Genomic DNA, 47,793 nt, shown 5'->3' with positions numbered 1-47,793 from the left:
CTTCACCAAAAAGTTAATTAGGCATTAAACCGGAGAGCCATAGCAAAACCCCAACACGCTCTTAACCTTGATATTGCCTCCCGGTTTCGGTAATGCATCCAAGCGTGTATTTGGCAACTCTCTGATCAATTGATAATCTTTATTGTCATAAGCATTGGTGTACTCAAATACTAATTGTTCGCCTCGCTTGTCTAAAACCTTCGCAATAGAAGTTTTATAGTCAATTGCAAATAATAGATTTGGATAGCTGTTATAAATAACAAATATCAATCCGAAGATAACCGCTATTATACCAGGCCATGATGGTTTGCTAAAATCCATTTCTTTATTTCTCATGCTTAACTTTAAAAGTGCGTTGGGGATTTAAGGTTTTGGTCATGCGGAGCTTGTCGAACCGAAGGAAGGCGTAGGCACGCTCAGCATGGAGTTCTATGGGCATTTTACGAAAGCCCAACGCGCGCTTAGTGCAGCGGCCGCTTCTTGATGAGCCCGCCGCGGGTGTCCTTGATGCTGTGCATCAGGATGAAAGCCTGGTGGTCGATGGACTCGACCTCGGTGCGCAGGCGGGTAAGCTCTAGGCGGGTGACGGCGGTGAAAACGATGTCGAGGCCCTCCTGCTGGTGGCCGTGGCCGCCGTAGCCGGTGCGGCCCGCGTAGATGGTCACGCCGTGGCCGAGCTTCTCGGTAATCATCAGGCGGATGGCCTCGCTGCGCTTGGAAATGATGGTCACGCCGGTGTATTCCTCCAGGCCGTCGATCATGAAATCCACCGTTTTGGAAGCGGAGAGGTAGGCCAGAATGGAGTACAGGGCCGTTTCCACCGTCAGCACCCAGGCCGCCACTAGGAAGATGATGATGTTGATGACCAGAATCACGTCGCCGACGCTCATCGGGCTTTTGCGGCTGGCGAAAACGGAGAGGATTTCGGTGCCGTCGAGCACGCCGCCGCCGCGGATGGTCAGGCCGATACCCGCCCCGAGGAAAAAGCCGCCGAACACGGAAATCAGCAGCTTGTCGTGGGTCAGCACCGGGAACTCAACCAACGCCAGCACCACGGCCAGAGCCAGAATGGCCAGCATGGCCCGCACGGCCACCACGCGGTCGAGCTGAAAATAGGCCAACACGATAAACGGGGCGTTGATGACGATGATGAGCACCGGCAGGGGCCAGCCCGTCACGTGGGCCGTGAGCAGCGACATGCCCGTCACGCCGCCGTCGATGAACTCGTTGGGCAGCAGGAAGCCCTTCAGGCCCAGTGCCGCCGAAAAAACCCCGGCAATGATCAGCGCCGCGCTGACCAGCTGCCGCCGCAACATCCGCAGCGCAAATTTCCAGATGGCGCCGCCTGAATGACCGGGTGGAACGCCGTTCGGGTATTTGTGACGCAGAAGGTTACGGATGATAAGTTGCTGAATCAGCATGCGGATGAAGGGTTGATGTAAGCGGAAGTACGTACAAATACGGCGCCTGAGCGAGTCGCCGCACAGAATAAACCGGCGCCCGGGTACCCGCTAAAAGCAACCACGGACCGCGACAGGCGTCGCGGCCCGTGGCCGTATGCGTTTGCGGGAGGCGGGCTTAGTTGCCCGCGGCGGCCCCAGCGCCGGTGCTGGCCTTTGCGGGCGCGGCTTGTTGCGCCAGCTGCACGGCGCGGTACAGGTTTATCACCCCGCCGGTGGAAGAGAGGGTGGTGAAGTCCACGGTCTTTTTCGCGTCGCCGGGCTTGAGTACCTTGGTGCGCACCGGCTCGGCCGACTGCATGATGATGCGCTTCAGGTCGGGGGCCGTCAGCTGGGGGAAGTACGACTTGAGCACGGCGGCCACGCCGGCCACGGTGGGAGCGGCCATGCTGGTGCCGCTCTCGTTGCCGTACTTGCTGCCCGGCAGGGTGTTGTAGATGTTCACGCCGGGGGCGAAAACGTCCACGCGCTTGCCGTAGTTGGAAAAGTCGGCGGCCAGCTTTTCGTCGTTTTTGCTGCTGGAGGCGCCCACCGTCAGCACGTTGGCGTAGGTGGTTTTGGCGCCCTCGGCCACGGCCGCCGGGAAGTGGTCGATGACGTCGATGTTGTTCGACTCGTTGCCGGCCGCGTGCACCAGCAGCACGCCCTTCGAGCCGGCGTAGCGAATGGCGTCCTCCACGGCCTTGCGCTGGGGCGAGTAGTACTTGCCGAAGCTCATGTTAATCACCGTCGCGCCGTTGTCCACGGCGTAGCGGATGGCGTTGGCCACGTCCTTGTCGTGCTCGTCGCCGTTGGGCACCGCCCGGATGGCCATGATGCGCACCGGCGCGTCGGCCACGCCGAGCACACCGAGGTTGTTGCGGCGGTCGGCGGCGATGATGCCCGAAACGTGCGTGCCGTGCATCGGGTCGGGGCCGTGCACGTCCGGATTGCCGTAGCCGCGCTGCTCCACCTTGTTCTCGTCGTCCTGCACGATGTCGGCGCGCGGGTTAAAGTCGAGGTTGAGCGAGTAGTCCACGCGCTTCTTGGCGTCCTTGGCCGCGTCCTGCATCTGCTTTACCACCGTTTCCATATCGGGCGAGCCGGAAGCTACCAGGGCCTGGTACCACTGGCTGGTCATCTTGACTACCGTTGGCTCGGTGACGGGCGGGCGGCGCAGCACGGCGGTATCGAGGCGCGCCACGCCGAGAACCTGCTTGAGCACGGCAACGCTCTGGTCCAGGTTTTCGCTCAGCGGCCCCAGTTCGTTGTACTGCGCGGTGTCTTCCTTGAGCTTCCGCTCGTAGTCCTTTTTCACGCGCTGGTACAGGTCGTACTCGGCCTGCTTGGCCTTGGGCAGCGCCGCGCGGCTTTTGCCCTCGTACAGCGGCTTGAGGCGCGCCACCAGGCGGGTTTCTTCGTAGGTATCGGTGTCCACGTTGCGGCCGTCCTTGCCGCCGATGAAGTTCCAGCCGAACACGTCGTCGACGTAGCCGTTCTGGTCGTCGTCCTGGCCGTTGCCGGGAATTTCCTTGGGGTTGTGCCAGAGCACGCGCTTCAGGTCGGCGTGCGTGGTGTCGACGCCCGAGTCAATCACGGCCACCACCACCGGTGCGGCCGTGCGGCCTTTCAGCAGCTCCGTGTAGGTGCGCTCGGTGCTGATGCCCATGACGTTGTTGGTCTTGGGGTCGAGGTGCGTCCACTGGGGCGGGGCAGGGGCCGCGGCGGAAGCCGCCGGGCTTTGAGCAAAAGCGGCGGCGGGCAGCAATGCCACGCCGAGAACGGCCAGCCAGGGACGAAAAGGAGTGCGCATGGGCAAAGGAAAAGTCGGGGAAAAGAAGCCGGGCCTCGGCAAATTGCGGGCCGGAAGATAAACCACTGACGCCGGCCGGGCGCCGGGCGTTGCGGCCGGCCCTGGTTTTTGTGTCTACCGGCTTCAACCGATATTGCCGCATTTCTCGTTCCCGCCGCATGGATTACCAGCCGCTTACCGCCGCAGCTCTGGGTTGGTCTGCTAGGCATTGCCTGGTGCCTCTTGTTGCCTTCCGTAGTTCTTAGTGCGTGACAAGAGCACTGAAAGGCAAATCGAAAACCCCGGGAGCAAATCAGGGCAACAGAAGCAGTGGGCGCGGTGTCAATAGCTGGCTGTAGGAGACTGACCGAACCAAAACATCTTAGCCCTTCCGCAGTCTACCTTTACGCCCCGCACGTCCAGCCCAATCCGAATGCTCCGTCGCTTCCTCCGCGCCGCCCTGCCGGCATTGCTCATTGCCCATTGCTCATTGTTCATTGACGCAAAGGCCCAGGCCCCCAAGACCTACTCGTCTTCGGAAATCCTGCTGGGCCTCAAGAAGCTCAACGTGCTGGGCTCGGTGCTCTACATCGCCGCCCACCCCGACGACGAAAACACCCGCCTGATAGCGTACATGGCCAACGGCCGCCTGGTGGAAACCGGCTACTTCAGCTGCACCCGCGGCGACGGCGGCCAGAACCTCATCGGCCCCGAGCTGCGCGAGCAGCTGGGCGTCATCCGCACCCAGGAGCTGCTGGCGGCCCGCCGCATCGACGGCGGCCGGCAGTTCTTCAGCCGCGCCAACGACTTTGGCTTCAGCAAAACCCCTGAAGAGACCTTCAAGATCTGGGACAAGGAGCAGGTGCTGGCCGACATGGTCTGGGTGATTCGCCAGCGCCGCCCCGACGTGCTCATCACCCGCTTCCCGCCCGACGCCCGTGCCGGCCACGGCCACCACACCGCCTCGGCCATCCTCGCCGCCGAAGCCTTCGACGCCGCCGGCGACCCGAAACGCTTCCCCGAGCAGCTGAAATACGTGCAGCCCTGGAGCCCCAAGCGCCTGTTCTGGAACACCGGTTCCTTCTTCGTGAAGCAAGGGGAGAGCATGGACGGCTACCTCAAGCTCGACGCCGGCGGCTACAACGCGCTGCTCGGGCAGAGCTACGGCGAAATTGCCGCCCGCAGCCGCTCCCAGCACCGCTCGCAGGGCTTCGGCGCGGCTGCCCAGCGCGGCGAGGCGCTGGAGTACCTGCAGCTCACGAAGGGGGAGAAGGCCACGAAAGACCCGCTCGAAGGCATCGACCTGAGCTGGAACCGCGTGAAGGGCGGTCAGGCTGGCAAGCTGATCGACGAAGTCATCAGGAAATACGACGCGAGCAACCCGGCGGCTTCGGTGCCGGCGCTGCTGAAAGTGCGGGACCTGCTGCGGCGTATGGCCCAGCCCAGTGCGCCCGTCAATGAAAGCGTCGCCGCCTACACCGACGAAGATTTCTGGGCGCACGAGAAAGCCGAGGAGGTGGAACAGCTGGTGGCGGCCTGCCTGGGGCTGTCCATGGAGTTTACGGCCGCCGACCCGACCATCAACAGCAAAAGCATCCCGACGATAACCGCGCAGATTCTGCAGCGCTCCGGCACGCCACTGGCGCTGAAGCAGTTTGGCTTCCTGGACGACATGCCGGACGAGAAAGCGCCCAAAACGCTGCTGCAGCCCAATGTAGCGGTGACCAAGACGTTCAAGGCCTCGGAAGTGGGCGGCTATGCGCTGGCTCTTGACGAAAGCATGTTCCTGCCCGATACCGCCACGTCGCAGCCGTACTGGCTGCGCGTGCCGGGCAGCGTGGGCATGTATGCGTTGCCGAAACCGCAACCGGCGCCGGTGGCGGCCGCGGGAAGCGCCGATGACCAGTGGGGCGGCGGGGCCACGACTACCGCCAGCAACATGGGCCCCTTCACCATCGGGCGCAACGAGACGCGGCTCAAAGGCACCAACTGGGGCTTGCTCAACAACCCGGAAAACGAGCCGGTGCTGACGGGCGTGGTGGTGCTCCAATACGGCCCGCACGAGCTGCGCTACAGCGTGCCGGTGCAGTACAAGCGCACCGACCCGGTGTACGGCGAGGTATACCGCCCGCTGGCCGTGGTGCCGCCCGTGGCCGTGAACGTGCAGGGCCGGGCCTACGTCTTCGCCGACAACCAGCCCAAGACCGTGCCCGTGACGCTGAAGGCCGGCCGCGCCGATGCCAAGGGCACCGTGACCCTGCAGGTGCCCGCCGGCTGGAAAGTGGAGCCCGCCAGCATTCCGTTTGACATCAAAAACAAGGACGAGGAGCGCACCGTGAGCTTCCAGGTGCAGCCCCAGGGGCAACAGGAAAGCAGCGGTCAGCTGCGCGCCGTGGCCACGCTCGATGGCCAAACCTACTCCCGTGGCATCCAGCAGATCAGCTACCCGCACATCCCCACGCAGACGCTCTTTCCTGAGGCGGTGGCCCCGCTGGTGAAGCTGGATCTGAAGCGCCGCAAGGAGCAGATCGGCTACCTGATGGGCGCCGGCGACGAAGTGCCCGACGCCCTGCGCCAGATCGGCTACAACGTAACCCTGCTCAAGCCCGAGGACCTGAACGCCGACAAGCTCAAGCGCTACGACGCGGTGGTGCTCGGCGTGCGCGCCTACAACACCGTCGACCGGTTGAAGTACCTGCAGAAAGAGCTGCTCGAATACGTGGAGAAGGGCGGCAACCTGGTGGTGCAGTACACCGTGAACCGCGGCACCGTGCTGCCCGACATCGGCCCGTACCCGCTGCAACTCTCCAATGACCGCGTGACGGTGGAAGACGCACCCGTGACCATCACCAACCCCCAGCACCGGCTGATGACGGTGCCCAACAAGATTTCGAGCAAGGATTTCGAGGGCTGGCAGCAGGAGCAGGGCCTCTATTACCCCAGCTCCTGGGACGCGAAGTACCAGACCGTTATCCGCAGCCAGGACCCCGGCGAAAAGCCCAAGGAATCGGCTATCCTCGTGACCGAGTACGGCAAGGGAAACTACATCTACACTGGCCTCTCGTTCTTCCGTGAGCTGCCCGCCGGCGTGCCCGGCGCCTACCGCCTCATCACCAACATGATCGAGCTGGGCAAGGACAAGGCCAACTAGCGGGCGGGCGCCGCGCAGGCGGATATGGCCGCCGCGTGCAGCGCCGCGCCGCATTTTCCGTTCTTACGGCTCTATTCCTCTCTCATGCCGCACCCCGACGTCCTTGCTGAGCACTCTGATTCCAAGCCGCCGCTGCTGGCCTCCTGGCGGGCGTGGTACGCGCTGGTTCTGGCCGCGCTAGCCGTGGAAGTGGCCCTGATGGCAGCCCTCACGCACTACTTCGCCGCATGAGCGCCCTCGACTGGGCGGTGCTCACGGGCACGCTGGCCTTTATCATCGGCTACGGCACCTGGCGCACCCGCAAGGCCGGCAGTTCCCTCGACGGCTACCTGCTCGGCGGGCGGCAGACGCGTTGGTGGGGCGTGGGCCTGAGCATCATTGCCACCCAGGCCTCGGCCATCACTTTCCTGAGCACGCCCGGCCAGGCCTACGCCGACGGAATGCGCTTTATCCAATTTTACTTCGGCCTGCCCGTAGCCATGGTGCTGATTGCGGTGGTGGTGGTGCCCATTTACCACCGGCTGCGCGTGTACACGGCCTACGAGTACCTGCAGAGCCGCTTTGACCGGCGCACCCGCACGCTGGCGGCCGGGCTGTTTCTGCTGCAGCGCGGGCTCAGCAATGGCCTCTCGCTCTACGCGCCGGCGTTGGTGCTGTCGGCCATCCTGGGCTGGAACACCACCGTGACCGTGTGCCTGCTCGGGGCGGCCATCATCGGCTACACCGTAAGTGGGGGCACCCGGGCCGTCACCGTCACCCAGCAGGGGCAGGTGGCCGTCATCTTCTCAGGCATGGCCATTGCCGGTTACCTGCTGGTGCATTACCTGCCCGCGGAAGTCGGCTTTACCGACGCCCTGCACGTGGCCGGCAACCTGGGCCGCCTGAACCTGGTGGATTTCCATTTCAGCTGGACCGACCGCTACAACTTCTGGACCGGCATGACCGGCGGCCTGTTCCTGGCCCTTTCGTACTTCGGCACCGACCAAAGTCAGGTGCAGCGCTACCTCTCCGGCCAGAGCGTGACCCAGAGCCGCCTCGGACTGCTCATGAATGGCCTGGTGAAAGTGCCCATGCAGCTGGGCATTTTGCTGATCGGCGTGCTGCTGTTCGTGTTCTACCTCTTCCAGCCCGCCCCGCTCACCTTCAACCGCCCGGTCTACGACCAGGTGATGCGCAGTGCCGCCGTGGGCGACGAAGCCCGGCAGCTGGAGCAGCAGCAGGCAGGCATTCAGCTGGCCCAGCAGCAGGCCGCCACCGACCTCGTGCGGGCCCGCCAGACCGGCGACGCGGCCCGGCAGGCCGCGGCCCGGCAGCGCCTGCAAACCACCCAGGCTGCCACGGCCGGCATCCGCACCGAGTGGCTGAAGCTGGTGCAGCAGGCCGCCCCCGCCGCCGACGCCAAGGATACCGACTACGTGTTCATCTCCTTCGTGCTGCGCTACCTGCCGCGCGGGCTGGTGGGCCTGCTCATCGCCGTGGTGCTGAGCGCGGCCATGAGCTCGGCGGCCGGCGGCCTGAACTCGCTCGGCTCCACCACCCTCATCGACCTTTACCGGCCCTTTACGCGCCGCGTGGCCTGCACCGAGGAGCACTTAGTGCGCGTGTCGCGCTGGGCCACGGTAGCCTGGGGCACGCTGGGCATCGGCTTCGCGCTGTTTGCGGCCCGCATGGAAAACCTGATTCAGGCCGTCAACATCCTGGGCTCCCTGTTTTACGGCACCATTCTCGGCATTTTCGCCGTGGCCTTCTTCCAGAAGCACGTGCGGGGGCGGGCCGTGTTCTGGGCCGCCGCCGCCACGCAGTTGGCTACCGTACTGGCCTTCTGGCTCACCGACATTGCCTACCTCTGGTACAACATTCTCGGCTGCTTCGCGGTGATGCTGCTGGCCGAACTGCTGCAGCGCCTCTGGCCCGCGCCGGTGGCCGCAGCCCCCGCCCACAACGAGCAGCCCGTAGCAGGGTAGCGGCTCAGGCGGCCGGCCTTTGACCATACGAAAACGGCCCGCCACCGCGAGGTGACGGGCCGTTTCGTTGGCTCAGGCCGGAAAGCGGAGTCGGAGGCTTACTTCGACTCGGCCTTCTCTTCCTTCTTCTTGTCTTCCTTCGGCTTGTACTCCGCTTTGGGGTTCAGGCCGGCCTTCGACTTCGACTCGGCTTTGGTTTCCGCCTTCTTGGATTCGTCTTTCACCTTGGCCGGCTTGTCCGTTTTGGCCGGCTTGCCGCCTTCCGCGGTTTTGGCGTCGATGATCAGCTGCTCGTTCATCTTCACGTAGTCCAGGTTCTTGGCTTCCAGGGCCAGCGCACGCGACTGTTCGGCGGTGGCGGTGGCGCCCTTGTAGTCCTTCAGCTTCATCTTGATCTTGGCCTCCGTGTGCACGTTCCAGAACTTGGGCTCCGTGGCGTTGGCCTTCTGAATCCACGTCAGGGCCTGGTTCAGGTCCTTGCCGTTGTCGTAGTAGTAGAGGGCAGCGGCGGCCAGGTCGTTGGCGTTGGGGGCGGCGTTTTTCACCACCTTCTCGTCGATCTGCGCCATCACCTTGGGCTCCACGTCGGAGGTGATTTTAAACTTGGCGCCCGTCAGCTCCCACTGCATGTCCACATTGGCGGTGGCCGGGGTCAGGTCCGAGAAGTTGATGGTGAAGGTTTCCACCTTCGAGGGCAGCTTGTAGGGCTTGATGGTGAAGCGGGCCACGTCCTGATCGTCCATGAACTTCTCCACGTCGGCGCCACGCTTGATGTCTTTGTTGAGCACCACCAGCCACTCCGTTTTGTTCGGGATGGTGTAGATGCCGTATTCGCCGGCCGGCACTTTCTTGCCTTCCACCGTCACCTCGTCCGAAAACTTGATGGTGGTCGTCTGGTTGGCGCCCGTGCGCCAGCGCTTGCCGAAGGCTACCACCCCGCCGTACACGGCGCGGCCCTTGGCGCTGGGGCGCGAGTAGGTGATGGTGACGTCGGTGAGGCCCACGCGCTGCGTGATGGTGCTTTTGGGGCTGGCGGCCGGGGTGCTGAGCTGGGCCTGGGCGGCCGGGGCCGAGAAAAGGAGGGCGCCTGCCAGGGCAGTGCCGGCAAGCAGCGAAGTCCGGATCTGAAGCAACATGAGGGAAGGGTAAAGGGTAAGGGTTACGCGGTGGTAAAAGTACAGCTTTCGGCCAATGGGCGGCCGGTTTATGCTAATGGATTTGTCACAAGCCGCAGCAACGGGCTAGCAGCCAAGGTACAGGCGCCCATCAACCAGGAGGCGCGCAAACGAGTCGTGGTGGTGCAGCAGCCCGGCAAAGCGCCGCACCGACAGCGCGCTGTAGCGCCCGTACAGGGTAAACGTGACCGTGCCCGGCGCCGGGCTGTAGCCGCGGCTGTACTGGGCGCCCACGTCCATGGCCGCGTAGAACAACTGCTGCACCGTGGGCACGTCAAGGTAGTTGGCGTTGAAGGTGACGCGCAGGCGGGTTTGCATCACGGGTAAGCAGTTGCGTCCGAAAAACCCTGCGTCATGCCACCACCAGACCGTTGCGCGCCAGCAGGTGCCGCACATCGGCTACGGTAGCTGGCGGCGCGGTGCGGTCAAGGTCCACAAAAGCGAAGCCGCTTTCGGAAAAGTAAAGCAGCAGCCACCGGTCCTGGAACACGGCTTTGGTAATGGCCGCGTACCGGACGCTGCCCCGCGCCAGCTCGCTAAGCGTTTCTATTTCGCCTTCACGGAAGTGGTAGGTGCTCGGCAGCTGGTTCGAAGGCTACGAGCGGTAAGCCTTGCGGAAATACTGTTTCAGCCGGTACCGCCGCCACCAGAACATGTACAGGCAGATGAAAGCCAGCCAGAATAGCTCGAAGGCTGGCCAGGGCGCGGATGGGTCGCCGGCACGCTCCGACAGGCGCAGGCCAAGCAACGCCAGGAATACCAACGCGGCGAAGCTGTAAATCCACAGCGGCCAGCGGTTTTTGCGGCGGCTAAGCCATTGCCGGGTAGCTATTACGGCAAATTCCTCTTCGGTAACGACAACGTCAGGAACGGTAATGACCATGGAGCACGTAGGATGAAATCGGCAACACGTAGCAAGTTAGCCCAACACAGCCGTTGAACACAACGAAGTGGGGCGGCGTGGTCGGTGCAGTACCAGCCACGCCGCCCCGTCTTTATTGCCTTGTATCAGCGCTACGTCAGCTCAAACTGCAGCTTGAGCAGGTTGGCGTACAGGCCGTTTTCGTTGTCGTGCAGCTCCTCGTGGCTGCCCTGCTCCACGATGCGGCCGCCGTCGATGACCAGGATCTTGTCCACCTTGCGGATGGTGCTCAGGCGGTGCGCAATGATGATGCTGGTGCGGTCTTGCATGAGCTCGTCCATGGCCTGCTGCACCAGCTTCTCGCTTTCCGAGTCGAGGGCCGAAGTGGCTTCGTCGAGCAGCAGAATGGCCGGGTTTTTCAGGATGGCGCGGGCAATGGCAATGCGCTGGCGCTGCCCGCCCGAGAGCTTGATGCCCCGCTCGCCCACCACCGTGTCCAGCCCTTCCGGAAACGACTGGATAAACTGCCAGGCGTTGGCCCGCCGGGCCGCGTCGACGATGTCGGCCTCGGGGGCGCCGGGGCGGCCGTAGAGGATGTTTTCGCGGATGGTGCCGCCAAACAGCAGCGTTTCCTGCGGCACAATGCCGATGTGCTGGCGCAGCTCGGTCAAATCCAGGGAGTTGAGGTCGTGCCCGTCGATGCGGATGCGGCCGCCGCTGAGCTCGTAAATATGCATGAGCAGCTGCACGATGGTCGATTTGCCGGCGCCCGAGGGGCCTACCAGCGCCACCTTTTCGCCCGCTTCGATGCTGAACGTGATGTCCTTGAGTACCGTCAGGTCGGGGCGGGTGGGGTAGCGGAACTCCACGTGCTCGTACTCGATGTTGCCGCGCAGCTTGAGCGGGGCAGCGCCAGCCCGGCGGGGCTGGTGTACCGGTTCGGATTCTTCGTCCAGGATTTCCAGAATGCGCTCCGAGGCGCCCAGGCTGCTTTGAATCTTGCCGTACATCTCGCCTAGGCCCGCTACCGAGGCCCCGATGAACATGGTGTACAGAATGAAGGCCACCAGGTCGCCCATGGGCAGGTGGCGCGGGTCGGAGGCAGGCAGCTCCACGTAGGAGGCACCGCGCCAGAGCACCAGGAAGATGCCGCCGAAAATGGCCACGATGATAAACGATACGAACCCGCCGCGGAACACGCTGGCTTTCAGGGCGGCCTGCACGGTGCGGTTCAGGCCGGCACCGTAACGGTTTACCTCGTGCTGCTCGCTGGTAAAGGCTTTCACCGAGCTGATGCCCTGCATGGTTTCCTCCACGATGACGTTGGTCTTGGCCAGCTCGTCCTGCGTCTGCTTCGAGAGCTTGCGGATGCTGCGCCCGAAGAGGAAAGCCAGCAGCACCAAGGGCGGAAACGTGGCCAGCATAAACAGCGACAACCGCCACGACTCCCACATGATGAAGGCCACGCCGGCCAGCAGCGTCAGGATCTGCCGCAGAAACTCGGCCAGCGTCAGCGTGAACGTGTCCTGCACGTTGGCCACGTCCGACGTGAGGCGGGAGGTGAGTTCACCCACCCGGCGCTGCTCGAAAAAGGGAATCGGCAGCGTAACGAGCTTCTGGTAGAGCGTGCGGCGAATGTCGCGCACCGAAAACTCGCTGACGCGCGAGAAAAAGAAGATGCGGAAAAAGGAAAACAGGCCCTGCAGCAGCACCACGCCGAACAGCAGCAGCGCAATGCCGGTAATAGTCTTGGGCAGGTAAGCCGGCAGCGTGGCCGTCTGGTGGTTGGCAATGTTGACGAGGTAGCCCAGCATCTTGGGCATTACCATCGTGGAGACGCTGCTAAGCAACAGCAGCAGCAGGCCCGCAACAAAGGGGGCCTTGTAGGGCAGCACGAAGCGAAAAATTCGCAGGCCGCGCTGGAAGCTTTCTTTGTTTAATTTGACTTTCGGCACGTCCGCATCGACGGTGCCGCTGGTATTTAATCCGCTTCTCGCTGCCATTCCTCTGGATTAGAGCTTAGATAGAAGAACGGAGAACTTAGACCGCCCAGCCGTGCGCTACGGCTTCTAAGCTCTTGGTTCTCGCTTCTAGGTTCTAAAGACTCGTTTACTCGAATTTTACTTTACCCTTCTCCACAATCAGCTCGCCCAAGTGGCCGAAGGGCACGGGCAGGGTGACGTCCACGGCCACGGGCTTGCCCTTGCGGGTGGCGGGTTTCCAGGCGGGCATCAGGCCCAGCAGGCGCAGGGCTTCGGCGTCGCACTCGGGCGTGAAGCCTTTGTCCACCTTGGTGTTGCTCAGGCGGCCGTCTTCGCCCACGGTGAAGCTGGTGAAGACGATGCCCGTCTTGCCTTGCTCGCGCACGGCGGCGGGCGTCTGCACGTTGTCCTGGATAAACTGGCTCAGCGCGGGCTGCCCGCCGGGGTAGGCCGGGGCCACATCGGGGCGGTTTTCGCCGGGCTTCATCTGGGGGCGCATCTGGTCGGCGCGCATCACCACGGGGCCGCGCACGTTCGGGGGGCGGCGCTGGGCCACGGCCGCCGAGCCGGTGCCGAGCAGCAGAAGGGCGAAGAGTAGGAGGTATTTCACGGGCGAAAGGGCAGAATGGGCGCACGCCGTAGCGCCGACGGGGCAGTCGGCGCTACGGCGTGGCAGTGGCGCAAAGGTACGCCCTAGCTAACCATTTCGCGCGCAGTGGAGTTCAGCTCGACGGGCACCGACGCGCGGCGCGAAATCAGCCACAGCCCGATGAAGGTGAGCAGGCCGTTGTAGATCAGCTTTTCGAAGCCGATTTCGTAGCCGCCAAACCACGCGGCCGAGTTTTTCACCAGGGCCCACGTGAGCAGCGGCGAGAGCACGCAGATGATGGGCACCCACCGGTCGACGGGGCGACGATGCGTGTACAGCCCGAAGGCGTAAAGGCCCAGCAGCGGCCCGTAGGTGTAGCCGGCCGCGTCGAACACGGCCGATACCACGTTCTGGTCGTTGAGGGCGCGGAAGATCAGGATGATGACGATGAGCACGACCGTGAAGCCCAGGTGCGCGGCCTGGCGCATGGTTTTCTGCCGGGCTTCGGGGTAGCGCGAAATGCTGAGGAAGTCGACGCAAAACGACGTCGTAAGGGCCGTCAGGGCCGAGTCGGCAGAGGCGTAGGTGACGGCAATGATGCCGAGCACGAACACCACGCCCGCGAACAGGGAGAAGTGCGTGGTGGCTAGGTAGGGGAATACCTTGTCGGTGTCGAGCTTGCCCTTGAGGTTGAGCAGCTGCGGCAGCTGGTCGAGGGCAATGCCTTTCACCTCGGCGTACTTAAACAGCAGCACGCCCAGCGAGAGGAACAGGATGTTGACGAACACCAGCGTGAGCGTAAACCAGAACATGTTCTTCTGCGCGTCGCGGATGTTGCGGCAGCTCAGGTTCTTCTGCATCAGGTCCTGGTCCAGTCCGGTCATCGTGATAGTGATGAACATGCCGGCCGCGAACAGCTTCCAGAAGTACTTTTTGTCGTTGGCGTCGGCGAAGAAGAAGGTTTCCGACAGCGGCGACTCGCGCACCGTCTGCACCAGCCCGGCCCAGCCCAGGTTCAGCTCTTGCCCGATCAGGCCTATGCTCACCACCACGCACAGCAGCATGGCCATGGTCTGGAAAGTGTCGGTCCAGAGGATGGTTTTCAGGCCGCCCTTGAACGTGTAGAGGTAAATCAGCAGGATGCTGACGGTGACCGTCACGGCGAAGGGCACGCCCAACTGATCGAACACGATGACCTGCAGCACGCCCGCCACCAGAAACAGGCGGAACGAGGCGCCGATGGCCCGGCTCAGCAGAAAGAAGAACGCCCCGGTCTTGTAGCTCCAGAACCCGAAGCGTTGCTCCAGGTAGGTATAGATGCTGACCAGGTTGAGGCGGTAGTACAGCGGCAGCAGCACCGTGGCAATGACCGCGTAGCCGGCCACGTAGCCCAGCACCATGCCCATGTAGCTCCACTGCCCGGTAAGCACCTGCCCCGGCACCGACACGAACGTGACGCCCGAAAGCGAGGTGCCAATCATGGCAAACGCGACCATGTACCAGGGCGCGTTGCGGTTGGCGACGAAGAAGGATTCGCTCGTGGCCTTGCGCGAGGTGAGCAGCGCAATGATGATGAGCACGACGAAATAGCCGGCAATCAGGCTAAGGACCAGGGTGGGAGACATAGGCGGGAAAATAGGGCCGTAAAGATAGGGGTCTGCGGCGGCTGGCCCGCGCGGCCGGGCGGGCACGTCGGCTCGGCTAAAACCGCCTGCCCGGTGGCGCGTACAGTTCTGCGTCACCAACGCCCCCACTTTTATGCCGCTGCACCCGGAGCTGGACAAAAAGCTCAGCAAGAAATACGAGCCCAAAACCCGTATCGACGACGTGTTCAAGGGCTACGACATCACCTTCGTTACCAACGAGCACGGCGAGCCGGTGCTGCTCTTTTTCGGCCGGCGCCGCCCCGACGGCGCCATTGCCGGCGAGCGGTACACGCGCACCATCAAGCGGGAGCCGGGTAGCTTGGAAATCAGGCACAGCCACTGGGATTTGCAGGGCAAGATCCGCTAGGGGCAGCGCCCGGCCAGCAGGTATCAAAACAGCCGCGGCGGCTCCTTTCGGGGCCGCCGCGGCTGTTTGCTTCTGGTCAGGCTTAAGCCTCTTCGGCCTTTTTGTTCAGGTAGTTCTTAGCCAGCTCGTTGAGCTTGGTGTCGGTCAGCTGCTCTTCCTCCAGCGTCTTGCGCAGCAGGTCGGCGGCATCGGAGTAGCCCAGGCGGTCGGCGTAGTGGGCGGCCGTGCCGTAGCAGGCAATTTCGTAGTGCTCAATCTTCTGCGAGGCCCCGATCAGGGCCGCGTCCATCACTTCCTCCGTGGCGTTTTCCGACATCAGTTTCTGGCCCTCCTTGATCAGGCCCTGCATGGCCACGCAGGTTTCGCCGCCCAGGTCCAGGTTCAGCGCCTTACCGATGCGCTCCAGTCGCTTCACCTGCTCCTCGGTTTCGCGCAGGTGGCGTTCGAAGCCGCGGCGCAGGCGCCCGTCCTTGGCGGCTCCGGCCATTTGCGGCAGGGCTTGCACCAGCTGGGTTTCGGCGCTGTAGAGGTCTTTCAGGCACATCAGAAGCAGGTCGTCGAGGGTTTCGAGTTTCTTGTCGAACAGCATTGGAAACGGGGTTAGGGTGAGCAGCACGGCGGGGTACCCACCGCGGTGCTACTGCCTACGTGCCGCCCCGACGGGGTGTTAAAGCCGAGTTTGCGCCAAATTCTGGCCGGGCTCGGGCTGGTCCTGGCCAAGCCGCTGCGCTAGAGCTACTCCAGCTCGTTCAGGTACAAGGGCTGGCCCACGGCCGGCAGGTGCAGCTGGGCGTTCAGCCAGCCCTCGGTCGCAATCTGCTCCAGCATGTGCAGCGGCTCGGAGGCCGGCTCGTCCGAGAGGTCGAAGGTGCCGTAATGCATCGGGATGAAGTGGCCGGCGCGCAGCTGGTTGCTGACTTTGGCCGCCTCGTGGGGGTTCATGTGGCTGCGCTGCATCATGAACGCCGGCTTGTAGGCCCCGATGGGCAGCAGTACCACGTCGAGGGGGCCGAACTGCGCCTCCATCTCGTAGAAGTGCGGCCCCTCGGCCGAGTCGCCGGCAAAGTAGAGCGTGCGGCCGGTGGCTTTTTCGCACAGCAGAAAGGAGCCCCACAGCACCGTATTCAGGTCGCCGAGGCCGCGGCGGTGCCAGTGAGCGGCGGGCAGGTAAAAGACGTCCAGCGGCGCCTCGGGGCCCAGCTCAAACTGCTGCCACCAGCCGGCCTCCTGGGTGGGCGGCAGCGTGCCGGCGGTGCGCTTGAGCAGGCCACTCACGCGCAACGGCCCGAGCACCTGCAACTGCGGGTTTTGGCGGGCCAGCAGCCGGATGGAGTCGTCGTCGAGGTGGTCGCGGTGCCCGTGCGAGAGCAGCAGGTAATCGATGCCGGTCAGGTCCTGGGGCGCGCAGGGCAGCGGGTGGCGGCGCTTGATCAGCGGCAGATCAAACAGCACCGGGTCGAAAAGGAACGTGCGCTGGCCCCAGCGCAGCCAGAAGGAGGCGTGGCCCAGCCAGATCAGCGTGCCCTCGGGGCGCTGGCGCAGCACCTCGGCGCAGGGCTGCACCGCCGGGGCCCAGGCGTCCTGCTTTTTGACTTCGGCCTGGGGGTTCTTGGTCAGCACCTTCCAGCGCAGCACGTTCGAGAAGCTGGGCTCGTAGAGCTGCTCGCCGACGTTGGCAAACTGCCGGCCCACCACTAGGTTGCCGGGGTAATGGGGGCGAATGGTGCGAAGCTGCTCGTTGCGAACGTGGCGGGAGGCGGGCATAAAATGGGGAATAGCGGGCGAATATCGGCTTAAGCGCGTACGGCGCGGGCTTGTTTGCGGCAAGAAACAAATTCGGCCCGGCCGGAGCCGCGCCCAGCGCCCGACAACCTGGCGCCGCCGGCCTGCGAGGCGCAGTTGTGCAGCGCAAACGAAGTCGTTATTTTACGGCCCTTTATTTCACCTTCACTCCTTTATCCCACCGTTCATTTCATGGAAAACTTTACTCCCGAAGAGGCCCTGGAGCCCCGCCAAAACCCGATTCGGCTGACGGCTGAGGAGGCTTCCGCCATCCAAACGCGCTTCATGACGCAGGTATACGGCTGGATGACCGGCGCCCTGGCTGCCACCGGCGGCGTGGCCATGGTCGTGGGGGCCTCGCCCATGCTGCAGGAGCTGGTCATCGGCAACCGACTGGTGTTCTTTGGGTTGCTGCTGCTGGAGCTGTTCATCGTGGGCTTCCTCGGCGCCCGCCTGATGAAGATGACGGCCAACCAGGCCATCGGCGCCTTCGTGGCGTACTCGCTCCTGAACGGCCTCACGCTCGGCGTCATCTTCATGGTGTACACGGCCGACAGCATTGCCTCCACGTTTTTCGTGACGGCGGGCACCTTCGGCGTGATGAGCCTCTACGGCTACCTCACCCGCACCGACCTGAGCAGCTGGGGCAACCTGCTGTTCATGGCCCTGATCGGCCTCATCATTGCCTCCGTGGTGAACCTGTTCTGGCAGAACAGCATGCTCTACTGGATTACCTCCTGCGTGGGCGTGCTCATCTTCGTGGGCCTGACCGCCTACGACACCCAGAAGCTGAAGGAGTTGGCCTTCGTGGGCCTCGACGACGAGCAGACGGACCGCAAAGCCGCCGTGTGGGGCGCCCTCACGCTCTACCTCGATTTCGTGAACCTGTTCCTCTACCTGCTACGCCTGTTCGGCCGGCGCAAGTAATAGGCATCAATAGTTCGATAAAAGGCGTTAGGGTAGCTCCTGACGCCTTTTTTATGGTTATGAAACAGTGTCTCGTTGGCCTTTTATTCGTAGCGCTGAGCGCCTGTCGGCCTGAACCGGGCCCACCACGGGGCGGTTCAATGCTGATGCTCACGCCAGATACCAGCCACTACGCCATCATTCCGCTCGACAGCGCTGGTATTGCTTACTACAAAGCAGAAGGCCGAATCAGCGGCACCTACGAGGTCACGTTGGCCGACATTGCGCGGGCGGAGGCTGTCCTGCGACGAGTGGTGGCGCGCTACAACGAGCAGGCCGACAGGAACCAGTTTGCGTCTTACGATTTTGGGTTTGGCAAGGCAATAGGCCGAAGGAACCGGCGCCGCATCGAGTTGGGCGGATACTACAGGCAATACCAAGGTGCCTATAGCCCTGACGGGCACCGCCTGCTTACGATTCATGGCATGTGCTATCCAGAGTATGGGTGGCGTAAGGAGGTGATAGAAGTGCAGGACGGCGGCAACTGCTATTTTTCTCTGGAAGCCGACCTCACCGACCCCGCCCGCACGGACTTGCTGGGAGTAAACGGCGAAGCCTAAAGCCGTGGGCCGCTCAGCGGCGCAGCCGCCAAGCCAGCGCCGCCACGCCCGCCAGGCACACGGCAAACCACGCCCACGGCAGCCGCAGATCCGCCACCGACAGCGCCCCGTACACCACGGTGGAGGTGATGCTGGCTAGCCCCTGCACCGCCTGGTTCATGCCGAACACCTCGCCGCGGTCGGTTTCGGAGGTGAGGCGGGCAATGAGGCCTTCCAGCAGTCCGGGAATCAGCGAGAGGGTCAGGCAGTCGAAGGCGACGATGGTGAACAGCGCGGTGCGGGAGCTGCCCACGAAGCCGTAGGCCGCCAGCACCGGCACGCCCAGCAGGGCCAGCCACAGGATGGCGCGGCGCTGGTTGATGCGGTCGGCCAGGAAGGTGAAGAAGAGGTAGTTGATGCCGATGCTGAGCGTGCCGAAGAAAATGAAGAAGAACGACAGCGCCCGCGCGTCCATCTGCAGCTCGCCCAGGCTGGCAAAGGGTACGAAGTAAGAGTAGTAACCGATGCTGAGCGTAAACAGCGCCTGCGTGAGCACCAGCGGCGGCAGGCCGGGGTACAGGCGGCCCTTGGCCCGCACGCGGCGCCAGAGCAGCGCGATGTTCAGGGCTTCGCTCAGCGTCTGGCGCAGCTCCCGGCGACTAAGGCCGGTGCGCTCGGCGTGGGTTTCGCGCATGAGCAGGCTCAGGCCCACGTTCAGGGCCGCCAGCGCCACGGCCAGGCCCGCCACGTAGCGCGCCTGCTGGCCCGCGGGCACCGCGTACAGCGTCAGCAGCATCCCGCCCGCCATCGGCCCGATGACAAAGCCCAGCGAGATGATGGCGCCCTCGATGCCGAGGTTGCGAAACAGGCGCTCGGGCGGCGACAGGTCCGTCACGGCCGAGCGCACCGTGGCGTACATGCCGTTGGTGAGTCCGTCGCTGGCGCGGTTCACGAAGTACAGCCCGGCGCGCACCGGCAGCAGCAGCGCGTTGGCCAGCAGCGTGCCGATGGCCGACACAATCAGGATGGGCCGGCGGCCGTAGCCGTCGGAAAGCCGGCCCAACAGCGGGGCGGCAAACAGCTGCACGCCCAAAAACAGCCCGGTGCCCAGCGCCAGCCACAGCTGCGGCCGCGGCAGTCCCCGTACAAATTCCGGCACGATGGGCCCAATGGCCGAGCCCACGATGACGTCGAGCAGGATGATGGCGTACAGCAGCCACAGGCGGCGGTCGGGGAGCATAGGGCGGCGCAGAAACCAGCAAGTACGAAAAAGCCGGACGGTTGAGGTCCGGCTTTTCGCTTCAATCAGCACTGAAGGCTACTTCGCCTTCGGCCCCAGCCAGGCGGCGCGAAAGGCCAGTTGCTCGGGCGTGGGCTGTTGGCCGGCTTGCTCGGCCGGTAGCACTTCCAGCACCGGGGAGGCCGTCAGCGGCACCTGCACCGTGCGCAGCTGCCCGCGCGAGCGAACTTCCACCGTGGCCACGTCGCCGACTTTGCGCTTCTGCAGCAGCTTGGCTAAGTCCTTATCCTTTTTCAGCTCCTTGCCGTCAAGCTTCAGGATTTCGTCGTCGCGGTCGAGGCCGGCTTGGTACAGCGGCGTGCCCACCGGCGTGTTGTAGCTGATGACGAAGCGGCCGCCCGTGAAAGCCACCTGTCCGGGTGCACCCAGGGTGGGCACGTTGGGCCGGGCAGGGCGCACCAGCAGGCCGGCCGGCGCGAGCAGGGCGGCGTAGTCGTGGGGCACCTGCGCATGGTAAATGTGCTGGCGGAAAAACTGCCCGGCGAAGGCCGTGTCGCCGCTCACCTGGCCCAGCAGGCGCTGGAGGTCGGGCACGGTGTAGGGCCGCTCGGGGGCGTAGTCGCGCTGCGCCTTGCCGTGCTGCTGCCACACCAGGCGCATGTACTGGTCGAGGTCGGTCTTGTAGCGCTGACGCAGCAGCAGGTCCAGGGCCAGGGCGTTGGCGCCGCCCAGCGGGTAATACGACTGGTAGGTGTTGGCGCGGTTGGTGGGGTCGATGCTCTTGGCCGCGTCCACGAACGGTGCCTGCTGGCTCATGTAAATGGCCCCGTAGCGCCGGGCGCCGGGCGCTTCCATCGCGTTGACGAGCCCCGTCAGGGCCTCTTCGCAGTATTGCTGGTCCGAGGCATAGGCCCCGGAGCGGCGCATCACCAGGTCGCCGTAGTACTGGGTGAAGCCCTCCGCAAACCAGAGCATGTCGCTCATATTGGCCCGCTCAAAGTCAAAGGGCTCCAGGTCGCGCGGACGGATGCGCTCCACGTTCCAGGCGTGGATAAACTCGTGCGAGACGGTGCCGAGGTTGTCCAGGGCGCCCGGGCCGCTCAGGGGCCGCGGGCTGGTCAACGACGTGGAGTTGCGGTGCTCCATCCCGTCGCCGCTGGCCTGCGGCAGGTAGTCGGCCACGAAAGTGTAGCGCCCGAAGTCGAAGCGCGGCAGCTCGCCGAACACGGCCCCGGCTTCCTTCACCACCTGCTTCGTCTGCTCGGCGAAGCGGTCCAGATCGGCCTCCGAGCCGGCGTGCAGCACCTGCAGCTCGATCTGCTGCCCGCCTTCCTGCCAGCTGCGCACCTGCTGCGCCCCGAGCGAGGTGGGCGAGTCCATGAAATACTGCAGGTTGGGCGCCGCGTAGCGGCCGGGCACCACGGTACCGTTCTGTGTGACGGGCACCAGCTGCGTGGCCACTTTCCAGTCGGCCGGCAGCTGCTCAAAGCTGACCTGGATCGGGCGGCGCTCCAGCCCGCGGGCAAACGCGAAGGTGGCCGGGATGTTCAGGTGCGCGTGCTGCTGATCGATGCCGGCGTAGGTGCCATCGGTCCGGTCGCCGTAGAGCGTGTAGCTGAACACCACCATGCCGTCGCTGGGCGTTTTCACGTCCCAGCCGTAGGGGTCGGGATGGGTGATGGGCAGGGGCTTGCCCTGCGCGTCGGTGGCGCGCACGTCGTACACGTTCTTGGCGAATTCGTGCAGGGCGTAGCGGCCGGGCGAGGAGCGGGCCATGCGCACCTGCAGCGTCTGGCCGGCCGGGGCCGGCCAGAAGGTGACGACCACCTGCGCCTCGTGGTGCACGGCGTTGGGGAAGCTGATGCGGTAATGGACCGGCGGCGCTGGCTCGGCTAGCTGCTGGCCCGAGGCGAGCAGCGGCGCGGTAAGCAGGCTCAGGCCCAGCAGCAGCCGGGCAGCGGAGAAGTAAGGCATAAGACGGAGTAGGGGAGGCCCGAAAGTAAGCCAGCCGCAGCGGAAACGCCACGCCGCGCCGCACTACTTCTCCCACACGGCGGCTTCCACCAGCCCATCGGCCCAGCGCTGCTGCCAGCCGGGGCGCAGGCCCAGCCGCTTCAGCCCGCCGGCTAGGTCGGGCAGGCGACGGCCCCGCACCCCGGCCAGCAGCCCGAAGAAGCGGTACATCAGCCACTGCAGAGCGCGCTGCCAGGAGCGGCGGGGCGGAGCAAAATCGGCCACCAGCCAGCGCGTGCCGGCGTGCGTGTGCGCCTGCAGCCGTTGCAGCAGCAGCGCCAGCTCAGGGTCGGGAAACAGGTCGAACAGGAAGAACGCGACGATGATGTCGAACTGCTCGGTGGGCTGCAGCGCAGCCTCGGTGCCGACGCGAAACTCCACGCGGGCCCGCGGCAGCTGCCGCCGCGCCAGCTCCCGGGCCTGGGCCAGCATGTTGGCGGAGGCCTCGAGGTAGAGGACCTCGGCTGGCGGGCAGGCGGCAAACAGCGCGGGCAGCACCCGGCCCGTGCCACCCCCAATGAACAGCACGCGGGGCGCGCCCGTGGGCAGGCCCGCCCGCAGGGTTGTTTGCTGGGCGCGCAGCAAGGTGCGCCCGAACACCAGCCGGGCGAGCGGGTCGTAAAAGGCCGCCACGCGGTCAAAGTCGGGAGTCGGCACGGCTGCGGGGCGGAAAGTCCATGCGAACATACGGGGTGATAGGCGGCCGGGGTATCCTTCCGGGGCGGCTTTGCGTTTGCCGGAGCATCACCGCCTCTCCACACCGCGCATGACTTCTGCTTTCCGCCGCCTGTTCGCCGGAGCTGTTCTGTTCCTCACCGAGTTTGCCCTGATTCTGGCCATAGGCACGGCCGGTGTGGTGCTATTCCTGCTGCTGGGCCGGCAGGTGCTGGGCGACGGACAGCTGGACTTCGACGAGGACGCCTTCACCTGGTCGCACCAGTTTCTGGGCGTGGCCAACCGCCGCTGGGTCGATTTCATCACCTTTCTGGCCTCGCGCAACTTCATCATTGTGGCCGCGCTCAGCGTCATCGGCTACTTTCTGGTGCTGCGCCAGCACCGCTGGTACTCGCTGAAGGTGCCGGTGGTAGCCTTGGGCAGCATCACGCTGAATCTGCTGCTCAAGAATTTCTACAACCGCCCACGCCCGCTGCTGCCGCTTACCTCGGCTTCGGGCCTGAGCTTCCCGAGCGGGCACGCCATGATTTCCGCCTCCTTTTACGGCCTGCTCATCTACCTCACCTGGCAGCACGTGAGCAACCGTTCTCTGCGCTGGCTGCTCACCGTGCTCATCACCGCGCTGATCCTGCTCATCGGCCTGACGCGGGTGTACCTGCGCGTGCACTACGCCTCCGATGTGCTGGCCGGCTTTGCAGCCGGCGTGCTGTGGCTGCTGATTGCCCTGCCGCTGCTCAACCGGCTGGAACGGACCATCAAGCGGCGGGTGCGTTCGGCCGCGGCCGACGGCATGCTGCCCGTGGAGTGAAAATTTTGCGGCTGATTGTCAGGAGTAAAAGCGGTTGTTGGGAAATTTCTTCGCAGCGGGGCTTGACATATACCCCCGGTGCCTCTACTTTTGTATCACAATTCGCCACTGACCTACCAGCGGCGGCGAATATTGAAAGCTGCGCTTGTGGCGAAATTGGTAGACGCGCTGTCTTCAGGCGGCAGTTCCGAAAGGTGTGAGAGTTCGAGTCTCTCCGAGCGCACAGTCGAAAGCCGGTTCCGAAAGGGCCGGCTTTTGCATTTATGGTCGTTGACGGCGGCTGAGCTTGCCGCAGCCGGTCGGAGACCCGCACAGCCCCACGCCTGCCGGTTGCCCACGGGCATCCTTCCACTTCCGGCTTCCGCAACTACTGCCTATGACCCGGCTCAGTCAATTTTTGCTGCGGCTTTTCGGCCAGCTTACCGCAGAGCTGGCTGCGATGAGCATTGCTTTTTTGGGCTCCTTCCTTCTGTTCCTCTACCTGACGAAGCTGGTCTTCCTCGACGGGCCGGAGCGGTTCGATCAGGCGGCATTTGCGGCTATGGATGAGCTGCGGGCAGCCGTACCGGGCCTCACGGCCTGGGTGTTGCGCCTCACGTTCTTCGGGTCGGCGTATTGGTTTGTGGCATCCGGCCTGCTGGTGCCGGCGCTGCTGTGGTGGTGTCGCCTGCGCCGCGAAGCCGTGGAGGTATTTGCGGCCGTGGTCGGCTCCGCGCTGCTGAACCAAATGCTTAAATTGGCCTTTGGGCGCGTGCGGCCGCTCACGGCACTGATTTACCAGCCGGGCCTGAGCTTTCCCAGCGGCCACGCCATGATCGGGCTGGCGCTGTACGGCATGCTGGCCTGGCAACTCTGGCGCCACGGCCGGCACCCCGGTTGGGCCGTGCTGGTGCTGCTCTGGGCCCTGGGCGTGGGCCTGACGCGCATCTACCTGCACGTGCACTACGCCACCGACGTCGTGGCCGGCTTTGCGGCCGCCGTGGCGTGGGTGGTGCTGGTGCAGGCCGCTGTGCGCCAGCGGCTGCGGCGCATGGGGCAGCGGGTACAATAAAAGCAGGGCATTTTACTTTCAAGCACATGCTCGTAGGATCCTTCTTTCGCATCGATTACCCTCAATGGAGTTATGGCGAAGGCCAAACCCCCGCGTTTATACCCGAAAACGCACCGCTAGGCCTGTTCTTGAGCCCAGCTGATCTAGCGCTGAGCGGTTTACGCGTGCTGATTGCCAATGATGCCGAGCAAATCGAGGTGCATGTAGACAACCAATCCAATCTATTACTGCCTGAGCCAGACTATTTTGGTGAACCTACGCATCCAGCACCTGATTCGCCGCTGCGCCAGTTGCTGGGACAGCCTCTGCGTCAGATTTTTCTCGGTGAATGCCCCCGAGCGGTGAACGGACTGCTGATTACAGCCATTCGCCTGGTCTTCGAGCGTGATACGCTAACCTTCTTCAATGCAGCCGACGAGGGGCATTATTTCTTGGGCGAAGAAGCCGAGCTATGGCAACATTATACCGCCGTGTATCCTGTAGACTGGCGCGACTATTCGCAGTGGTTGCGGCTGCTGGGAATTGAGTTAGCTGCACTGCCTCGTCAGTTGGTGTAGCCGCTAGTTCAGCTTCACCCTCACGCGCAGCGCCTGTAGGCCTTTCACCCCCTGCAGCTCTTCCAGCTCCAGCTCCTCCACGCCGGGCTCCAGCAGGCCGCGGTCCTGCAGGTAGTCCACGTACTCGCGGTACTCGGTGGCTTCGCGGGCCTGCGCGTACACCAGGGCGATGCAGCCGGGTTGCGTCAGCCGCTCGCCGGTGCCCGCTACGGTGGCCTTGTCGATGCGCTTCTTGATGATTTCGTAGCGGATGTTGTAGGCGCCGTCGACGTCGAACTGCCGCTCGTCCATGCGGAAGCGGATGCTCAGGGGCTGCGAGTGAATGAGCACCAGCTGCGTGGTTTCCAGCGGCACCGGCAGTGTAGCTTTCACGCGGTGGGTCAGGCGGGTGATTTCGCAGCTCACCAGCAGCTGCCACAGGCGCAGGTTCTTCAGGAAAATCAGGTCGAAGGGCTTGTCGTGCACCAGCGAGGCGCCCACGTAGATGTTGAACTCCACGCCGTCGGTCTTGAAGCGCTGGAAGTAGTGCGGAAACATCAGCTGGGCGCGGCGGTCCTCCTCGTCGAGGTAGTCGCTCACGGCGTCGTTGAGCTGGGTGAGGCTCTGCTCAAAAGCCTTGCGGCGCTTGTAGAGGATGCCCAGCTCGGGGTCGATGTTCGACCAGTACTCGCTGATGATGGGCCGCAGCTCCGCCGTGTGCTGGGCCAGGTACTCAAACAGCGGCTCCACCTCCGACTTAATCGACTCCAGAATGCTCACCTCATCGCCCGACAAAATGCCCTGGCGCAGCTTGCGCAGGTTTTTGGTGACGTAGAACTTCAGCTCGTCCAGGATGGGCAGGGCCTGAAACTCGGTGGCTTTCTTGAGCACGCGGTTGGCCAGCGTGAGGTGTTCGATCAGGTCGCCCTGAATGGCCTCATTACGGGCCGTGCTCGAGCCGCGCACGTCCGAGGAGCCGTAGAGCGGGTACACATCCTGGAACACGATAGGCTCCATTTCGGCGTTTTTGTTGCCGTCTTCGATTTTCTCCAGCAGGTTCAGGGCCGCGTCGGTGAAGCGCCATTCCATGCTCGGGTGGATGGCCGTGAACTTCTCCTTGATGATGGCCTGCACGCGGGTCTGGATTTCCTCGGCGTTGCGCTTCACGGCCACCGCAAATAGCGGCAGGAAGGCGTTGACCTTATCGAGGGCAAACTCGCCGAGGTCGTCGGCGTTGGGCGAGCCCAGCTCCAGCAAACCCACCGCGTCGTCGCCGTAGGGCAGCAGCGCCAGAATGGCCGAGCGAATGCCGATGCTGGTGAGCTGCTCGCGCAGATCTTCCGGAATGTCGGCGGTGGCCACGTCTTCCAGCACCAGGGGGCGCCGGTCCTGCGTCACGCGCTCGTACACGCGCCGGAAGCCGGAGTTGGCGTCCTGGCGCTGCAGCTGCTTCATCAGAAACGAGTGGTTGATCTTGCGCCCGAAATCCACGAAGGCCTTTTTCTTTTCGTCATAGGCCGCAATGCCGAGCTGCAGGAAGGGCCGGCCGAAGAGCACGCGCAGCTTTTCCTGGATCTGCTCCAGCCGGTCGGAGGCCTGCAGCACGTCGCGCTCCAGCAGGTCGTACTTCAGCTCCGAAAGAATTTCCTGCTCCGTCACGTCGCTCAGGTGCAGGATGTTGAAGCCCTGCAGGGCAAAGTTTTCGGGCGGCAGCAGCGCCGTCCACAGGGCCAGGTCGTTGGGGCTGCGGCGCAGCTGCTCCAATTGCTCCTCGCTCAGCTCCGGCCGCTCGCCCACCACCTGAATATCCAGGAACGTCGAGTTGAACACCACGCTGTAGTGGCGGTACAGGCCGATGCGGTAGTCCGGCACCGTGAAGATGATGCTGCCGTAGTGGTCGGGCATGTCCTGCCCGTACAGCTTTTCCAGGATCTGGGCGTACACCATGTGCACCATGTGGCGCTCCATGGTGGCTGCGTCGATGTTGAGCGGCTGCTTCACCCGCTTGTCGGGGGCCAGCAGCACCTCGGCGAAGCGCGGCGTGTGGTAAAAGCTATAGCGCTGAAACGGGGGAATGGCGCCGCTGATGTCGGTGTCGAAGGCGGCCGGCGGAAACACGGCCACCATCAGGGCCTGCACCAGCGGCTGGTGCGCGTCGAGCACGGCCGGGTTGGTGAGCGGGCCGCGCAGCTCGGGCACCTGCTCCACCTCGCGCAGGATACCGCGGGCCAGCAACGACACGCCGGGGTTGGCATCGTCGGTGCGGGCCTGCCACCACGCGATGAGCGGTTCCAGGCTGAGCGTGGTTTGAAAGAAAAAAGCGGGCGTGGGCGCCGTCGTAACGTCGGAGGGGCGGGGCATAGAGGAAGGAGGGGCCGCGGGCGCGGTAACTGCGCGCCGCCTTCTCTATACGCAGCAGCCGGCCCGGCGGACGTAGCTCCTTGGCTTAGCGCCGCAGCACAAATACCGCGGGCGCGCTGCCGCTCGGAGTAGTGGCGTCCACGAGCGTATCGCGGCGGCCGCTGGCGGAGAACCGGCTGAGGCGGAACTGCTTGCGCGTGTTGCGGTAGCAGGTGCAGCAGCCGTCGCCGTCGAGCTGGCCGTCCAGGGCTACCCGCGAAATGTAGTAGCTCGTTTGGGGCAGGCGCACGCGGCCGGGGCCGCGCTGCGGCAGCAGAATGCGGTAGCGGTACGAGGAGTCGGGGTTGGGGTAGCCGAGCTTGCGGCCGTTGAGGCTGGCGAAGGGCTCGGTATTGTCGATGACCACGGGCGTACTAACGGGCGTGGTGGCCGCCGGCCGGATGATGCGGGCCGTATCGGCGCGAGCCGTGGCCGCGGAGTCGCGCGGGTACACCGAGCGCACGATAAGCACCGTGTCGACTTCGGCGGCCGTGAAGCCCCGCCGGTTGGCGCCGCCCGAGGTGTCGGCGCTGAACTGAAACACCAGCGCGTCGGCGCGGTAGTTCTGGCAGTTGCAGGCCACCGAGCCGCAGCAGCCGGCAAAGAGCACGACGCCCACCAGGGCCAGCAGTACGGAGCGGATCAGCGCGGAGGGCAGTAGGTTCATTGGGTAAGACGCTTTTCGGCGGAGCAGAGGGCGCCGCCACGTGGCCCGGCCCTCCCAACTGCTAACGGCAGCGCCGTAAAAATAGTGGAGCCACGGCTCTAAAGCCGTGGCTCCACCGGACGAGCGTCGTTCTGAGCCAGCCAAAACCGACGTGGTAGTAGTCTAACCCCGTGACTATTACTCCTTCACGAAGCGGCGGGTTTCGGTCGCGCCCTTGCCCGTGATTTTGTAGTAGTAGGTGCCGGCCTGGAGGTCGGCCAGGTTTACGTCGAGGCTCTGGGGGCCCTTGGCCTGCTTGCCTTCGAAGACGGTGCGCAACGTCTTGCCGCGCTCATCGAGCAGCTCAATCTTCACGTTGCCCTCCTTCTTCACCTCGTACGCCAGGCGCTGGCTGGTGCTGGCCGGGTTCGGATACAGCGCCGCACGGCCGCCGCGGTCGGCGGGTTCGGTTTTCACCGGCGCGTTCGGATCGAGCAGCAGGAAGCGCGTCGGGCCGAAGTAGTTTTGCTTCAGGCCGCCGAAATGCCCTTTGCCGTGGTGGCCGCGGCCTTTTTCCGCCCACTGCTGCCGCTTTTGCTGCTGCTCGGGCGTGACGTTCTTCTGCACCAGGGCCTTGATATCAGCCTCCCACTTGTCGCGCTGCGGCTGCACTTCGGCCTTAAGCTGGCTGATCTGCGGCTCGTACTTCTGGGCCAGCTGGGCTACGTTCTGCATTACGGCGCGCTGCTCGGTGCGTAGCTGCTGCAGCTGCTGCTTTTGGGCATCGGTGAGGGCCGGGCGCTGGCCCCGGGCCTGGGCGTCGGCCGGGTGCCACGACTTGCGCAGGGCGCGGCCTTGCTCGCGCAGCGTGCGGAGCTGGGTGCGGTAGGCGGTGAGCTGGGTTTTGTCGGCGGCGCTGAGCTGGCCTTCCAGTTTCTGGCGCTGCTGCCGCACCACGGGCAGCACGTTTTGCTGCACGTAGGCCTTTACTTCGCCGTTGCCCTTGCGGTGGGCGCCGAGGCGCTCAACGGAACCCGTGGTGGGTGCGGTGGGCCCTTGCTGGAGCACGACCGCGAAGCTGGAGGTGGCGGGAAGCAGGGCGCCGGAAAGAACGAAGGCCTTGAGCCAGGAGGAGGTTTTCATGTCTATGTGAGTAGCGTAAAGGATTACCGTTTTCTGCTCTCATAGAGGGCCCGGGCAGCAGCGGGTTTAACGGCAGAATGAAAAAACCGCTTCGGAATGGTCCAAAGCGGTTTTTTTAGCTGGGTCGGGGCTCTCGTCCCTGCCAGTGCCCGAGAGCCGGGCGGCGTTACTTGAACGTGTCCTTGGTGTCCACGATTTTCACCTCCGTCACGTTCAGCTTGAAGTTGGCTACCTGCTCGTCTTCGGCCAAGATTTCCTTGGGCAGGCCTTCGCGCACCACCTTGGCGTAGCTCATCGGCGAGGGCGTGTTGTTTTTCAGCACGTCGGCCAGGGGCTGGGCTTCGCTGTCGTCGGTGACGATGGTCACGAACATGTTCTGCACCTGCCAGTGCTTCCTGATGGCACGGTTCACGTCGTCCAGGGTGAGCTTGGCCAGCTGCCCGTCGAGCTCGGCCAGCCAGTCCTTGCGGCCGTAGAACTTCGAGTCGAGCAGGAAGCCCAGCTGCTTGGCGGGCGTCAGGCCGTAGAGCTTGGTGTAGGAGCGCAGGAAGGTGCGCGTCAACTCAAAGTCCTGCTTCGACAGGCCGTTTTTCACCAGCCCGTCCATCTCGCGCAGAGCCAGCCGCAGCGCAAACGGCGCCTGGCCCACTTTCAGGTCGCCCAGCTCGGTGGGATACTGCTTGCGCAGGCCCTCGGCAATCTGCACCGGGCGCAGCCAGATGCTGGCGTAGTTGGCGCGGCGCGGCACCCCGGGCAGGGGCAGCATGTTGTTGCCGCCGGCCTCGTACCACTCGATGTAGCTGTAGTCGCCGTAGTTCATCGAGCGGGCCGTGCGGATCTTGTCGTAAAGCTTGCCGTAGCTTTTGCGGTGCTCCCCGAGGTAGGAGTTGGCCACCATCAGCGCCGCGAAGTTGTCCTTGGCACGGGTCGTTTCGATGGGAAAGCCCGCGTACACGGCCGAGCCCAACGCGTCAGGCTTGCTCACGATTTCCACGCGCACGCCCTTAGGCGCCGCTGCTTTGGGCGCTTCGGGCTTCAGCGTAGCCGTCGGTAGCGCATCCAGGTCCTTTTTCAGGCGCTGCACAAACGCGTCCGGGTAGTTGCCGGTGATGCCGATGGTCAGGTTGTTTTTGCCGTAGGCCCGGGCGTAGAACTGCTTCACGTCGTCGAGCGTGAGGCTGCGCACGCCGGCGGCGGTGCCGCGCGTCATGTGCTGGTAGCGGGTGCCGCGGAACAGCTGGTCTTCCAGGGCAAACTTGCTGTAGTCCTCGTCGGAAGAGGCGCGAATCACCTGTTCCACGTAGTTGAGCTGGTTAGACTTCAGGCGGGCAAAATCCTCCGCGGTGAAGCTCGGCGTGAGCATCAGGCCCTTCAGCACCGGGTAAAAGCGCTCAAGGAAGTCGCGGTGAAATTCAAAGGTGTAGGTCGTCACCTCCTTGTCGGTGCGGGCGGCGTAGCGCGCGGCCATGGGGTACAGCAGGTCTTTGAGCTGGGCCGCCGTCAGCTCCTTGGTGCCGCCTTCGGTCACGAGCTGGGAGGTGAGGTAGGCCAGGCCTTCCTTGCCCTTGGGGTCGGAGGCCGAGCCGTTCTGGAAGCGCAGCATCACCACCACCTTGGCGGCGGCGGGCTGCTTGAGTTCTACCACCTCGGCCGCCAGGGCCGGGGCAGTGCTTAGGGTAGCCGCGCCCAGCACGAGGAAGGAGGCGCGGAGAAGGAGTTGTTTCATGGGAGGTAGCGCAGGCTTCAGCCCGCGTTATGTAGAACGACGACGGCGAAACCGATTCGTTCGGGAAATGAAAATGACTAGCTGGCGGTAGCGGGCTTTGGGCCGCGCTGCCCCTGCGGGGACCACGCCTTACTGCACCCCGCCCGAGTCCTTCGGGCCAATGGTGCCCACCGTCAGGCGCTCCGGCACGAAGTATTTCTGCGCGGCGGCCTGAATATCCTGGGCCGTTACCTGGTCGTAGAGGGCCGTGTAGCGGTTCACCGACTGCACGTCGCCCGTGAGCCAGATGAACTGGGCCAGGGTGTTGGCAATGTTGTCGGGCGCGTCCAGGTCCATCAGGTTGCCGTACTTCAGCGCCGATTTGGTGTCGGCGAGGCGCTTGGCGTCCACGGGCTTGGTCTTAAGGTCTTCCAAGGCCTGCACGATGCGCTGCTTCACGTACGGAATGTCATCGGCCTTCACCACCGAGGCGCGGATGGAGGTCAGGTACGGGTCGCGGGTGTAGTTGGGGGCGCCGCCCACGAAGCGCACCTTCTGCTCCTTCACCACCAATTGCTGGTACAGCTCGGAGTTTTCGGCGAAGAGCATGGTCATCAGCACGTCCAGGGCCGGCAGGTCCTTGCTCTGGTCGGAGAAGGCCGGGCCCTTGTAGCTCAGGCTCAGGAAGGGCGGGAAGTTGGCGTTCTGGATGTGCACGTAGCGCGGGGCCGTCTGCGGGGCCTCCTGCTTCAGGTCGGGCACGTAGGATCCGCGCTTCCAGCCGGCAAAATACTTCTGGGCCAGCTGGTTTACTTCGGCCGCCTTCACGTCGCCCACTACCAGCAGGGTGGTGTACTCGGGGCGGTAAAACCGGTCGAAAAAGATCTTGGAGTAGGCGTATTGGTTGGGCATGTCCACCACGTCCTTGAAGAAGCCCATGGTGGTGTGCTCGTAGGTGTGCTGGTCGAAGGCCGCGTCGGCCACCTTCTCGTTCAGCTGGGTGTAGAGCGAGGCGGAGTTTTTCGTGTATTCGCCCTTCACGGCGCCGGCTTCGGTCTTGAAGTCGTGCTCCGAGTATTTCAGGTTCTGAAAGCGGTCGGCTTCCACCTCAAACATCTTCTCCAGCATCCGCGCGTTGCCCGTCATGTGGTACACGGTGCGGTCCAGGGAGGTGTTGGCGTTGGCCGAGGCCCCAAGGGTTTTGAGCACCTCATCGTACTGCTCCTTGCTGTACTTATCGGTACCGCGGAACATCACGTGCTCAAAAAAGTGCGCAAAGCCGGTTTTGCCGGCTTCCACCTCGTCGCGCGAGCCGGCGCGCACCACCAGAAACACCGAGGCCAGACCCGGCGAGGCGTAGGGGACGGTTACGATTTTCAGGCCGTTGGGCAGCTGGCTCTGCTCGATGGCGTACGGAAAGGCCGCGGGCGTAGAGGCGCCCGCCTGTTGGGCCACGGCGGTCGGAGCGCCGGTGGCCAGCAGAAGCGCGGCCAGGCTGAGCGCCCGAAACGTATGTTTCATATCAACAAGGAAGAGGGTAAAACGACGAACGCGCCGCCACGTTGCCGGGGCGGCGCGCCCAAAGAAACGCACCAGGGCGGAAAGTTGCAGTGCGGCTTGGGTTGTTGGTTCGGAAGGAGCCAGCGCGTGCGGTAGGGGCACATGGTGCGTACTGCCCGGCCGCCGGCCCGCTCAGGTAAGGTCGCAGCACCGTGGCGGGCCAGGACGGCCGGGGCGGCGAACCGGGCGAGTGGGAGGCTGAAAACGTGCTTTGCATAGCCGACGCGGCCAATGGCTGCCATCAGCCCCGTAGACAGGGCTCAGCGCTCCGCGGGGGCCGGCGCGGCCGTGCCGGCCGGCCACGCACTGCCCGTCACCTGGCCCACGTGCCGCCCGATGGGCCCGGCGGTGAGCAGGCCCCGGCGCAACCGGGCGGCGTCCATCTCCATTTGGGGCTTGATCTGACCCAGCGCCAAGCGCAGCGCCTCCAGATCGGCTAAGCGGTGAGCCTGCGTCTGGGCGTAGCCGTGGTACATGGCCACCCGCACCCGCGACTTGCCCTGGCCGCGGTAAGTCGCCAGCGTGTCGCCCTGGGCATTAAGAATCTGCACGGTGGCCCGCAGGTCCGTTTCGTACCACTCCACTGGTACGCCCAGCAGGGTAGGAGTCATGAGCGTGAGCATTTGCAGGCCCTGCCAGAACCGGCCCCGTCGCTCCGCTGTGGCCTCCACAATTTGCAGGTGAGCAAAGCCGAAGCGCGCCGTGTCTTCGGGTTCGGTCAGGTTCATGCGCACTTCCCGTTCGAACAGCTGCTGCGCATCCTCCGGCAAAGCGCCCTGTGAGTTGTTGAAAGGCCCGTTGTCCACGGCTATTTCCAGGGACGGCAGCCGCTCCGACAGCGCCACGGGCGAAGGCTGAAACAGCACCCCGTCCACGGATTTGCAGCCGGTATACAGCATAGAGGTAGCAAGCAAAGACAAAACGAGGCGTAACCGATGTTTCATGGCAGCGCGTGGGGTGTGGTGATGGATGATGTGACGAAAAGCAGTAGGCTTTTCCCGAGTATAAATGTAATTTAAATATGATATAATAGTATGTTTTAAATATAATATTAAATATATTATTGATTTTAAGGCGGTTACGCGTGAAGCCGGCAAGCAAAAAGCCTCTCCGACTTCACGAAGTCGGAGGGGCTTTATTGGCTGATTCTAAGTCAGCTGTGAAAAGTGCTAATGCAGATGGCCAGCCGGCTGGGCGTCCGGCTCGAACAGGTCGTCGATGGGCTCGCCGTGGTAGTCGTCGATGAACTCGCCCTCCCAACGGGCAATGACGGCCGAGGCCAGGCAGTTGCCGATAACGTTTACGGCCGTGCGGGCCATGTCCATCAGGGCGTCGATGCCCAGAATGATGAACACGGGCCAGGAGGGCAGGTTAAAGGAGGCAACCGTAGCCAGCAGAATCACCAACGAGGCGCGCGGCACGCCGGCCACGCCCTTGGACGTGAGCATGAGCGTGAACACCATCACCAGCTGCTGGCCCAGGGTCAGCTCGATGCCGGCGGCCTGGGCCACGAACACGGCGGCCAGCGAGAGGTAAAGCGTGGTGCCGTCGAGGTTGAACGAGTAGCCCGTGGGCATCACGAAAGCCACCACCCGGCGCGGTACGCCGATGCTTTCCATGGCTTCCATGGCGCGGGGCAGCGCGGCTTCCGACGAGGTCGTGGCGAAGGCGATGCTGACCGGCTCCGCAATGGCCTGGATGAAGCGCTTGATGGGGATACGGGCAATCAGCGCCACCGGCAGCAGGATGACGATGATAAACGCAATCAGGGCCGCGTACAGCGTCAGCAGCAGCTGTACGGCATTCACCAGCGGGCCAAAGCCCATCTTGCCCACAGTGTAGGCAATGGCGCCGCCCACGCCCAGCGGGGCGAAGAACATCACCACGTTGGTGAACTTGAACATCACCTCCGAAAGGCTTTCGGACCACTCCACCATGGGGCGGCGGTGCTTTTCCGAGACCATGGCGAGGCCGATGGCGAAGATGATGGCGAAGACCACCACCTGCAGCACCTGCCCTTCGGCCACCGATTTGGCAATGTTCTCGGGGAAGATGTGGGCGATGATGTCGGCCGCCGACTGCTTGGGCGCCGCCGCGATGGTGTCGTTGACGTTGTTGTTGGCCTGGGCCGCGGCCAGCACGGCCGGATCGAGGCGGCCGGCGCGGGTCAGGTTGATGGCCGCCAGCCCGATGAACAGAGCGAACGTGGTGACGATTTCAAAGTAAATCAGTGCCTTCACGCCCATGCGCCCGACTTTCTTCAGGTCGGCGTGGCCGGCAATGCCCACCACCAGGGTGGCAAACACCAGCGGGGCAATGATGGTCTTGACCAGGCGCAGGAACACGTCGGACAGCACCTTCAGGTTCTGGGCGGCCTCCGGGAAGTCGGCGCCGGCCTCGGCCCCCACGAACATGCTCACCACAATCCAGAAGGTGAGCGAGCGGCGCTCGGCCGCCCAGGTAATCAGGGCCAGCAGCGCCAGCCAGCGCGCGGCCATGGGCACCAGCGGCGACAGCGCCAGCACGCCGTAGTGAGATAAGGCAGTAAGCAGCGCGGCCAGCAGCAGTAGGGCCAGCGCCGGCACGGCAAAGCGTGAAAGCTTCATAAGCAGGGAGAATGACGGGTTTTCGCCCGGTGGGAGAGAGGCGAAGCTCAGCAAAGATAGCCGTTTGGGCCACAGCCGATGAGCTGCGGAGCCGCTTGCTAATTCTTAATCCGCCATTTTTATTTCCTTATTCCCTCCGATGCTGCACTGGTCCGTTCGTTCGCTGGAGCTGCCGCTCCGCTTTACCTGGAAGATTTCCCGCAACGCTTCCGATGCCAAAACCAACCTGCTCGTGCGCGTGGCCGACGACGCCGGCCGCCACGTGGGCTGGGGTGAGGCCGCGCCCAACGTGCGCTACGGTGAGTCGCCGGCGCTGCTGCTCCAGCAGTTCGAGCAGCTGCAGCAGGCGGGGCTAGGGCTGGTCCAGGACCTCTCCGATCTGACTGCCCTGCTCGCGCAGGTACCACCCGCGCACGCGCTGCGCTTTGCCCTGGAATCGGCCTACGTGCACTACCTGGCCCGGCAGCGCGGGCAGGCGGTGCCCGCCCTGCTGGGCGTGCCCACCCCGCTGCCGGCCGTGGGCACGGCCTTTACGCTGCCGATTATGGAACCCGGCGAAGTAGCCGGATTTATGGCGCGGCACGGCCTGAGCCGCTTTCCGTTGCTAAAGGTGAAAGTCAACCAGGAACAGGGGCTGGCGCTGCTGGGCGAGGTGGCGCGCCTGCTGCCCGGCCGCCCGGTGCTAGTAGACGGCAACGAGGCCTGGACCGACGCCGACGCGCTGCTGAGTTTTATCGAGCAGGTGCAGGCGCTGCCGGCGCTGAACGTGCAGCTGCTGGAGCAGCCGCTGCCCGCCGCCCACGCCGACGACTACCGCTACTTGCGCCCGCGCAGCCCCTGGCCGCTCATCGCCGACGAGTCGGTGACCGACGCGGCTGACTTCGCGGACATTGCCCGGCAGTTTCACGTGCTGAACATGAAGCTGATGAAGGCCGGCGGCTACCTCAACGGACTGCGCCTGCTCAACGAAGCCCGCGCCCACGGCCTGCGCACCATGATCGGCTGCATGGTTGAAACCTCGCTGGGCATCTGGTCGGCGCTGCAGCTCAGCGGCTTGGCCGAAATCTGCGACTTGGACGGCCTGCTCATCGTGCGCGACGAGCCGTTCGGGGTGGTGCAGGAAGCCGACGGCCGACTCATGGCGCAGGCGGAAGTGCCGGCACTTTAGGGTAAGAGGGTAGGGGGTAGGAGGGCAGGAGTTAGGGTTGTGACAACTCCTGCCCTCCTATCCCCATACCCTCTTACCCTTATTTCACTCCCCGCAGCTGCTCGTCTAGGGCCTGGATCTGGCCGTCCAGCTGGCTGGTGTCGGGGGCTTTGACGTTGCCCTGGCTGAGCAGCGAAATTTTCTGATTGAGCAGCTGGATTTTCTGCGCCATCAGCTCCACGCGGCGGTTCAGGTCGCCGAGGCGCGTTTCCACGTCGGCGGTGGAAGGCGTGGCGCCCCGATCCAAAACCGGATCGAACCGGGCATCGGCCGCCGCGGTTTCGCCGCGGGAGGAGGCTGCGCTTTGCGGGGTAGCAAAGACGATGCTGCCGTCGGCCTTCACGTAGTCACCTTCGCGCAGGGTGGTGATTTTGCCGGTGGGCAGCTGCACGATGCCGCTCTTCACGTTCACTTTGGTGCCATTGGGCAGCTGCACGTTCTGGCTCAGTCCGGTGGTCTGCCCGTCGCGGCGGCGCACCACGGCGCCGTTCAGCATCACAAACTGGTCGCCGCTCTGCAGCTCCGTGCGCGTTTGGGCGGGTGCGGCCTTGGTTTTGACCGACTGGGCATGGGCGGCCGGTGCGCTAAGCAGGGCGGCGAGCAAAACCAAAGCAGGGGCAAGTGGTTTCATGGCGGAGGACGGGAGGAATGGTGCGGTTTGTGCTAAAGCGTGTCCCTGCATACGCAGAAGGCGGCAGGAAGGTGAAATGCGGGCGTTGTGAAAAAAAGCAGGGAACTAATGTTGTGACATATAATGTATGTACATATATTTGCAACGTAATTCGGTTCTATCATGAAGCTCGAAGACGAAATCCAGCAGCGCGCCTTCAAAAACGCCTACCAGAAAGCCCACCTGAACGTGGTGTTCACGGCGGGCTGGCTGCAGCAGCGCCTGGCTTCGGCCTTCAAGCCCTACGGCCTGACCCTGCCCCAATACAACGTGCTGCGCATTCTGCGCGGACAGCACCCCAAGCCGGCTACCGTCAACCTGCTCATCGAGCGGATGCTGGACAAGACCAGCAACGCCTCGCGCATCGTGGACAAGCTGGAAGCCAAGGGCCTGGTGACGCGGCAAATCTGCCCCAGCAACCGCCGCGCCGTGGACATCCGCATCACCGACGCCGGCCTGGACCTGCTGCACCGCACCGAAGACCTGGCCGACTCGCAGAGCCAGGGCCTGCACAACCTCACCGCCGAAGAAGCCGCTCAGCTAAGCGACCTGCTCGATAAAATCCGTGACTGAAGGCCTGCATCAGTCAATCAACCCTAAGTTCTCTCACCGTTTTCGCATCATGAAAAAAATCATTCTGCCCCTGCTCGTTGCCGGTACCCTGTTCGTAGCTCCGGCTTACGCCCAGCAAAAAGCCACGGCTGGCGTCAGTGCCAAAGCTGCTACCCCCGAGAAGGCAGCCAAAGCAGCCAAAAACAGCAACGCCTACGCCGTGCAGCCGCAGCTGAGCACGCTGGGCTGGGTAGGTAAAAAAGTAGGCGGCCAGCACAACGGCACCATTGCCGTGAAAGACGGCGCCGTGCAGGTGAAGGGCAACCAGATCGTGGGCGGCACCTTCAACTTCGACATGAACGCCATCAAGGTGGAGGACATCACCGATGCCGAGTACAACGGCAAGCTGGTGGGCCACCTGAAGAACGACGACTTCTTCGCCGCTGACAAGTACCCGACGGCCACCTTCGTGGTGACCAGCATCAAGCCCCTCAAGGACGCCAGCGGCAACAACGCCCAGGTAGCCGGCAACCTGACCATCAAAGGCAAGACGCACCCCATCAGCTTCCCGGCCAAAGTGGGCGTGAAAGATGGCGTGGCTTCCGCCTCGGGCGTGGCCACCGTGAACCGCACCAAGTACGACGTGAAGTACGGCTCGACCCTGTTCGGCGCTGCCGCCGACAAGGCCATCGACGATAACTTCACGCTGAGCTTCAACGTCATTGCCAAGCAGTAAGCGCGGCAACTTCCGTCCCTAACCGGACCAAAAGCTCAACGGCCCCTTCACCGCACTGGTGGAGGGGCCGTTGAGCTTTTAGGGGTATTTACTCGAGGCGGTAGGTGACCGGCACACTGAAGATGGACTTCACCGGCTTGCCCCGAAACGTGCGGGGCTCCCACCGGGCAAACTGCTGCAGCACGCGCACGGCCTCGGCATCCAGCGTGGGCTCGACGGCCCGCAGTACCTGAATGTCGCTGATGCGGCTGTCCTCGTTGACGAGGAACTCCAGGACCACGGTGCCTTCCACCCCGGCCCGCATGGCGGCTTTGGGGTATTTGATGTTCTGGCTCATGTAGCGGCCGAACCGGGCCATTTCGTTGTTGTTGAGCTGCTTGTCGAGCATGTACCAGTTGGGCACCAGCTCGGCGTCCGGCGTCGAGCCGGCCAGGGTTGCGGCAGCGTTGCTGACCGGGCCGGGCTGCAGGGCCGTGGCCACCAGCGTGGTCACGTCGCCGTTCTCGTCGCGGGTGACGCGGCGCAGCACCAGGCTGGAGGCGCTCGGGTAAGTCAGGGCGCGGTACAGGGTGGAGTCGGGCAGGGCGGGCGTGGCTGCCAGGGCGGCGCGGTAGCGCGGGTGCAGCGACACGCGGATGCGCTGCTTGTCGGTCTGCAGCTCCACCACGTCGCAAATCTGGCCCAGCACCGTGTCGGCGGCCGGCAGCACCTGCCGCTGCTTGAGCTTGGGTGCGTCGTGGCTTAAATCGTACCACATCACCTGCCGGCGGTTGGCGAAGTGCAAGTACAGGCGCCGCTCGCCCAGGCGGTACACCCGGCGGTTCACCGTCAGGCCGTTGGTGGTGACGCTCGCGTTGGGGCCCTGCAGCACGGTGGTTTCTTCCGTGCCCAAAATCAGGTCGCGCTTGTTGTACTGGGCCTTGCGCACCGGATCAGTGTACTCCACGGTGTTGCGGTACACCACCGTGCCCTCGAAGGACGGTTGGCTGGACTGAGCGGCCAGCGGCGCGGCTGCCAGCAGCAGCCCGGTCAGGAAAAGGAATTTCATCCGGCGTGAAAAAAGCAGCCCTAAAGTTAGGCCGGCAGCTCCAATTCCTTGGGCAGCGGAAAGCGCAGCTGCCGGTGCTTGTCGTGGGCGCGCAGCGTGCTCAGGATGTCGTCGAACTCGGGCTTGTACTCCAGCCACAGGTCCTCGTGCAGCTTGGGAATGAGCTTGGCCGTGCGCAGCAGAAAGCGCACCGTCGCCACGTAGAACAGGTGGAAATACCCGTCGAAGTACTGCGGGTACTCGTCGAGCACCAGGCGCATGGTGTACATGTTCAGGTCGACTTCCAGCCGCTTGTCCTTGGTGATGCGCTTGGCACGGGCCACTTCCTTGGCCGCCTTGCCCAGGGCCCGGGCCAGGGCACGGTTCATCACCCGGCCGTTGGCTTTTTGCAGCAGCTCCGCAATGCGCTCGGCGTGCTCGTCCTGCACGGTGCGCAGGTCCACGTCGGGCAGGATTTCGTAGCGCAACAGGTCGTACAGCTCCGCGTCGCGGCGGGCCGCCTTAAGCAGCAAATCTTCCTTTTCCTTCTCGGAAAGCAGTTTGAGGGCGCGCTTGAAGTCGGTGGAGGGAGCGGGCATTCTTGGAAAGAAGGAGGAATGAGGAATGAAGAAGGAACGTCGGCGCCGGCCGCGCAGTGGAACACCGGATTGAGTGAAAATCAGCCTGCGTGCCCCTTTGCCCAATCAGCAAAGGCCGTCATGTCGAGCTTGTCGAGACATCTCGCGGGCTGACGCCGGATAGTAACCTGCTCGTGCAACGAGAAGACTAGTACCCACGCGAGATGACTCGACAAGCTCGACATGATGTTCCGGATCAACGTACCGGGGCTACTGGCCGTTGCTGCTGGCAGCGGCCGCCGGGGCTTCCGGCTTCAGGTACAGGTCCAGGTAGTTGGTAATCTTGGTGTAGAGGTGCACGCGGTCCTTGCCGCCCACATTGTGGGGGTGGCCCGGGTACACGAAGTAGTCGAGCTGCACGCCGTTGTCCACCGCGTTTTTGAGGTAGTCGAGGCTGTGCTGCCACACCACCACGTCGTCGACGGTGCCGTGAATCATGAGCAGCGGGCCCTTCAGGTTCTGCACGTAGCCGAGCAGGTTGGCCTTCTGGTAGCCCTCGGGGTTGGTCTGCGGCGTGTCCATGTAGCGTTCCGTGTACATCACCTCGTACTTGCGCCAGTCGATAACCGGGCCGCCGGCCACGCCCACCCGGAACGTGCCCTCGGGGGCGCGGGTGAGCAGGGTGGTGGTCATGAAGCCGCCGTAGCTCCAGCCGTGCACGCCGATGCGCTGCGCGTCCACGTAGGGCAGGCTTTTGAGGTAGTCGACGCCCTTGAGCTGATCGGCCAGCTCCTGGGTGCCGAGCTGGCGGAACGTAGCCTGCTCGAAGGGCAGGCCGCGGCTGCCGGAGCCGCGCGAATCGACGGTGAACACCACGTAGCCTTTCTGGGCCATCAGCTGCATCCACAGGTTGCCGCCGCCCAGCCAGGAGTCGGTGACGAGCTGCACGTGCGGGCCGCCGTACACGTAAATCACAGCCGGGTACTTCTTGGCCGGGTCAAAATTCGGAGGGGTGATGATGCGGGCGTACAGGTCGGTTTGCCCGTCGGCGGCCTTAAGGGGGAATACCTTGGTCTGGCCGAGGCGGTAGCTCGTGAGCGGGTTCGGGGCGTTGAGCAGTTGCTGGCGCGGCTTGCCGTCTTTGGTGGCTACCACCGCAATGGTGCGCGGCGTGGTCTGGCTGGAATAGGTATCGAGCAAGGCTTCGCCGGAGGGGCTGAGCAGGCCCGCGTGCGTGCCGGCGCCGCTGCTGAGGCGGCGCGGCTTGCCCCCGCCCACGCTCACCGCGTACAGCTGCCGCTGAATCGTGCCGTCCTGGTTGCTGGCGAAGTACAAGGTCTTGCCCTTCGCGTCGAAGCCCAGCACGTCAGTGACCAGCCAAGGGCCCTGCGTGAGCGGGCGCAGCAGCTTGCCGCTGGTGGAGTAGAGGTAGAGGTGGTTGTAGCCGCTTCGCTCGCTCTGCCACACGAACTGGTCGGGGTGGCCGGGCACGAACTGCAGCGGGTGCTGCGGCTCCACGTACTCGGCGTCGGTTTCCTCAAACAGCGTCTTGACCAGCGCGCCCGTCGCGGCGTCGTACTGGCGCAGCCACAGGTGATTCTGGTCGCGGTTGAGCACGGCCACGTAAATGCTTTTCTCGTCGGGGCTCCAGCTCAGGTTGGTCAGGTACTGGTCTTTCGGCTCGCCGGTCTGCAAAAACACGGTGTTGCCCGTGGCCACGTCGTACACGCCCACCGTCACCTCGTGGCTTTTGTCGCCGGCCATGGGGTACTTAATGGGCGTGGCCTGGGCCGGCACGGCGCCGGTATTCACCAGCGGGTAGTCCGTCACCATGGTCTGATCCATGCGGTAGTAGGCCAGCTTGTTGCCCCGGGGGCTCCAGAACGTGCCCTTGGTGATGCCGAACTCCGAGCGGTGCGCCGCCTGCCCGCTCACGATGGCCGGGTTGGCTTCGTTGGTCACGGCCACGTTTTCCTTGCCGGGCAGGCTCACGTACAGGTTCTGCTCCTTGGTGTAAGCCACGCGCGACTTGAGCGGGTCGAAGTCCACGTTGTCGGCGCCGGCCTGGTAGCCGAACAGCTTGGCTGCCTTGCCGTCGGCCACCGAGTAGCGGAATACTTCCCGGCTGGGCATGGTCACCAAAAAGGCATCGGGGCCGGTCCACTGCACCGCTGGGAAAGCCGAGGCCTTCAGGGCCGGGGCGCCGGCGGCCTGCAGGGCCTGCAAGAGGTTGGCCAGCGTCACCACCGGCTGCACCGGGCCGCCCGCGGCGCGGCTGCGCACCAGCTGGTCCTGCCCGCCTTCGGTGCGGGCGTAGCTGAATTCGTCGTTGGAGCCCGGAATCCAGCTCAGCTGCTTGAGGTTGGCCGGCAGCAGGGCCGGGTTGCGGAAGGCGTCTTCCACGGTGAGCAGCTGCTGTTGGGCGTGCAGGGCGCCAGGCGAGCCGGCCAGCGTGAGCAGCAGGGCGGCCGGCGCGAGGCGGCGGAGCGTCAGGGGCATAAAGCGAAGGGGAGGAGGTGAGAGGGGCAAACGGAGCCGGGAATTTACGGCGGAATCAACAGACGCCGCCCCCGACAAATTCCGCCGGGGCCGGCAACTATCCCGCGCACGGTTATGTTACAGGGTGCCATTTTAGCGCTGCCAACCTAGCCCCCGAATCCGTACCTTTACGACCATGAACACCAACCCGCAGATTGCACACGACGAGGACGTTCTGTTGCTGGAGGAAACCACCGACCTGCGCGACCTGGTCGTATACAACGACGACGTGAACACCTTTGACCACGTCATCCAGACCCTGATTGACGTGTGCAAGCACGAGCCCATGCAGGCCGAGCAGTGCACGCTGCTGATTCACTACAAGGGCCAGTGCACGGTCAAGATCGGCGCCTACGAGGAACTGGAGCCGCTGTGCACCGCCATCCACGACCGCGGCATTTCGGCCGACGTGGTATAGCCCGGCGCCGCAAAAATCACCTGTCATCCTGAGCCCTGCGAAGGACCTTTCGGCGTCGGAAAAGTGTTATCTGACGTATGCCGTTTGCGCGGCCAAAGGTCCGTTGGCTGGCGCCTCTGGATGACAGTTCTGTTGTTATAGATCCGAATGGAATTTCCCTCCAATTTTGGATTATACTGGCTTTGTAAGGCTGTAAAAAGCTGATTACAAGCTTTGTGTGAAATTGCTTGGAACTCCTGAAAATGAATAGTCCCACTTTTGGTGGGACTATTTTCGTTATAAGGTGGGACACCCTGTACTATAGCTGGGAAGCAGGGTTTTTGGATTTTATGGAGCTTGCTTACAGGTTCACCTTTAGTGCAATGTTCGCTACTATACCGTCCAGGGGCGCGTATAGTGGTCTAAAGGTTGGGCGGTCATAGGGTGGTAACACAACCTGCTCGAAACGGGTTTGCCGCGTGTCGGTGAAGTTCTCAACGTTGGCAACCATAGAGAAGTGAGAGAACATCTTCTCCGCTAGTGCGCCCAGAATCCAGAAATCCGGACTTTGCCGGTTTCCCTCCCCGAGGTACTGGCGGCCGTTGTAGGTGCCTTCTAGCCCAATACGGAAGTTCTTCTCTCGCTCGTACATGGCAGTCAGTACTACGCGATGCCGTGAAACGAAAGGCAGCTGCCTGGGCTGCGTCAGGTCGTACGTCTGGCGAGTATCCGTCAGGGTGTAGGCAGCAAAGAACTGTACCGGCTCCAGGTTCAAGCGAAGGTTCGTCTCTAAGCCTCGGGAGGTAACCGGCGTGGCTGCGTTGCGGAACTCTATAACTCCAGTGCTAGGTAACAAGCTCTGCGGTATTAGTGCATGTTCTAGGTGAGTGTAGAAAACAGCTTGGTTCAGTGATACCCCCAACTTATCGCCTAGAACTCCCCGAAGGGTAACATCGGCGTTGACACCACGGGAGGTTTCGGCTCGTATTTGCTTCGGGTCCAATCCTCGAACACCTACGTAGGCTTGCTGCTCGGTGGCACTGGTGAAGATGGTCGGTGCTTTGTAGCCGTAGCCACCTCCAGCGCGCAACGTCACATGTTCACTGGGCTTGTAGATAGCGGAAAACCTTGGTAACACAAACCAGCCGTACGGCCGCTGATAATCCGTTCGGAGTCCGGCTTGTACCGTCAGCTTCTCCAGCAGCTTCCAATCATCCTGGGCAAAGAGGCCGAAGGTCTGATAGCTGTAGTTCCGGGGTTCCGGGTTCAGTTCGTGGTTTTCACGGAAATCATCGGTGAGCACGTTGGCCCCAAGTACGGCCCGGTGGTTGCCCACTGGTAACAAGTACGAACCTTCCGAGTAGGAAGAGAACTGACGCCCGGCGAAGGGATACTCTCCAGCCTGGATGTTCCGACGGAAGGAACTCAAGCTGTTCTTGAACGTCAGCACTTGGCCGTGGCGCAGCTTGGTATCTGCTCGTAGTTGAGTGCTGTAACGCTCGGAGCGGTTACGCTCTACGTACTGGTGCTGAGTGGTTGGAGCGTTTTCGATAGCGTATAGGTCGCCGCCGACGCGGTTATCAATGCTAGCGTTTACACCTAGGTAGAAGGTAGTCGAGTCGTTGAGGTAGTAGTAGAGGCGCGGGTTTACGTTGGTGAGTTGCACTTGAGGCAAATCGGTAAATCCGTCCTTATTCACGTCCCAGGGCCGTTGGTTGTTCTGCGTTGCTAGTAGGGTAAGCCCTAGTTTGCCGGTACGGCCGCTGTAGAAGGCGCTCAGGTCGCGCCCTCCCTTGAATGTCTGATTCAGCAGAAGGTTAAGCTCGGGTTCCTCCGTAGGCGTCTTGCTAACAAGGTTCACCAGCCCGGCTATGGCGTCTCCGCCGTACAGGGCCGAAGAAGCACCTTTCACTAGTTCTACCTGCCGAAGGTCGAGCGGCGGTATCTGAACCAAGCTCAAGCCCTGGGAGAATCCGCCGTACAATGGAAATCCATCGCGTAGGATTTGAGTGTAGCGGCCGTCGAGGCCCTGGATGCGGAAAGCGACACTACCCGACGAGGCCGACGTGAATTGCGCTTGCACGCCCGAGGCTTCGGTGAGCAGCATGGAAATACTTGAAGGCCGCATACCTGCCTTTTCTTCGAGTTCTTCGCCGCCGATAACTTCGATGCGAACGGGAACATCCTCAATTCGGGAGTTCGTACGAGTCGCTTCAACGATGACGCTTTCAAGCTCGGTGCTGCCGGATTCCAGCTCTACTACTAGCGGCGCGGCTGTAGCCAGCGGTAACACTACGGTGAGGTTTTTCGCCTCGTATCCTACGCTGGAGACTGTTACTTGCTGTGAACCTGCTGGGAGGTTCGTTAGCTCAGCGCGGCCGGTGGCGTCTGAGGATGTCCCGACGCTCAGGGCTGGGATGGTAACCGTAGCCCCAGGTAATCCGGTTTTGGTGGTTTCGTCTCTGACGAGTACGGTTAGGGTGTGCTGGGCCGTAGCAGCGAAGCCACTTACCAGCAAGGCAAGGGTGAGTATGAACTTCACGAAATCGGAAATCGAGAGTGAGAAGGTTTCCGCCTGAAGCGGCTAGAACTTCATGCGTTGGATGCGTACTGCATTCAGAATAGCCAGCAGAGCTACGCCGACGTCGGCGAATACTGCCTCCCACATGGTAGCAACGCCGCCAGCCCCGAGGGCCAACACAACGAGCTTGACGCCGAAAGCAAGCCCTATGTTCTGCCAGACTACTCTATGAGTAGCGCGGCTAATCCGTACCGCCGTAGCTAGCTTGGAAGGGTGGTCAGTCTGGATAACCACGTCGGCGGTTTCGATAGTGGCGTCAGAACCAAGGCCACCGATAGCTACTCCAACATCCGCCAAGGCTACTACGGGCGCATCGTTTACGCCGTCGCCGAGGAACGCCAACCGGTTACCTGCTGCTTGTAGGCGTTGCACATGTTCTACTTTGCCCTCGGGTAGCAAGTCTCCGTAGGCTTCCTGGATACCTACCTGTGTAGCCACTCGCTGAACGATGGAAGACTTATCTCCAGAGAGCATTACCACGTGGCGAATACCTTCCTTGCGGAGTTCCCGAACAGCCTGGGCCGCATCTTCGCGCAGTTCGTCGGCTACTGTCAGATAACCTGCATAGCGGTTATCCAGGGCTACTAATACGAGCGTTCCTATTACCTGCTCCAGTTCGCTAGGAAATGCTACAGAGAACTTTTGCAGCAGTCGGGCATTACCAACTAGCAAGGAGTGTTCACCTACTTGGCCGCGTAGGCCGTGGCCCGGAATTTCCTCGACCTCGGCTACGGAGTTCGTGGGTGCCGGACTGGGCACGTAGGTAACGATAGCCTGGGCTACCGGGTGGGTTGATTTCGCCTCCAGTGCTGCTACCATCGGAAGCAGGTCGTCTGCTTGTATGCCTGGAACGAAGTGTACATCCTGGACGGCGAATACCCCCTTTGTGAGGGTGCCAGTTTTATCCAGTACAACTGTATCAAGCTGGCGCATTAGGTCGAGATAGTTGGACCCCTTAAACAGGATGCCCGCACGTGAGGCGGCCCCGATGCCGCCGAAGTAGCCCAGGGGAATACTAACCAGCAGGGCGCAAGGGCAGGAAATAACTAGGAATACCAGCGCCCGGTAAAGCCAATCCCGGAACACGTAATGTTCAACGAAGAAGAAGGGTAACAACGTTAGAGCCACGGCTAGGAACACCACGATAGGAGTGTAGACCTTCGCGAAACGAGTGATGAACTGCTGGGTTTTCGCTTTACGGGCGGTAGCTTGCTGAACTAACGTCAGTATCCGGGCTAGCTTGGTATCCTTGAAAGCGGCGGTAACTTGGATGCGTACGAGGGTATCCATCGTAATCATGCCCGCCAATACCTCTTCGCCGACGTGCTTGGTTTGTGGTACCGACTCCCCCGTAAGGGCTGCGGTGTTGAACGCCGCCCGCTCGGTTTGCAGAATACCATCTAGGGCTACCTTCTCGCCGGACTTGCTCTCGATAACATCGCCGATGTTCACCTGCTGCGGCGAGAGTGTCACTAGTTGCCCGTTGCGCAATACTGATACCTCCGTAGCCTGGATTTCCAGCAAGGCCCGGATGTTCCTTTTCGCACGATTAACGGCTGCGTCCTGGAACAGCTCTCCGACGGTATAGAACAGCATAACAGCAACCCCTTCGGCGTATTCACCCAGGGCGAAAGCGCCGATAGTAGCCAGACTCATTAGTAGGAACTCGTTAAACACGTTTCCGCTGGGTATACTGAGAACAGCGGTGCGGATAACCTTCCAGCCAACCAGCAGATAGGCCACGGAGTACCAGATAATCCGTAGTGGCGAAGCGAAGAAGTTCGCTCCTGCATGGTCTAACACCAGCCCGATAACGAGCATTGCAAAGCTGATAAGCGGAACGGTGTACGGGCTGGGTTCCTTGGTTTCAGTCGTGGGCGTCAGGTCGGCTGGTCGATGGTCGTGGCCTGGAACATCATGGCCTTGAGCAGAGGCCGCAGCCTCCGGAGTAAGCTCGGCGCGGTTAACAGCGCCGACGTTTTCAGGGTGTACTTGCTTGGCCGTATTCAGCGGCTCATGAGCAGGTTTTTGCTCTTGCATGGCATTGTGAATCGTACGAAGTGGATAATGGAGTTCCACCCGTTTACGTAACGGTACCGAACGAATTAAGGCGCGGAACCCCTTCTACACGGTCTTAGCAGCATCAGCAAGCATGTCGGCGCGAACGTCATAGACGCGCACGGCATAGCAGCATCCGTAGCATACGGATATGCTCGTGACTAGCGAGAAGACCGGGAGAAAGAGGTTTACGCCCTCGGCGGTTGCCAAAGAGAGCCAGGCGCACGGCTGGGTACTGTTACCCGCAAGGATGCCGTAGGAGTACTGACATGTTCCGTAATCAGTGTTACCAGCGGCCCGAGGGTGGCAACAGGCAAGGTAACTCCTGGGCAACAGTGGCACTGGCAAAGCGGGGAACACCAGTCACTAGGAGCGTCGTTGCTGCCGTAGGGATGTGTAGCCGCCGTGAGTTGTGCTTGCTTCGGCTCCGGGCGCGCTACCTCGTCTGCACATGTCAAGCATGCGAGAACGGAAAGGTATATAGCAAAGATGAAAGCAAAAGCACGCATCGCAGCAAAGGTAACAACTCCGAGTACGTAAGGTTCCTGTACCTAGATTAAGCAGCAAGCCCCAACCGGATAACCAGGATGGGGCTTTGCTATTACTGAGTCCGTAGACGCTAAAGCGAGAAAACTCAATAGTGTCACAGTGTAGAGTCCGCACTAAAGTATCCCGTGTGGAGCTTCAGGACCTTCCCACTTGCCCGTTATTAGGTATAATGGCATTGCTACAGTATCATAGATAGGGTGCCGTTTTTCTTAGCGCGCAGCAGGAGTACCGCTTGCAGGAGCATGTGCGTGCACTTGCTGTAG

The 47,793-nt window shown here is 63.1% G+C and carries 42 protein-coding genes and 1 tRNA gene; 14 read left to right on the top strand and 29 right to left on the bottom strand.

What is annotated here, in order from left to right; translation table 11 throughout:
- Positions 1-24: 24 nt before the first annotated feature.
- The 3 genes from ACYVKQ_RS09040 to ACYVKQ_RS09030 form a co-directional block, all read right to left on the bottom strand.
- Positions 25-336 (bottom strand): hypothetical protein, encoded by a 312-nt coding sequence (locus ACYVKQ_RS09040; protein WP_460577823.1) that lies wholly within the window; start codon positions 334-336, stop codon positions 25-27.
- Positions 337-461: 125 nt separating this feature from the next.
- Positions 462-1,421 carry a YitT family protein gene (locus tag ACYVKQ_RS09035; protein WP_460577821.1) on the bottom strand — a complete coding sequence of 320 codons (960 nt, stop codon included), beginning with the start codon at positions 1,419-1,421 and terminating at the stop codon, positions 462-464.
- 157 nt (positions 1,422-1,578) lie between these two features.
- The gene (locus ACYVKQ_RS09030; protein ID WP_460577819.1) at positions 1,579-3,252 is read right to left on the bottom strand and encodes a S8/S53 family peptidase; all 1,674 of its coding nucleotides are present in this window, start codon (positions 3,250-3,252) and stop codon (positions 1,579-1,581) included.
- Between the two features lie 412 nt (positions 3,253-3,664).
- Here ACYVKQ_RS09030 and ACYVKQ_RS09025 point away from each other — a divergent pair, with 412 nt between their 5' ends.
- The 3 genes from ACYVKQ_RS09025 to ACYVKQ_RS09015 all read left to right on the top strand — a co-directional run bounded on the left by ACYVKQ_RS09025 (position 3,665) and on the right by ACYVKQ_RS09015 (position 8,346).
- Complete coding sequence (locus tag ACYVKQ_RS09025) at positions 3,665-6,382, top strand: PIG-L deacetylase family protein (RefSeq protein WP_460577817.1); 2,718 nt, start codon at positions 3,665-3,667, stop codon at positions 6,380-6,382.
- Between the two features lie 84 nt (positions 6,383-6,466).
- Positions 6,467-6,613, top strand: a complete 147-nt coding sequence (locus tag ACYVKQ_RS09020) for a hypothetical protein (protein ID WP_460577815.1) — start codon at positions 6,467-6,469, stop codon at positions 6,611-6,613.
- Positions 6,610-8,346, top strand: coding sequence for a sodium:solute symporter family protein (locus ACYVKQ_RS09015; RefSeq protein ID WP_460577813.1), 1,737 nt, complete (start codon positions 6,610-6,612; stop codon positions 8,344-8,346). The genes ACYVKQ_RS09020 and ACYVKQ_RS09015 overlap by 4 nt, the downstream gene beginning before the upstream one ends.
- A 98-nt stretch (positions 8,347-8,444) precedes the next feature.
- On the opposite strand, the gene ACYVKQ_RS09010 is transcribed toward ACYVKQ_RS09015, so the two are convergent.
- From ACYVKQ_RS09010 to ACYVKQ_RS08980, 7 genes are all read right to left on the bottom strand, one after another.
- Positions 8,445-9,482, bottom strand: a complete 1,038-nt coding sequence (locus ACYVKQ_RS09010; RefSeq protein WP_460577812.1) for a DUF2911 domain-containing protein — start codon at positions 9,480-9,482, stop codon at positions 8,445-8,447.
- 105 nt (positions 9,483-9,587) lie between these two features.
- Complete coding sequence (locus ACYVKQ_RS09005; RefSeq protein ID WP_460577810.1) at positions 9,588-9,839, bottom strand: hypothetical protein; 252 nt, start codon at positions 9,837-9,839, stop codon at positions 9,588-9,590.
- A gap of 34 nt (positions 9,840-9,873) precedes the next feature.
- The gene (locus ACYVKQ_RS09000) at positions 9,874-10,011 is read right to left on the bottom strand and encodes a hypothetical protein (RefSeq protein WP_460577808.1); all 138 of its coding nucleotides are present in this window, start codon (positions 10,009-10,011) and stop codon (positions 9,874-9,876) included.
- A 105-nt stretch (positions 10,012-10,116) separates the two neighbouring features.
- Positions 10,117-10,404, bottom strand: coding sequence for a hypothetical protein (locus tag ACYVKQ_RS08995; RefSeq protein WP_460577806.1), 288 nt, complete (start codon positions 10,402-10,404; stop codon positions 10,117-10,119).
- Between the two features lie 131 nt (positions 10,405-10,535).
- Positions 10,536-12,386 carry an ABC transporter ATP-binding protein gene (locus tag ACYVKQ_RS08990; protein WP_460577804.1) on the bottom strand — a complete coding sequence of 617 codons (1,851 nt, stop codon included), beginning with the start codon at positions 12,384-12,386 and terminating at the stop codon, positions 10,536-10,538.
- Between the two features lie 106 nt (positions 12,387-12,492).
- Positions 12,493-12,975, bottom strand: a complete 483-nt coding sequence (locus tag ACYVKQ_RS08985; protein ID WP_460577802.1) for an energy transducer TonB — start codon at positions 12,973-12,975, stop codon at positions 12,493-12,495.
- An 83-nt stretch (positions 12,976-13,058) separates the two neighbouring features.
- Positions 13,059-14,579, bottom strand: a complete 1,521-nt coding sequence (locus ACYVKQ_RS08980; RefSeq protein WP_460577800.1) for a sodium:solute symporter — start codon at positions 14,577-14,579, stop codon at positions 13,059-13,061.
- A 133-nt stretch (positions 14,580-14,712) separates the two neighbouring features.
- On the opposite strand from ACYVKQ_RS08980, the gene ACYVKQ_RS08975 reads away from it, so the two are divergent.
- A complete protein-coding gene (locus ACYVKQ_RS08975) occupies positions 14,713-14,967 on the top strand; it encodes a hypothetical protein (protein WP_460577798.1) in 255 nt (84 codons plus the stop codon).
- 82 nt (positions 14,968-15,049) lie between these two features.
- Here the strand turns inward: ACYVKQ_RS08975 and ACYVKQ_RS08970 are convergent, their stop codons facing one another.
- On the bottom strand, positions 15,050-15,556 hold the full coding sequence (locus tag ACYVKQ_RS08970) for a YciE/YciF ferroxidase family protein (RefSeq protein WP_460577796.1): 507 nt from the start codon (positions 15,554-15,556) through the stop codon (positions 15,050-15,052).
- A 146-nt stretch (positions 15,557-15,702) separates the two neighbouring features.
- A complete protein-coding gene (locus ACYVKQ_RS08965) occupies positions 15,703-16,731 on the bottom strand; it encodes an MBL fold metallo-hydrolase (RefSeq protein WP_460577794.1) in 1,029 nt (342 codons plus the stop codon).
- A 210-nt stretch (positions 16,732-16,941) separates the two neighbouring features.
- On the opposite strand from ACYVKQ_RS08965, the gene ACYVKQ_RS08960 reads away from it, so the two are divergent.
- On the top strand, positions 16,942-17,676 hold the full coding sequence (locus ACYVKQ_RS08960; RefSeq protein WP_460577792.1) for a Bax inhibitor-1/YccA family protein: 735 nt from the start codon (positions 16,942-16,944) through the stop codon (positions 17,674-17,676).
- A 140-nt stretch (positions 17,677-17,816) separates the two neighbouring features.
- Positions 17,817-18,275: a hypothetical protein gene (locus ACYVKQ_RS08955; RefSeq protein ID WP_460577790.1), complete on the top strand. Its 459-nt coding sequence runs from the start codon at positions 17,817-17,819 to the stop codon at positions 18,273-18,275.
- A 13-nt stretch (positions 18,276-18,288) separates the two neighbouring features.
- Here the strand turns inward: ACYVKQ_RS08955 and ACYVKQ_RS08950 are convergent, their stop codons facing one another.
- From ACYVKQ_RS08950 to ACYVKQ_RS08940, 3 genes are all read right to left on the bottom strand, one after another.
- On the bottom strand, positions 18,289-19,494 hold the full coding sequence (locus tag ACYVKQ_RS08950) for an MFS transporter (protein WP_460577789.1): 1,206 nt from the start codon (positions 19,492-19,494) through the stop codon (positions 18,289-18,291).
- 78 nt (positions 19,495-19,572) lie between these two features.
- Positions 19,573-21,468, bottom strand: a complete 1,896-nt coding sequence (locus ACYVKQ_RS08945; protein ID WP_460577788.1) for a M61 family metallopeptidase — start codon at positions 21,466-21,468, stop codon at positions 19,573-19,575.
- 63 nt (positions 21,469-21,531) lie between these two features.
- Positions 21,532-22,194, bottom strand: coding sequence for a class I SAM-dependent methyltransferase (locus ACYVKQ_RS08940; protein ID WP_460577787.1), 663 nt, complete (start codon positions 22,192-22,194; stop codon positions 21,532-21,534).
- 79 nt (positions 22,195-22,273) lie between these two features.
- Between ACYVKQ_RS08940 and ACYVKQ_RS08935 the strand changes: the two genes are divergently transcribed.
- The 4 genes from ACYVKQ_RS08935 (at position 22,274) to ACYVKQ_RS08920 (ending at position 24,598) form a co-directional block, all read left to right on the top strand.
- Positions 22,274-22,990 carry a phosphatase PAP2 family protein gene (locus ACYVKQ_RS08935; RefSeq protein ID WP_460577785.1) on the top strand — a complete coding sequence of 239 codons (717 nt, stop codon included), beginning with the start codon at positions 22,274-22,276 and terminating at the stop codon, positions 22,988-22,990.
- Positions 22,991-23,131: 141 nt separating this feature from the next.
- Positions 23,132-23,213, top strand: a tRNA-Leu gene (locus tag ACYVKQ_RS08930).
- A 216-nt stretch (positions 23,214-23,429) separates the two neighbouring features.
- Complete coding sequence (locus ACYVKQ_RS08925; RefSeq protein WP_460577783.1) at positions 23,430-24,041, top strand: phosphatase PAP2 family protein; 612 nt, start codon at positions 23,430-23,432, stop codon at positions 24,039-24,041.
- 26 nt (positions 24,042-24,067) lie between these two features.
- Entirely contained in the window at positions 24,068-24,598 is a 531-nt protein-coding gene (locus ACYVKQ_RS08920; protein ID WP_460577781.1) for a hypothetical protein, read from the top strand.
- Between the two features lie 3 nt (positions 24,599-24,601).
- Here ACYVKQ_RS08920 and ACYVKQ_RS08915 read toward each other — a convergent pair whose 3' ends face one another.
- The 7 genes from ACYVKQ_RS08915 to ACYVKQ_RS08885 all read right to left on the bottom strand — a co-directional run bounded on the left by ACYVKQ_RS08915 (position 24,602) and on the right by ACYVKQ_RS08885 (position 34,637).
- Positions 24,602-26,938 carry a GAF domain-containing protein gene (locus ACYVKQ_RS08915; protein ID WP_460577779.1) on the bottom strand — a complete coding sequence of 779 codons (2,337 nt, stop codon included), beginning with the start codon at positions 26,936-26,938 and terminating at the stop codon, positions 24,602-24,604.
- An 85-nt stretch (positions 26,939-27,023) separates the two neighbouring features.
- On the bottom strand, positions 27,024-27,644 hold the full coding sequence (locus tag ACYVKQ_RS08910; RefSeq protein WP_460577777.1) for a hypothetical protein: 621 nt from the start codon (positions 27,642-27,644) through the stop codon (positions 27,024-27,026).
- Positions 27,645-27,821: 177 nt separating this feature from the next.
- On the bottom strand, positions 27,822-28,766 hold the full coding sequence (locus ACYVKQ_RS08905) for a T9SS type A sorting domain-containing protein (protein WP_460577775.1): 945 nt from the start codon (positions 28,764-28,766) through the stop codon (positions 27,822-27,824).
- Between the two features lie 166 nt (positions 28,767-28,932).
- Positions 28,933-30,492 carry a M16 family metallopeptidase gene (locus tag ACYVKQ_RS08900; RefSeq protein ID WP_460577773.1) on the bottom strand — a complete coding sequence of 520 codons (1,560 nt, stop codon included), beginning with the start codon at positions 30,490-30,492 and terminating at the stop codon, positions 28,933-28,935.
- A 129-nt stretch (positions 30,493-30,621) separates the two neighbouring features.
- The gene (locus tag ACYVKQ_RS08895) at positions 30,622-31,992 is read right to left on the bottom strand and encodes a M16 family metallopeptidase (RefSeq protein ID WP_460577771.1); all 1,371 of its coding nucleotides are present in this window, start codon (positions 31,990-31,992) and stop codon (positions 30,622-30,624) included.
- Between the two features lie 299 nt (positions 31,993-32,291).
- Complete coding sequence (locus tag ACYVKQ_RS08890; RefSeq protein ID WP_460577769.1) at positions 32,292-32,975, bottom strand: hypothetical protein; 684 nt, start codon at positions 32,973-32,975, stop codon at positions 32,292-32,294.
- Positions 32,976-33,200: 225 nt separating this feature from the next.
- Positions 33,201-34,637 (bottom strand): dicarboxylate/amino acid:cation symporter, encoded by a 1,437-nt coding sequence (locus ACYVKQ_RS08885; RefSeq protein WP_460577767.1) that lies wholly within the window; start codon positions 34,635-34,637, stop codon positions 33,201-33,203.
- A 139-nt stretch (positions 34,638-34,776) separates the two neighbouring features.
- Between ACYVKQ_RS08885 and ACYVKQ_RS08880 the strand changes: the two genes are divergently transcribed.
- Positions 34,777-35,805, top strand: coding sequence for a dipeptide epimerase (locus ACYVKQ_RS08880; RefSeq protein WP_460577765.1), 1,029 nt, complete (start codon positions 34,777-34,779; stop codon positions 35,803-35,805).
- Positions 35,806-35,884: 79 nt separating this feature from the next.
- Here the strand turns inward: ACYVKQ_RS08880 and ACYVKQ_RS08875 are convergent, their stop codons facing one another.
- Positions 35,885-36,475 carry a DUF6799 domain-containing protein gene (locus ACYVKQ_RS08875; RefSeq protein WP_460577763.1) on the bottom strand — a complete coding sequence of 197 codons (591 nt, stop codon included), beginning with the start codon at positions 36,473-36,475 and terminating at the stop codon, positions 35,885-35,887.
- Between the two features lie 162 nt (positions 36,476-36,637).
- On the opposite strand from ACYVKQ_RS08875, the gene ACYVKQ_RS08870 reads away from it, so the two are divergent.
- Entirely contained in the window at positions 36,638-37,087 is a 450-nt protein-coding gene (locus ACYVKQ_RS08870) for a MarR family winged helix-turn-helix transcriptional regulator (protein WP_460577761.1), read from the top strand.
- 49 nt (positions 37,088-37,136) lie between these two features.
- Positions 37,137-37,802 carry a YceI family protein gene (locus ACYVKQ_RS08865; protein WP_460577759.1) on the top strand — a complete coding sequence of 222 codons (666 nt, stop codon included), beginning with the start codon at positions 37,137-37,139 and terminating at the stop codon, positions 37,800-37,802.
- An 88-nt stretch (positions 37,803-37,890) separates the two neighbouring features.
- Here the strand turns inward: ACYVKQ_RS08865 and ACYVKQ_RS08860 are convergent, their stop codons facing one another.
- The 3 genes from ACYVKQ_RS08860 to ACYVKQ_RS08850 all read right to left on the bottom strand — a co-directional run bounded on the left by ACYVKQ_RS08860 (position 37,891) and on the right by ACYVKQ_RS08850 (position 41,906).
- Entirely contained in the window at positions 37,891-38,850 is a 960-nt protein-coding gene (locus ACYVKQ_RS08860; protein WP_460577757.1) for an energy transducer TonB, read from the bottom strand.
- A gap of 26 nt (positions 38,851-38,876) precedes the next feature.
- The gene (locus tag ACYVKQ_RS08855; RefSeq protein WP_460577755.1) at positions 38,877-39,428 is read right to left on the bottom strand and encodes a hypothetical protein; all 552 of its coding nucleotides are present in this window, start codon (positions 39,426-39,428) and stop codon (positions 38,877-38,879) included.
- A 249-nt stretch (positions 39,429-39,677) separates the two neighbouring features.
- Positions 39,678-41,906: a S9 family peptidase gene (locus ACYVKQ_RS08850; RefSeq protein WP_460577753.1), complete on the bottom strand. Its 2,229-nt coding sequence runs from the start codon at positions 41,904-41,906 to the stop codon at positions 39,678-39,680.
- A gap of 175 nt (positions 41,907-42,081) precedes the next feature.
- Between ACYVKQ_RS08850 and ACYVKQ_RS08845 the strand changes: the two genes are divergently transcribed.
- Entirely contained in the window at positions 42,082-42,363 is a 282-nt protein-coding gene (locus tag ACYVKQ_RS08845; protein WP_460577751.1) for an ATP-dependent Clp protease adaptor ClpS, read from the top strand.
- Between the two features lie 340 nt (positions 42,364-42,703).
- Here ACYVKQ_RS08845 and ACYVKQ_RS08840 read toward each other — a convergent pair whose 3' ends face one another.
- The 3 genes from ACYVKQ_RS08840 to ACYVKQ_RS08830 all read right to left on the bottom strand — a co-directional run bounded on the left by ACYVKQ_RS08840 (position 42,704) and on the right by ACYVKQ_RS08830 (position 47,490).
- Entirely contained in the window at positions 42,704-44,884 is a 2,181-nt protein-coding gene (locus ACYVKQ_RS08840; RefSeq protein WP_460577749.1) for a TonB-dependent receptor, read from the bottom strand.
- 42 nt (positions 44,885-44,926) lie between these two features.
- The gene (locus ACYVKQ_RS08835) at positions 44,927-46,963 is read right to left on the bottom strand and encodes an HAD family hydrolase (protein WP_460577747.1); all 2,037 of its coding nucleotides are present in this window, start codon (positions 46,961-46,963) and stop codon (positions 44,927-44,929) included.
- Between the two features lie 206 nt (positions 46,964-47,169).
- Positions 47,170-47,490, bottom strand: a complete 321-nt coding sequence (locus tag ACYVKQ_RS08830) for a DUF6660 family protein (protein WP_460577745.1) — start codon at positions 47,488-47,490, stop codon at positions 47,170-47,172.
- Positions 47,491-47,793: the final 303 nt, after the last annotated feature.

The sequence above is a fragment of the Hymenobacter coalescens genome, from assembly GCF_054783195.1.
The sequence above is the reverse complement of the archived record's forward strand: the minus strand, read 5'-3'. Positions and strand labels throughout refer to the sequence as shown.

What these genes read in the sequence shown, in the direction of transcription:
- ACYVKQ_RS09020 (WP_460577815.1), top strand. Translation starts at nt 6,467, where the DNA reads ATGCCGCACCCCGACGTCCTTGCTGAGCACTCTGATTCCAAGCCGCCG.
- ACYVKQ_RS09005 (WP_460577810.1), bottom strand. Translation starts at nt 9,839, where the DNA reads ATGCAAACCCGCCTGCGCGTCACCTTCAACGCCAACTACCTTGACGTG.
- ACYVKQ_RS09015 (WP_460577813.1), top strand. Translation starts at nt 6,610, where the DNA reads ATGAGCGCCCTCGACTGGGCGGTGCTCACGGGCACGCTGGCCTTTATC.
- ACYVKQ_RS08960 (WP_460577792.1), top strand. Translation starts at nt 16,942, where the DNA reads ATGGAAAACTTTACTCCCGAAGAGGCCCTGGAGCCCCGCCAAAACCCG.
- ACYVKQ_RS08950 (WP_460577789.1), bottom strand. Translation starts at nt 19,494, where the DNA reads ATGCTCCCCGACCGCCGCCTGTGGCTGCTGTACGCCATCATCCTGCTC.
- ACYVKQ_RS08935 (WP_460577785.1), top strand. Translation starts at nt 22,274, where the DNA reads ATGACTTCTGCTTTCCGCCGCCTGTTCGCCGGAGCTGTTCTGTTCCTC.
- ACYVKQ_RS08995 (WP_460577806.1), bottom strand. Translation starts at nt 10,404, where the DNA reads ATGGTCATTACCGTTCCTGACGTTGTCGTTACCGAAGAGGAATTTGCC.
- ACYVKQ_RS08965 (WP_460577794.1), bottom strand. Translation starts at nt 16,731, where the DNA reads ATGCCCGCCTCCCGCCACGTTCGCAACGAGCAGCTTCGCACCATTCGC.
- ACYVKQ_RS08940 (WP_460577787.1), bottom strand. Translation starts at nt 22,194, where the DNA reads ATGTTCGCATGGACTTTCCGCCCCGCAGCCGTGCCGACTCCCGACTTT.
- ACYVKQ_RS08865 (WP_460577759.1), top strand. Translation starts at nt 37,137, where the DNA reads ATGAAAAAAATCATTCTGCCCCTGCTCGTTGCCGGTACCCTGTTCGTA.
- ACYVKQ_RS08870 (WP_460577761.1), top strand. Translation starts at nt 36,638, where the DNA reads ATGAAGCTCGAAGACGAAATCCAGCAGCGCGCCTTCAAAAACGCCTAC.
- ACYVKQ_RS09035 (WP_460577821.1), bottom strand. Translation starts at nt 1,421, where the DNA reads ATGCTGATTCAGCAACTTATCATCCGTAACCTTCTGCGTCACAAATAC.
- ACYVKQ_RS08970 (WP_460577796.1), bottom strand. Translation starts at nt 15,556, where the DNA reads ATGCTGTTCGACAAGAAACTCGAAACCCTCGACGACCTGCTTCTGATG.
- ACYVKQ_RS08900 (WP_460577773.1), bottom strand. Translation starts at nt 30,492, where the DNA reads ATGAAACAACTCCTTCTCCGCGCCTCCTTCCTCGTGCTGGGCGCGGCT.
- ACYVKQ_RS08920 (WP_460577781.1), top strand. Translation starts at nt 24,068, where the DNA reads ATGCTCGTAGGATCCTTCTTTCGCATCGATTACCCTCAATGGAGTTAT.
- ACYVKQ_RS08885 (WP_460577767.1), bottom strand. Translation starts at nt 34,637, where the DNA reads ATGAAGCTTTCACGCTTTGCCGTGCCGGCGCTGGCCCTACTGCTGCTG.
- ACYVKQ_RS08890 (WP_460577769.1), bottom strand. Translation starts at nt 32,975, where the DNA reads ATGAAACATCGGTTACGCCTCGTTTTGTCTTTGCTTGCTACCTCTATG.
- ACYVKQ_RS08845 (WP_460577751.1), top strand. Translation starts at nt 42,082, where the DNA reads ATGAACACCAACCCGCAGATTGCACACGACGAGGACGTTCTGTTGCTG.
- ACYVKQ_RS09010 (WP_460577812.1), bottom strand. Translation starts at nt 9,482, where the DNA reads ATGTTGCTTCAGATCCGGACTTCGCTGCTTGCCGGCACTGCCCTGGCA.
- ACYVKQ_RS08990 (WP_460577804.1), bottom strand. Translation starts at nt 12,386, where the DNA reads ATGGCAGCGAGAAGCGGATTAAATACCAGCGGCACCGTCGATGCGGAC.
- ACYVKQ_RS08850 (WP_460577753.1), bottom strand. Translation starts at nt 41,906, where the DNA reads ATGCCCCTGACGCTCCGCCGCCTCGCGCCGGCCGCCCTGCTGCTCACG.
- ACYVKQ_RS08835 (WP_460577747.1), bottom strand. Translation starts at nt 46,963, where the DNA reads ATGCAAGAGCAAAAACCTGCTCATGAGCCGCTGAATACGGCCAAGCAA.
- ACYVKQ_RS08915 (WP_460577779.1), bottom strand. Translation starts at nt 26,938, where the DNA reads ATGCCCCGCCCCTCCGACGTTACGACGGCGCCCACGCCCGCTTTTTTC.
- ACYVKQ_RS08895 (WP_460577771.1), bottom strand. Translation starts at nt 31,992, where the DNA reads ATGAAACATACGTTTCGGGCGCTCAGCCTGGCCGCGCTTCTGCTGGCC.
- ACYVKQ_RS08925 (WP_460577783.1), top strand. Translation starts at nt 23,430, where the DNA reads ATGAGCATTGCTTTTTTGGGCTCCTTCCTTCTGTTCCTCTACCTGACG.
- ACYVKQ_RS08980 (WP_460577800.1), bottom strand. Translation starts at nt 14,579, where the DNA reads ATGTCTCCCACCCTGGTCCTTAGCCTGATTGCCGGCTATTTCGTCGTG.
- ACYVKQ_RS08905 (WP_460577775.1), bottom strand. Translation starts at nt 28,766, where the DNA reads ATGAAAACCTCCTCCTGGCTCAAGGCCTTCGTTCTTTCCGGCGCCCTG.
- ACYVKQ_RS09040 (WP_460577823.1), bottom strand. Translation starts at nt 336, where the DNA reads ATGAGAAATAAAGAAATGGATTTTAGCAAACCATCATGGCCTGGTATA.
- ACYVKQ_RS08875 (WP_460577763.1), bottom strand. Translation starts at nt 36,475, where the DNA reads ATGAAACCACTTGCCCCTGCTTTGGTTTTGCTCGCCGCCCTGCTTAGC.
- ACYVKQ_RS08855 (WP_460577755.1), bottom strand. Translation starts at nt 39,428, where the DNA reads ATGCCCGCTCCCTCCACCGACTTCAAGCGCGCCCTCAAACTGCTTTCC.
- ACYVKQ_RS08860 (WP_460577757.1), bottom strand. Translation starts at nt 38,850, where the DNA reads ATGAAATTCCTTTTCCTGACCGGGCTGCTGCTGGCAGCCGCGCCGCTG.
- ACYVKQ_RS09030 (WP_460577819.1), bottom strand. Translation starts at nt 3,252, where the DNA reads ATGCGCACTCCTTTTCGTCCCTGGCTGGCCGTTCTCGGCGTGGCATTG.
- ACYVKQ_RS08955 (WP_460577790.1), top strand. Translation starts at nt 17,817, where the DNA reads ATGCTGATGCTCACGCCAGATACCAGCCACTACGCCATCATTCCGCTC.
- ACYVKQ_RS08945 (WP_460577788.1), bottom strand. Translation starts at nt 21,468, where the DNA reads ATGCCTTACTTCTCCGCTGCCCGGCTGCTGCTGGGCCTGAGCCTGCTT.
- ACYVKQ_RS08975 (WP_460577798.1), top strand. Translation starts at nt 14,713, where the DNA reads ATGCCGCTGCACCCGGAGCTGGACAAAAAGCTCAGCAAGAAATACGAG.
- ACYVKQ_RS09025 (WP_460577817.1), top strand. Translation starts at nt 3,665, where the DNA reads ATGCTCCGTCGCTTCCTCCGCGCCGCCCTGCCGGCATTGCTCATTGCC.
- ACYVKQ_RS08910 (WP_460577777.1), bottom strand. Translation starts at nt 27,644, where the DNA reads ATGAACCTACTGCCCTCCGCGCTGATCCGCTCCGTACTGCTGGCCCTG.
- ACYVKQ_RS08880 (WP_460577765.1), top strand. Translation starts at nt 34,777, where the DNA reads ATGCTGCACTGGTCCGTTCGTTCGCTGGAGCTGCCGCTCCGCTTTACC.
- ACYVKQ_RS08830 (WP_460577745.1), bottom strand. Translation starts at nt 47,490, where the DNA reads ATGCGTGCTTTTGCTTTCATCTTTGCTATATACCTTTCCGTTCTCGCA.